Origin of the sequence: Mumia flava, from assembly GCF_002797495.1 — a bacterium.
Lineage (GTDB): Bacteria > Actinomycetota > Actinomycetes > Propionibacteriales > Nocardioidaceae > Mumia > Mumia flava.
In genome coordinates, this window is record NZ_PGEZ01000003.1 from 56,375 (window position 1) to 99,100 (window position 42,726).

At 71.7% G+C, this 42,726-nt stretch carries 51 protein-coding genes and 1 tRNA gene (1 of these 52 running past the window's edge); 12 read left to right on the top strand and 40 right to left on the bottom strand.

The window, feature by feature from the left end:
• Positions 1–578, top strand: the 3' portion of a protein-coding gene (locus CLV56_RS19670) for a sulfite oxidase (protein WP_039355937.1). The gene continues 529 nt to the left of window position 1, outside the view; only the last 578 of its 1,107 coding nucleotides appear in the window; the start codon falls outside the window, past its left edge; it ends in the stop codon at positions 576–578.
• Positions 579–612: 34 nt separating this feature from the next.
• On the opposite strand, the gene CLV56_RS19675 is transcribed toward CLV56_RS19670, so the two are convergent.
• On the bottom strand, positions 613–1,455 hold the full coding sequence (locus tag CLV56_RS19675; protein WP_039355808.1) for a class I SAM-dependent methyltransferase: 843 nt from the start codon (positions 1,453–1,455) through the stop codon (positions 613–615).
• Between the two features lie 135 nt (positions 1,456–1,590).
• Here CLV56_RS19675 and CLV56_RS19680 point away from each other — a divergent pair, with 135 nt between their 5' ends.
• Entirely contained in the window at positions 1,591–2,277 is a 687-nt protein-coding gene (locus tag CLV56_RS19680; protein WP_039355805.1) for a winged helix-turn-helix transcriptional regulator, read from the top strand.
• 24 nt (positions 2,278–2,301) lie between these two features.
• Here CLV56_RS19680 and CLV56_RS19685 read toward each other — a convergent pair whose 3' ends face one another.
• Both CLV56_RS19685 and CLV56_RS19690 read right to left on the bottom strand, forming a co-directional pair.
• Positions 2,302–2,829, bottom strand: a complete 528-nt coding sequence (locus CLV56_RS19685; RefSeq protein ID WP_100415561.1) for a PaaI family thioesterase — start codon at positions 2,827–2,829, stop codon at positions 2,302–2,304.
• Positions 2,810–3,352, bottom strand: coding sequence for a winged helix-turn-helix transcriptional regulator (locus CLV56_RS19690; protein ID WP_100415562.1), 543 nt, complete (start codon positions 3,350–3,352; stop codon positions 2,810–2,812). Before CLV56_RS19690 ends, CLV56_RS19685 begins: the two co-directional genes overlap by 20 nt.
• A gap of 583 nt (positions 3,353–3,935) precedes the next feature.
• On the opposite strand from CLV56_RS19690, the gene CLV56_RS19695 reads away from it, so the two are divergent.
• A complete protein-coding gene (locus CLV56_RS19695; RefSeq protein ID WP_039355802.1) occupies positions 3,936–4,199 on the top strand; it encodes a hypothetical protein in 264 nt (87 codons plus the stop codon).
• A 33-nt stretch (positions 4,200–4,232) separates the two neighbouring features.
• A complete protein-coding gene (locus CLV56_RS19700; protein WP_100415563.1) occupies positions 4,233–4,730 on the top strand; it encodes a GNAT family N-acetyltransferase in 498 nt (165 codons plus the stop codon).
• Positions 4,731–4,747: 17 nt separating this feature from the next.
• On the opposite strand, the gene CLV56_RS19705 is transcribed toward CLV56_RS19700, so the two are convergent.
• Positions 4,748–5,797 carry an alkaline phosphatase gene (locus CLV56_RS19705; protein ID WP_100415564.1) on the bottom strand — a complete coding sequence of 350 codons (1,050 nt, stop codon included), beginning with the start codon at positions 5,795–5,797 and terminating at the stop codon, positions 4,748–4,750.
• 137 nt (positions 5,798–5,934) lie between these two features.
• On the opposite strand from CLV56_RS19705, the gene CLV56_RS19710 reads away from it, so the two are divergent.
• The gene (locus CLV56_RS19710) at positions 5,935–6,912 is read left to right on the top strand and encodes an L-lactate dehydrogenase (RefSeq protein ID WP_039355799.1); all 978 of its coding nucleotides are present in this window, start codon (positions 5,935–5,937) and stop codon (positions 6,910–6,912) included.
• Positions 6,913–6,982: 70 nt separating this feature from the next.
• On the opposite strand, the gene CLV56_RS19715 is transcribed toward CLV56_RS19710, so the two are convergent.
• The 13 genes from CLV56_RS19715 to CLV56_RS20735 all read right to left on the bottom strand — a co-directional run bounded on the left by CLV56_RS19715 (position 6,983) and on the right by CLV56_RS20735 (position 19,024).
• Positions 6,983–8,578, bottom strand: a complete 1,596-nt coding sequence (locus CLV56_RS19715; RefSeq protein WP_100415565.1) for an amidohydrolase — start codon at positions 8,576–8,578, stop codon at positions 6,983–6,985.
• On the bottom strand, positions 8,578–9,381 hold the full coding sequence (gene ddaH / locus CLV56_RS19720; RefSeq protein ID WP_281254281.1) for a dimethylargininase: 804 nt from the start codon (positions 9,379–9,381) through the stop codon (positions 8,578–8,580). Before ddaH ends, CLV56_RS19715 begins: the two co-directional genes overlap by 1 nt.
• Positions 9,378–10,358 carry a nitrilase-related carbon-nitrogen hydrolase gene (locus CLV56_RS19725; protein ID WP_039355796.1) on the bottom strand — a complete coding sequence of 327 codons (981 nt, stop codon included), beginning with the start codon at positions 10,356–10,358 and terminating at the stop codon, positions 9,378–9,380. The genes ddaH and CLV56_RS19725 overlap by 4 nt, the downstream gene beginning before the upstream one ends.
• Complete coding sequence (locus CLV56_RS19730) at positions 10,355–11,449, bottom strand: agmatine deiminase family protein (RefSeq protein WP_100415566.1); 1,095 nt, start codon at positions 11,447–11,449, stop codon at positions 10,355–10,357. Before CLV56_RS19730 ends, CLV56_RS19725 begins: the two co-directional genes overlap by 4 nt.
• Positions 11,446–12,126, bottom strand: a complete 681-nt coding sequence (locus CLV56_RS19735; protein WP_039355793.1) for a TetR/AcrR family transcriptional regulator — start codon at positions 12,124–12,126, stop codon at positions 11,446–11,448. The genes CLV56_RS19730 and CLV56_RS19735 overlap by 4 nt, the downstream gene beginning before the upstream one ends.
• On the bottom strand, positions 12,123–12,956 hold the full coding sequence (locus CLV56_RS19740) for an ABC transporter ATP-binding protein (RefSeq protein ID WP_039355790.1): 834 nt from the start codon (positions 12,954–12,956) through the stop codon (positions 12,123–12,125). Before CLV56_RS19740 ends, CLV56_RS19735 begins: the two co-directional genes overlap by 4 nt.
• Complete coding sequence (locus CLV56_RS19745; protein ID WP_100415567.1) at positions 12,953–13,768, bottom strand: ABC transporter ATP-binding protein; 816 nt, start codon at positions 13,766–13,768, stop codon at positions 12,953–12,955. Before CLV56_RS19745 ends, CLV56_RS19740 begins: the two co-directional genes overlap by 4 nt.
• Complete coding sequence (locus tag CLV56_RS19750; RefSeq protein WP_039355788.1) at positions 13,765–14,628, bottom strand: ABC transporter permease; 864 nt, start codon at positions 14,626–14,628, stop codon at positions 13,765–13,767. Before CLV56_RS19750 ends, CLV56_RS19745 begins: the two co-directional genes overlap by 4 nt.
• Entirely contained in the window at positions 14,625–15,572 is a 948-nt protein-coding gene (locus tag CLV56_RS19755) for an ABC transporter permease (RefSeq protein ID WP_039342055.1), read from the bottom strand. The genes CLV56_RS19750 and CLV56_RS19755 overlap by 4 nt, the downstream gene beginning before the upstream one ends.
• A complete protein-coding gene (locus CLV56_RS19760) occupies positions 15,569–17,089 on the bottom strand; it encodes an ABC transporter substrate-binding protein (protein WP_039342053.1) in 1,521 nt (506 codons plus the stop codon). The genes CLV56_RS19755 and CLV56_RS19760 overlap by 4 nt, the downstream gene beginning before the upstream one ends.
• 174 nt (positions 17,090–17,263) lie before the next feature.
• On the bottom strand, positions 17,264–18,394 hold the full coding sequence (locus tag CLV56_RS19765; protein ID WP_100415568.1) for an FUSC family protein: 1,131 nt from the start codon (positions 18,392–18,394) through the stop codon (positions 17,264–17,266).
• Positions 18,395–18,418: 24 nt separating this feature from the next.
• Positions 18,419–18,739, bottom strand: a complete 321-nt coding sequence (locus CLV56_RS19770; protein ID WP_039342050.1) for a GroES family chaperonin — start codon at positions 18,737–18,739, stop codon at positions 18,419–18,421.
• Positions 18,740–19,024: a DUF3618 domain-containing protein gene (locus CLV56_RS20735; RefSeq protein WP_157805235.1), complete on the bottom strand. Its 285-nt coding sequence runs from the start codon at positions 19,022–19,024 to the stop codon at positions 18,740–18,742.
• Positions 19,025–19,112: 88 nt separating this feature from the next.
• On the opposite strand from CLV56_RS20735, the gene bcp reads away from it, so the two are divergent.
• The 4 genes from bcp to CLV56_RS19795 all read left to right on the top strand — a co-directional run bounded on the left by bcp (position 19,113) and on the right by CLV56_RS19795 (position 20,692).
• Positions 19,113–19,580, top strand: a complete 468-nt coding sequence (gene bcp, locus CLV56_RS19780; RefSeq protein WP_039342047.1) for a thioredoxin-dependent thiol peroxidase — start codon at positions 19,113–19,115, stop codon at positions 19,578–19,580.
• 190 nt (positions 19,581–19,770) lie between these two features.
• Positions 19,771–19,852 (top strand) — tRNA-Leu (locus CLV56_RS19785).
• A 139-nt stretch (positions 19,853–19,991) separates the two neighbouring features.
• Positions 19,992–20,204, top strand: coding sequence for a hypothetical protein (locus tag CLV56_RS19790; protein ID WP_039342043.1), 213 nt, complete (start codon positions 19,992–19,994; stop codon positions 20,202–20,204).
• Positions 20,201–20,692, top strand: a complete 492-nt coding sequence (locus tag CLV56_RS19795) for a hypothetical protein (RefSeq protein ID WP_039342040.1) — start codon at positions 20,201–20,203, stop codon at positions 20,690–20,692. The genes CLV56_RS19790 and CLV56_RS19795 overlap by 4 nt, the downstream gene beginning before the upstream one ends.
• A gap of 184 nt (positions 20,693–20,876) precedes the next feature.
• Here CLV56_RS19795 and CLV56_RS19800 read toward each other — a convergent pair whose 3' ends face one another.
• The 20 genes from CLV56_RS19800 to CLV56_RS19890 form a co-directional block, all read right to left on the bottom strand.
• Positions 20,877–21,077: a hypothetical protein gene (locus tag CLV56_RS19800; RefSeq protein WP_039342037.1), complete on the bottom strand. Its 201-nt coding sequence runs from the start codon at positions 21,075–21,077 to the stop codon at positions 20,877–20,879.
• Between the two features lie 2 nt (positions 21,078–21,079).
• Positions 21,080–21,664, bottom strand: a complete 585-nt coding sequence (locus CLV56_RS19805; RefSeq protein ID WP_039342035.1) for a hypothetical protein — start codon at positions 21,662–21,664, stop codon at positions 21,080–21,082.
• Entirely contained in the window at positions 21,661–21,996 is a 336-nt protein-coding gene (locus tag CLV56_RS19810; protein ID WP_039342032.1) for a hypothetical protein, read from the bottom strand. Before CLV56_RS19810 ends, CLV56_RS19805 begins: the two co-directional genes overlap by 4 nt.
• Before the next feature lie 28 nt (positions 21,997–22,024).
• Positions 22,025–24,088 (bottom strand): tail fiber protein, encoded by a 2,064-nt coding sequence (locus CLV56_RS19815; protein ID WP_039342029.1) that lies wholly within the window; start codon positions 24,086–24,088, stop codon positions 22,025–22,027.
• Complete coding sequence (locus tag CLV56_RS19820) at positions 24,088–27,426, bottom strand: hypothetical protein (RefSeq protein WP_100415570.1); 3,339 nt, start codon at positions 27,424–27,426, stop codon at positions 24,088–24,090. The genes CLV56_RS19815 and CLV56_RS19820 overlap by 1 nt, the downstream gene beginning before the upstream one ends.
• Positions 27,427–27,575: 149 nt before the next feature.
• On the bottom strand, positions 27,576–27,860 hold the full coding sequence (locus tag CLV56_RS19825) for a hypothetical protein (protein ID WP_039342026.1): 285 nt from the start codon (positions 27,858–27,860) through the stop codon (positions 27,576–27,578).
• Positions 27,857–28,240, bottom strand: coding sequence for a hypothetical protein (locus tag CLV56_RS19830; protein WP_100415571.1), 384 nt, complete (start codon positions 28,238–28,240; stop codon positions 27,857–27,859). Before CLV56_RS19830 ends, CLV56_RS19825 begins: the two co-directional genes overlap by 4 nt.
• Before the next feature lie 3 nt (positions 28,241–28,243).
• Positions 28,244–28,663, bottom strand: coding sequence for a hypothetical protein (locus CLV56_RS19835; protein WP_039342024.1), 420 nt, complete (start codon positions 28,661–28,663; stop codon positions 28,244–28,246).
• A 1-nt stretch (position 28,664) separates the two neighbouring features.
• Positions 28,665–29,018, bottom strand: a complete 354-nt coding sequence (locus tag CLV56_RS19840) for a hypothetical protein (RefSeq protein ID WP_039342021.1) — start codon at positions 29,016–29,018, stop codon at positions 28,665–28,667.
• Positions 29,015–29,338 (bottom strand): hypothetical protein, encoded by a 324-nt coding sequence (locus CLV56_RS19845; RefSeq protein ID WP_039342019.1) that lies wholly within the window; start codon positions 29,336–29,338, stop codon positions 29,015–29,017. The genes CLV56_RS19840 and CLV56_RS19845 overlap by 4 nt, the downstream gene beginning before the upstream one ends.
• Positions 29,339–29,353: 15 nt before the next feature.
• Positions 29,354–29,563, bottom strand: a complete 210-nt coding sequence (locus CLV56_RS19850; protein ID WP_039342016.1) for a hypothetical protein — start codon at positions 29,561–29,563, stop codon at positions 29,354–29,356.
• 26 nt (positions 29,564–29,589) lie between these two features.
• Positions 29,590–31,311, bottom strand: coding sequence for a hypothetical protein (locus CLV56_RS19855; protein WP_039342012.1), 1,722 nt, complete (start codon positions 31,309–31,311; stop codon positions 29,590–29,592).
• Positions 31,304–32,488 (bottom strand): phage portal protein, encoded by a 1,185-nt coding sequence (locus tag CLV56_RS19860; protein WP_157805236.1) that lies wholly within the window; start codon positions 32,486–32,488, stop codon positions 31,304–31,306. The genes CLV56_RS19855 and CLV56_RS19860 overlap by 8 nt, the downstream gene beginning before the upstream one ends.
• A 58-nt stretch (positions 32,489–32,546) precedes the next feature.
• On the bottom strand, positions 32,547–34,397 hold the full coding sequence (locus tag CLV56_RS19865) for a hypothetical protein (RefSeq protein WP_039342008.1): 1,851 nt from the start codon (positions 34,395–34,397) through the stop codon (positions 32,547–32,549).
• Entirely contained in the window at positions 34,394–34,570 is a 177-nt protein-coding gene (locus CLV56_RS20740; protein WP_157805237.1) for a hypothetical protein, read from the bottom strand. Before CLV56_RS20740 ends, CLV56_RS19865 begins: the two co-directional genes overlap by 4 nt.
• Positions 34,567–34,830, bottom strand: coding sequence for a hypothetical protein (locus CLV56_RS19870; RefSeq protein WP_039342005.1), 264 nt, complete (start codon positions 34,828–34,830; stop codon positions 34,567–34,569). Before CLV56_RS19870 ends, CLV56_RS20740 begins: the two co-directional genes overlap by 4 nt.
• Positions 34,827–36,098 carry a DUF3631 domain-containing protein gene (locus CLV56_RS19875; protein WP_245858011.1) on the bottom strand — a complete coding sequence of 424 codons (1,272 nt, stop codon included), beginning with the start codon at positions 36,096–36,098 and terminating at the stop codon, positions 34,827–34,829. The genes CLV56_RS19870 and CLV56_RS19875 overlap by 4 nt, the downstream gene beginning before the upstream one ends.
• A complete protein-coding gene (locus CLV56_RS19880; protein ID WP_039342002.1) occupies positions 36,095–36,523 on the bottom strand; it encodes a DUF2742 domain-containing protein in 429 nt (142 codons plus the stop codon). The genes CLV56_RS19875 and CLV56_RS19880 overlap by 4 nt, the downstream gene beginning before the upstream one ends.
• Entirely contained in the window at positions 36,523–36,723 is a 201-nt protein-coding gene (locus CLV56_RS19885) for a helix-turn-helix domain-containing protein (protein ID WP_039341999.1), read from the bottom strand. The genes CLV56_RS19880 and CLV56_RS19885 overlap by 1 nt, the downstream gene beginning before the upstream one ends.
• 310 nt (positions 36,724–37,033) lie before the next feature.
• Positions 37,034–38,215, bottom strand: a complete 1,182-nt coding sequence (locus CLV56_RS19890) for a tyrosine-type recombinase/integrase (protein ID WP_039341996.1) — start codon at positions 38,213–38,215, stop codon at positions 37,034–37,036.
• A 228-nt stretch (positions 38,216–38,443) separates the two neighbouring features.
• Between CLV56_RS19890 and CLV56_RS19895 the strand changes: the two genes are divergently transcribed.
• A complete protein-coding gene (locus CLV56_RS19895) occupies positions 38,444–39,220 on the top strand; it encodes a potassium channel family protein (protein ID WP_039341993.1) in 777 nt (258 codons plus the stop codon).
• Here CLV56_RS19895 and CLV56_RS19900 read toward each other — a convergent pair.
• Genes CLV56_RS19900 through CLV56_RS19910 form a run of 3 tightly spaced genes read right to left on the bottom strand, consistent with a single transcriptional unit; the run spans position 39,199 to position 41,367 of the window.
• Entirely contained in the window at positions 39,199–39,642 is a 444-nt protein-coding gene (locus CLV56_RS19900; RefSeq protein ID WP_039341990.1) for a VOC family protein, read from the bottom strand. The two genes, CLV56_RS19895 and CLV56_RS19900, sit on opposite strands and share 22 nt — an antisense overlap.
• A gap of 4 nt (positions 39,643–39,646) precedes the next feature.
• On the bottom strand, positions 39,647–40,534 hold the full coding sequence (locus tag CLV56_RS19905) for a helix-turn-helix domain-containing protein (protein WP_039341987.1): 888 nt from the start codon (positions 40,532–40,534) through the stop codon (positions 39,647–39,649).
• Positions 40,531–41,367, bottom strand: coding sequence for an alpha/beta fold hydrolase (locus CLV56_RS19910; protein WP_039341984.1), 837 nt, complete (start codon positions 41,365–41,367; stop codon positions 40,531–40,533). The genes CLV56_RS19905 and CLV56_RS19910 overlap by 4 nt, the downstream gene beginning before the upstream one ends.
• A 40-nt stretch (positions 41,368–41,407) precedes the next feature.
• Here CLV56_RS19910 and CLV56_RS19915 point away from each other — a divergent pair, with 40 nt between their 5' ends.
• Positions 41,408–41,872, top strand: coding sequence for a tRNA (cytidine(34)-2'-O)-methyltransferase (locus CLV56_RS19915; RefSeq protein ID WP_039342084.1), 465 nt, complete (start codon positions 41,408–41,410; stop codon positions 41,870–41,872).
• A 174-nt stretch (positions 41,873–42,046) separates the two neighbouring features.
• A partial coding sequence (locus CLV56_RS19920; protein ID WP_157805238.1) for a DUF222 domain-containing protein occupies positions 42,047–42,726 on the top strand: 680 nt, incomplete at its 3' end.

Sequence of the window (42,726 nt, forward strand, 5' to 3'; positions counted from 1 at the left end):
AGGCGTTCCTCGCGACGTCGATGAACGGCGTGCCGCTCCCGCCGCAGCACGGGGCGCCGCTGCGGCTCGTCGTGCCCGGCTGGTACGGGATGGCGCACGTGAAGTGGCTGACCCGCATCACCGTCCTCGACCACGCGTTCGACGGGTTCCAGAACGCCACGGCGTACCGGATCAAGACCGACCCGGACGACCCCGGCGTGCCGGTGACCCGGATCGAGCCGCGCGCGCTGATCCGACCGCCCGGGTTCCCCGACTTCCAGACCCGCACGCGCGTGGTCGACGCCGGCCCGGTGACGCTGTCCGGCCGAGCCTGGTCCGGGCACGCGCCGATCGAGCGGGTCGAGGTCAGCACCGACGACGGCACCACCTGGTCCGACGCCGAGGTCGAGCCGGCCGGCACCGACCCGTACGCCTGGCGGCGCTGGACGGCGCGGTGGGACGCCGAGCCCGGACGCACGGTCCTGCGCGTCCGGGCCACGGACGCCTCCGGCCGCAGCCAGCCGCTGGAACAGCAGTGGAACCGTCAGGCGATGGCCAACAGCCACGCCCAGGCCGTCCCGGTGCTGGTGCGCGGCTGACACGCACCCTCGCGTCAGCGGCTGACCGTCCTCCTCATCGCACGGTCCCCGTCACCAGCAGGTACTCCCACTCCATCACGACACCGTCGTCGCCACCGTGGTCGTAGCGGCGCGCGAGGTCGGCGAGCTCCGCGTCCAGCGCGGCGACCCGCTCGGGGTCCTCGGCGTTGAACCCGTACGCGACGATCGTCGGCCCGTACGCCTCCTTGAAGAGGTCCCGGAAGTCCTCCGGCGCCGCGAACGCCTCGACGCGGACCGTCCGACGCTCCAGCCGGAGGTCGGCCACCCGGTCGCCGAACAGCTCGCGGACGTGGTCCTCGCTCCCCCACAGCGGCGGCGGCTGCGCCCCGGGCGGGGGCGGCGGCGCGAACGGCTTCATCGTCGCGAACATCTGGCCGATGAACCCCTGCGGCGTCCAGCTGATCAGCCCGATCCGCCCGCCCGGCGCGCACACGCGGACGAGCTCGTCGGCCGCCGGGCCGTGGTGCGGCGCGAACATCACGCCGACGCACGACATCACGACGTCGAACCCGTCGTCGTCGTACGGCAGCGCCTCCGCGTCGGCCTCCTGCCACTCCAGCGTCGCCCCGCGCTCGTCCGCGGCGGCACGGCCGGCATCCAGCAGGGCCGGCGACAGGTCGCTCGCGACGACGTCCGCTCCGCGGAGCGCGGCCGGGATCGCCGCGTTGCCGGCCCCGGCGGCCACGTCGAGCACCCGCTCGCCCGCCCGTACGCCGAGCGCCTCGACCAGCGTCGCTCCGAGCCCCGGGATCACCGTCCGCTCGACGGCGGGATAGTCGCCCATCCCCCACATCGCCCGGTGCTTGCCCTTCAGCGCCTGGTCCTCGGGCGTACCGACGCCCTGGTTGTCCCCCATCGTGCTTCCTTCCTCGTGGTGGTTCCTCGGGTCAGGACGCTACGAACGAGGCCGGGGTCGCGCCTAGTACCGGATCTGTACCACCGGCGTGCAACGCCGGCCGGGCAGCGACGGACGCAGGCGTACGGTGACCAGATGGGTGCGTCGTACCACCAGTTCTGCCCGGTCGCGAAGGCGATGGAGCTGCTCGACGAACGCTGGACGCTGCTCGTCGTGCGCGAGCTCGTGATCGGCAGCCGGCACTTCAACGAGCTGCGCCGCGGGCTCCCGCGGATGTCGCCGACGCTGCTGTCCAAGCGGCTCCAGCAGCTGGTCCGGGCCGGGGTCGTGCAGCGCCGCGTCGACGGCGACGACGTGACGTACGAGCTGACGCCGGCCGGCGCCGAGCTGCGCGGCGTGGTCGAGACGATCGGTCAGTGGGGCACGCGCTGGATCGGTGAGCTCGGGGACGCCGACCTGGACCCGAACCTGCTCCTGTGGGACATGCACCGCAACGTCGACCGGGCCGCGGTCGACGAGATCCCGGCGGTCGTGCACGTGGCCTTTCCCGAGATGACGGGTCGGCTCCGTGACTGGTGGCTGGTGATCGACGCCGACGAGGTCGACGTGTGCGACATCGACCCGGGCCGTCCGGTCACGGTCACGATGACCTCCAGCCTGCGCGACCTCACCCGCGTGTGGCGCGGCGACCTGACCTGGACCGACGCCGTCCGCAGCGGCCGGCTCCACGTGGACGGGCCGGCGGCCGTACGGCGGGCGCTGCCGGGCTGGTTCACGATGTCGGACTTCGCGTCGGTGCCACGCCCCGCCGCCGTGGGCTGAGCCGGCTCCCGGTCGGGCCGACGCTCAGGCGAGCACCAGGCAGCTGCTCGTCGCGTACGCGAGCAGCCGCCCGTCGGAATCGAGCAGCTGCGCCTCCGCGAGGGCCGTCGTGCGGCCGCGGTGCATCACCCGGCCGATGCAGCGCACCGGCCCGGAATCGACCGTGAGTCGCCGGAGGAACTTCACCGTCAGGTCCTGGCTGGTGTAGCCGACGCCGGCGGGCAGCGTGGAGTGGACGGCGCAGCCCGCCGCGGAGTCGAGCAGCGTCGCGTAGACCCCGCCGTGTACGGAGCCGATCGGGTTGTAGTGGTACTCCTGCGGCGTCAGCGTGAACTCGACGTGCCCGTCCTCCACCACGGTCAGGTCGAAGCCGACCAGCGTGGCGATCGGTGGTGCGGGCAGGTCGCCGTCACGGACGGCGCGGAGTGCGCCGAGGCCGCTCAGCGCGATCGCACCCTGGGCCGTCGCCATCGGGTCGGCCCAGCGGTGCGTACGCTCCCGCGGGGCGTCCGATGCGTGCTCGGCGCGGTGCTCAGTGGTCGGTGCGGACATCGGTTCCTCCTCGGCGCTGCGCGCGGCGCGCCCGTCGTCGTTCGTCGAGGCGCGCGAACCGCTCGCGCGTCGGTGCGCTCGCGGCCGGGCCGGGCGCGGCGTGGAGTCGCATGCGGGCGACCGGCGTACCGGACGCGGCATCGGTCATCACCGGCTCGATCTCGCGTCCGGTGTCGAGGTCACGCAGGGTCACGAAGCGGTCCTCGGGAGCGAGCTCGGCGTTGCCCCACGCGAGCAGCGCGAGCACGACGGTCTGCGCGGACCGACCTCGGGCGGTCAGGACGTACTCGTCGCGCGGCGGGCGCTCGCTGTAGCGGCGCTTCTCCAGCAGGCCCTTGTCGACGAGCGTGCGGAGCCGTCGGCTGAGCATCCCGGGCGCGATCGGCAGGTCCTCGGCGAACTCGTCGAACCGCCGGATCCCGTCCAGCGCGTCGCGCAGGATCATCAGGCTCCACCAGTCGCCCAGGTCGTCGACGCTGCGGGCGATCGGGCACTCGAGCTCGCTCAGGTCCGTCCGCTTCACACCCGCCTCCTGGTTACTACTATCTTGATAGTAACCTCAACGCGGGGATCCGTCGAGAGCGAACCGCACGTCCCCCTGCCGGTCGCGAGTCGCCGCTGGCGGGGTCGCGAGTCGCGGGTGGTGCGCTCGCGGGTCGCCGCTGGCGGGGTCGCGAGTCACGCGCTGTGAAGACGTGCCTGCGTTCGGCCAGCTCGGACGGACGGGCCTGCGTTCTCGACCGTCAGCGGGTCGTCGTGCAGGCACCTGCGTCCCCGGGCGGCAGAGCCGGACGAAGGGGCCTGCAAAGGAGCGGCACGTCGGTTTCGTACGCAGGCACGTGCGGCGCGGTGGCCCGTACGCAGGCACGTCATCCCGCCGCGATGACGATCATGCGCCCGCGTCGGCTCTCGCCGAGCGACGTTCCGTCACCTGGAGCGACGGTACGAATCGCCGCCGGGTGTCACGCTTCGTCGCTCGGTGCGGATCGTGTCCGGTCTCTCCACGCCATACGTTGCCGGAACCCTCACGACCGACGTGACCCGAGACCGGAGGCGCTGACCGCCCCTTCACGAAGACGAACCACGCGTCCCCTAAGATCCCGGGCGTGCTGCCTCCCCCGACCCGACGCTGGCCGACCCGTGGGTTCGCGGCGCTCGCGGTGGGGCTGGTCGCGCTGACGTGCTGGTGCGGGGTGCGCGGGTCGTGGCGCGGCTGCGCGTACGCCGGGTTGTTCGCCGCGCTCGCCGCTCTCTGGGCGGTCGGGTCGGACCGCTGGTACCACCGGGCGTGGCCGCGCCCCGCCGAGCGGATCGCGGCTCTGCTCGTCGCCGCGATCCTGCTGCTGCTCGCGGCCGACCTGCTGGACTGACTGGCGGGACCGCGGGGCGCCTAGCATCGGGTCATGCCGCCCGCGCTCCCCGACCTGGCCGTACGAGCGTTGGCACCCGCCGACTGGGACGCCGTCCGCCGGATCTACGCCGAGGGCATCGCGACCCGCAACGCGACGTTCGAGACCGAGGTGCCCGAGGCCGACGCGCTCGACGCGAAGTGGCTCGCGAACCACCGCTGGGTGGCGGTGGCCGGCGAGGAGGTCGTCGGCTTCGCGGCGCTCGCGCCCACGTCTCCACGGGAGTGCTACGCCGGTGTCGTCGAGACCTCGGTGTACGTCGCGGACGGCGCGCGCGGCCTAGGCGTCGGGCGTGCGCTGGTCGCACAGCAGGTCCGCGCCGCCGACGCGGGCGGGATCTGGACGCTCCAGACGTCGATCTTCCCCGAGAACGAGGCGAGCATCGCGCTGCACCGCACCGCAGGCTTCCGGATCGTCGGGCGGCGCGAGCGGATCGCCCAGCTCGACGGCGCCTGGCGCGACACGATCCTCCTCGAGCGCCGCACCGCCTGACCCGTCCCGGGGCGGGGTCAGATGCCGAGGAGACGGTCGACGCGGGCGCCGACGACGTCCGAGGCGGCGCCCGCACTCCCCAGCACCACGATCACCCGGGTCGGCGGACCGGACTCCGCGGCGACCAGCGCCTCCTGCACCGCCTCGTCGAACGCGAGCGTCGCCGCGATCCGGCGGCACTCGTCCACGTACCCGCTGCGTGGTCGCAGCGCCGGCCCGATCACCTGGAGGTACGACCGGTCGTGCTGCTCGAGGAGGGCCGACGCCTGAGCCGTCATCTCGGCCACCGACGGTACGTCGTCCGCCGGCGCGGTCGCCACGTCGCAGCCCGCGGACCCGTCCGCGCGACCGTCGGCGACCTCCACCGGGCCCGGGGCGAAGAGCCCCAGCACCGGCCGGTGCTGGTCGGCCGAGGAGACCCCCCGCAGACCCGCCGCGTCGTCGACGACGGTGTAGCCACGGTCGGAGGCCTGCTGCCGGATCGCGACGTCGCCCCAGATCCCGACGGTCGCGTCGTCGTCGAACGCGTCGGCGCCACCGCCGAGCACCACGTCGGGCCGCAGGTCGATCAGCTGCTCGACGGCCGAGCCCTCTCCCCCGTGCTCGCGCGCGTCGCTCGGGCAGACCGCGCTCGTCGCACTCGGAGCCGTGCAGGCGGCGACCCCGACCTCGAGCGCCCCCAGCGAACCAGCCGGGTCGGCGACGGAACCGACCGTGACGATGCCGGTGGCGAGGCCCGCCCGGCGGGCTCGCACGAGCGGCGAGGTAGCTGCCGGCTCCGATCCGCCGGCGCCGACGGCGAACCGCAGCACGGCCGCGTCGTCCGAGGTCGCGGCGGCATCCACGCCGGGGAGCGAGCCGTCCACGCCGTACGCGCTGGTGCGCGCCGCGGCCAGGTCCGTGTCGGTGATCCCGGGGCCGACGAGCACCACGACGTGGTCGGCGGACGGGGTCGTCGCTGCGGTCGACGGGAGGCTCGGCGAGGTCAGGACGACCGCGAGCAGGCCCGCGCCGATCACGCCGAGCATCGTCCGGCGTCGCCGCCGGGTCCACGCCTGTCGGTCCATGCTCCTACGGCACCGCGGCCGGGTGACGCGAAGCCGACCTCCACGTGACCAGCAGGCGACGGTCTCCGGACGCTTCGTGCTCGCCTGCGGACGCCGCGGCCCGCTGCCAGACTGACCTGACGGGTCAGGGGGTCTCGATGGTCGCGCGCGCACGCTCGGGCAAGATCGCCGTCTGCGGTGCCGGTTCGGTCGGCAGCACGGTCGCCTACGCGGCGCTGCTGCGCGGGCTGGCCGCCGAGATCGTGCTGTACGACATCGCGACCGGCCTCGTGACCGCGCAGGCGACCGACCTCAACGACGGGGCCGCGTTCGCGCCGCCGGCGAGGATCGTCGGCAGCGACGACCCGGCAGCCTGTGCGGACGCCGACATCGTCGTGATGACCGCCGGCGCACGGCAGGAACCCGGGCAGACCCGCCTCGATCTCGCCGGGGTGAACGCCGACATCACCCGCACGGTGCTGCGCCAGGTCCGCGACGTCGCGCCGGACGCGCTCTACCTCGTCGTCACGAACCCGTGCGACGTGCTCACCGCGGTCGCGATCGAGGCGCTCGACCTGCCGCCCGGCCGGGTGTTCGGGTCCGGAACCGTGCTCGACACGGCGCGGCTGAAGTACGCGCTGTCCCAGCGCCTCCAGGTCGCGCCCCGCAGCGTGCACGCGCTGGTCGCGGGCGAGCACGGCGACTCCGAGATCGTGCTCTGGTCGGTCGCGAACGTCGGTGGCGTGCCGCTCGCGTCGTACGCCGAGCGGGGCCGCTCGATCGCGCCCGGCGAGTACGAGGAGATCCGCACGGCGGTCGCCGGCACCGCGTACACCGTGATCGAAGGCAAGGGCGCGACCGAGTACGCGATCGGACTCGCCGTCGCGGAGATCATGGAGGCGGCGCTGCGCGACGAGCACCGGTTCCTGCCGGTGTCGGTGCCGTTCACCGGCCAGTACGGGATCTCGGGCGTGTGCCTGTCCGCACCGTGCATCGTCGACCGCCAAGGCGTCCACGGGCCCGTCGAGCTCCCGATCGACGAGACCGACCTCGCGGGTCTGCGCGCCTCCGCCGCCACGATCCGCAGCCAGCTCGACGCGCTGGGCCTGCCCGCGCTGGGCCTCCCCGCGGTGTGACACAGCCCCGCGGTGTGACACAGCCCCGCGGTGTGACGCCCGCCCCCTGGCGTCACACCGCGCGCTGCGTTCACACAGCGCGGAGGGGGACCCCCTCGACGACGGTCGTGACGACGGGCAGCGTGCCGAGCGTCTCGGCGTCGACCTCCAGCGGGTCGTCGGCGAACACCGTGAAGTCCGCGTCGTACCCGACCGCGACCTTCCCGCGGGTCGCCTCCTCCCCCGACGCCCACGCGGCGTGCGTCGTGAAGCCCTCCAGCGCCTCGAGCGCGCTCAGACCCTGCTCGGGATGGATCGGCTCCAGGTCCGGGCGGTCGAACCGGCGGCGCAGCTGCGCGTCCGCCATGATCCACCGCGGGTCGTACGGGGCGATCGGCCAGTCCGACCCGAGCGCGAGCACGCCCCCGGCCCGCCGGATGTCCGCCCACCGGAAGCCGTCGTCGACCCGGTCGTCGCCGAGCCGTCGCGACCACGAGTCCGAGCGGTCCGCGTGGTTGAAGCGCGTGCAGTGCAGCGTCTGCATGCTGGCCGCCGCGGCCCGGTCCGCGAACCGCGCGACGACCTCGTCCGGCACGGTCTCGATGTGCTCGATCCGGTGCCGGGCCAGCGGTCCGTACGCGTCGCGCAGCTCGCCGAGCAGCTCCAGCACCTCGCGTACGCCGCGGTCGCCGATGCTGTGCACGGCTGCGTTGACGCCGGCGCGGTGCAGGGTCGTCACCGCCTCGCGGAACGCGCCGAAGTCCGTCCACAGCGACGACGTGGACTCCCCCTCGACGTCCGGCCGCTCGAGCCAGGCCGTGCCGCCGTCGATCGTGCCGTCGACGAACAGCTTCACGCCCTCGACCCGCCAGCGGCGCCCGGACGCCCCCTGGAGCTTCAGCACCGACTCCACGTCGTCGCCGGGCGACAGGATCGGGTGGAAGCCCATCCGCAGCGGCAGGTCGCCCTCGCGCTCCAGCGCCTCCATCAGCTCGGCGGCCGGGTCGGCGAAGTCCATCGCGTGCAGCCCGGTGTAGCCGGACGCCGCCATGCCGTCGAGCTCGGCGCGCAGCTTCGCGCCGTGCTCGGCGAGCGTCATCTCCGGCACGTGCCGCTCGACCAGGTCCGACGCGTCGGCCTCGAGCAGGTGACCGGTCGGCTTCCCGTCCGCGTCGCACACGACGCGGGCGCTGGACCGGAACGCGCGCGGCCCGTCCACGCCGGCGATCCGCAGCGCCTCGGGCGACGCGACGGCCGAGTGGCCGTCGTACAGCTGGACGTACGACGGGATGCCGACGAGCGCCGGCCCGAGCAGCGCCGCGGACGGGTTCTGCGCCCCGAAGACCCGCGGGTTCAGTCCCCAGCCGAGCAGCCAGTCGCCGTCGGCGAGCCGGTCGCGCTCGGCCGCGAGCGCCGCGCGGACCGCGTCGAGATCGAGGGCGTCGGTCAGGTCCACCCCGGCCGTCATCACGACGCCCGCGACGGGGTGGCTGTGGCCGTCGACGAGACCCGGCGTGAGCACGCCGTCGCCGAGGTCGACTACCCCGGCGTCGGGCGCGCTGGACCGCAGGTCCGCAGCGTCTCCGACGGCGACGACCCGTCCGTCGCGGACCAGGACGGCGGTCGCCCCGGTCACGGCGGGGTCCATCGTGTGGATCCGGCGGGCGGTGAACAGCGTCGTCGTCATCAGCGGATCCTCACGCTCAGGCAGGTCACGCAGCCCTCGAGCTTCTCGAACTCGCTGATGTCGACCGTCTCGATCCGGTAGCCGCGCTCGGCCAGGAGTGCGGCCGTCCGGGGCGCCGCCGAGCTCATCAGCAGCACGTCGTCGGCGAGCACGACCACGTGCGCGCCGGGCTCCTCGGGGACCTCCAGGTACGACGGGAAGAGCGACGGGTCGTCGACCACAGGCCCGTACCCGATCACGGTCCCGTCGGGCAGCGCGGTGATCGCGCTCTTGAGGTGCAGGGCCTTCGTCACCGGCACGCCGACCACGGTCCAGCCGCGCGGCTCGAGCAGCGCGGTGAGCTGCGCGATGCCCTCGGCGTTGGTGGTCCCGGTCAGGCCGACGTACACGGTGCGGCCGACCTTGAGCACGTCGCCGCCGTCGAGGGTCGCCGGCGCGCTGATGTGCGCGACCTCGAGCCCGCCGAGGCCACGGACGTACGCCTCGGCGCCGACGGTCTCGGGGTTGCGCGCGGGCTCGGCCGGGTTCGTGACGACGGCGAGGTCGTCGAACATCACGACGGCGTCCTCCACGAACACGCAGTCCGGCAGCGTGTCGTCGCCGGGCACCTCGAGCGTCGGCCAGCCGTTGCGCTCCAGCGCCTCGACGTAGCCGCGCCACTGCCGACCGGCGAGGTCGAGGTCGAGCGGCTGCCGGTCGATGAACGTGACGATCCCGTCGGCGAGCGTCGCGGCCGGCGGCCGGACGAGGGCGACGTGACGGGGGCGGACGGTCTCGGTGCGGTCGTGGGCCACGGTGCTCACGGGTTCCTCCTGGGATCGGTCGGGGCAACGTCGGTCGGGGCGTCGGTACGCGGTGCGGTCAGGGCGCCGTACGTGTCGGGTCGGCGTGTGCGCAGGAACGGGAACAGCTCCAGCCAGTCGCGCCGCTGGTCGAGGTCGAGCGTCGCGACGAGGGCGACGTCGCCGGAGCGCGGTGCGCTCGCGAGCACCCGGCCGTACGGGTCGGCGACGAACGACGAGCCGTAGAACGTGAGCAGGCCCTCGGAGCCCCAGCGGTTCGGGACGACGACGAACAGCCCGTTTGCGATCGCGTGCCCCACGATCACCTGGCGCCACAGCGGCTCGGTGTCGAAGTCGGGGTGGTCGGGCTCGGAGCCGATCGCGGTCGGGTAGACCAGCAGGTCCGCGCCGCCGAGCGCGTACGCACGGGCGACCTCGGGGAACCACTCGTCCCAGCACGTCGGCATGCCGAGCCGTGGTGCGCCGGTGACGCCGACCTCGACGACCGGGTACGGGTCGTCGGCCGGACCCGGGCGGAAGTAGTGGTCCTCGTAGTAGCCGGCCGTCACCGGGATGTGGAGCTTGCGGGTCCGTGCCACGACGCGGCCGTCGGGGTCGACGAGCATCGCGGTGTTGTAGCCGAGCCCGTCGGGACCCTCCGCCCGCTCGTAGAGCGACGCGTGCACGTGCACGCCGTGCTGCTTCGCGGCACGCGCCGCGAACGTGTGCGTCGGGCCGCTCTCGAGCGGCTCGGCCGTGCCGCCGGGCGGCGTCTCCGGTCGGACCTCGGCCGGGTAGCGCGACAGCGTCAGCTCGGGCAGGAACACGATCTTCGCCCCGGCTTGCGCGGCCGAGCCGATGCCGTCGTCCAGCACCGCCTCGAGCTCCGCGGGGTCGTCGCGCCACTGGTGCTGCACCAGGCCGACGCGCAGCGCAGCGCGCTCCGGGTCCCGGGTCCGGGCGGGCGAGCCGAGCGGCTCGCCGACGATCGTCCTCATGCCGGGCCTCCGTCCGTCGCGGCCTCGATCACGGCCTCGCTCTCGGCGCCGGCCGCGCCGGCGGCACCCGCCCGTACGGCCGGCTGCTGCTGGGTGATGCAGTGCACGCCGCCGCCGCGGACGAACAGCTCGCGGGCGTCGACGCCGATCACCTCGCGCCCGGGGTACGCCTCCGCGAGCACCGCGAGCGCGTCCGCGTCACGCGGGTCGTCGAACGTGCACGCGACCACGGCGCCGTTGAGCGCGTAGTGGTTGACGTAGCTGTAGTCGACCCAGCCGTCGGCGTCGCGCGTCGTCTCCGGCGCGGTCAGCTCGACGATCTCGAACGGCTTGCCGTCGGCATCGGTCGCGTCGGCGAGCACGGCGAGGTTCTCGGCCGTGATCGCGGCGTCGGGGTGGTCCTGGTCCGGCTGCACGTGCACGAGCAGCCGCCCGGGTGCCGCGAAGGTCGCGAGCAGGTCGACGTGCCCGCGGGTGCCGTACCGCTCGTTGTCGCGGGTCAGCCCGCGCGGGAGCCAGATCACCTTCCGTGCACCGAGTGTGCGGGCGAGCTCCGCCTCGACCTGGGTCTCGGTCCAGCCGGGGTTGCGGCCGGGGTCGAGCTGGACCGTGCGGGTGAGCAGGAACGTCCCCTGGCCGTCGGTGTGCAGACCGCCGCCCTCGTTGACCATCGCCGAGGTGATCGGCGCGGCGCCGCTGAGCCGGGTCGCGGCCTCGCTGGCCACCCCGTCGTGCTCCCAGCGCGCCCAGTCCTGGCCGCCCCAGCCGTTGAAGACCCAGTTCACCGCGCCCAGGCCGTCCGGCCCGAGCACGAACGTCGGGCCGATGTCGCGGTACCAGGCATCGTCGAGCAGGCACGCCTCGACGTCGACCGCGCCCGACAGGAACCGCCGTGCGTCGGCGATCCCGTCCGGCGGCACGAGCACCGTCACGGGCTCGTGCTCGACGATCGCGTTCGCGACCCGCGCCCACGCCGTCCACGCCGCCTCGGCCTCGGCCGGCGTCTCGCCCAGGGTGTACGGGGCGTTGGGCCACGCCATCCAGGTCCGCTCGTGCGGCTCGGTCTCGGCCGGCATCCGCCAGGTCGTCACGCGTCGTCTCCGTTCGTCTCGTCCGTCTGCGGCTCCGCCGCCGCGTCCGGTGCCGCCGCGTCCGGTGCCGCCGCGTCCGGTGCCGCCGTGCGCCAGTGCAGCTGGGAGGCGGCGTACCGCTCGCTGATCGCGATCGCCTGCGCCTTGTCGACGGGCCGGTAGCCCACGACGACACGGATCGTCAGACCGTCGAGCAGCGCCGAGAACCCCTCGACGAACCCCCCGACGTCGGTCTCGGCGTCCAGCTCGCCACGCGCCACGCCGTACGCGAGCACCTCGCGCAGCAGGCCCTGCCAGTCGCGCTCGAGCTCGCTGATCAGGTCGTGCACCGCCTTGTCGTGCACGGCCTCGGACCAGGCCTGCAGCCACATCAGCAGCCCGCTGTCGTGCAGGCCCATCGGCGCACCCGCCGCGAGCAGCCAGTCCCAGCGCTCGCGGGCGGTGGGCAGCGTCTCGAACGCGTCGTACGCGCTCGCGCGCAGATCCTGCTCCACCATCCGCAGGGCCGACATGAAGAGGTCCGACTTGGACTCGAAGTAGTAGAGCAGGTGCGCCCCGGTCATCCCGAGGCTCTCGCCGATGTCGGACAACCGCACGTTGCGGTAGCCCTGCTCGCTCAGCGGCGCGACGGCCGCGCGGGCGATCTCGTTGCGCCGCTCCTGACGCTTGGTGCTCACGGGTGCGCTCCGTTCTCGGTCGTGACCAGGTCGCGGCCGTCGGGCAGCATGGGCGCTGCGTCGATCAGCTCTCGGGTGTAGGCGTCGGCCGGCGCCGCGAACACCGCGTCCACCGGACCGCTCTCCACCACACGACCCTGCCGCATCACGGCCGCGTCGTCGCAGACGTAGCGCACCAGGTCGAGGTCGTGGCTCACGCAGACCAGCGTGATCCCCGCCGTACGGCGCAGCTCGGCGAGCAGGTCCAGCACCGAGGCCTGCACCACCACGTCGAGCGCACTGGTCGCCTCGTCGGCGATCAGCACCTGCGGCTCGAGCGCGAGCGCGCGGGCGATCGCCACCCGCTGCTTCTGCCCGCCCGACAGCTGGTGCGGCCGGGCGTGCGCGACCGAGGTCGACAGGTGCACCTGGTCGAGCAGCTCGGCGACCCGCGTCTCGGTCCGCGCCGACGGCACGACATCGTGCACGTCGAGCAGCTCTGCGAGCGTGGACGCGACCGTACGGGCCGGGTTGAGGGTCGTGCCGGGATCCTGGAACACCATCTGGATCGCGCGCCGGGTCGCGGCGTCGCGGCGGCGTCGCAGGGGCCGGCCGTCGTAGCGGATCTGTCCCGACGCGACGTCGTTCAGGCCCATCACGGCCCGCATCAGCGTGGACTTGCCGGACCCGGACTCCCCCACGATGCCGACCGCGCCGCCGCGCGGGACCGTGAGGCTGACGTCGTCGACTGCGGTTACGGGGGCGTTGCCGCTCCCCAGCAGTCGGTCCCACGGCCGGGGGTCGCGACCGAAGCGGACGGTGACGTGCTCGATCTCGAGCAGTGCGGTCATCGGCTGACCTCCTCGACCTCGCGGGTGGCGAGCCGGCGCGCGAGGTTCGCGGCGAGCAGCTCGCGGGTGTACGGGTGCTGCGGGTCGGCGAGCACGGCCCGGGTCGTCCCGGACTCGACGACGTCGCCGAGCCTCATCACGGCGATCCGCTCGCACACCGACGCGACCACCGCGAGGTCGTGGCTGACGAACGCCATCGCGGTCCCGCGCTCGGTGACGAGCGCGCGGAGCAGGTCGAGGATCTGCGCCTGGACGCGCACGTCGAGCGCGGTGGTCGGCTCGTCGCAGAGCAGCACGTCGGGGTCGACCGACAGGGCCGCCGCGATCACCACGCGCTGCCGCATCCCGCCGGACAGCTCGTGCGGCCACGCCCGGACCCGCTCGGCGGCGCGGTCGATCCCGACGCTGTCGAGCAGCTCGACCGTCGCACGCCGGGCGTCACGACGCGACGTACCCGGGTGGTGGCGACGCCACGTGCCGGCGACCAGGTCGCCGACGCGCATCGTCGGGTTCAGGGCGGTCGCGGGCTCCTGGAAGATCATCGCGGCGCGGCCGGTCCGCTCGACCGTGCCGGTGGCGCGCAGCGTGGGCGGCAGGATGTCCATCACCGCCCGCAGCGTCAGGCTCTTGCCGCTGCCGGACTCACCGACGATCCCGAGGGTCTCGCCCGGCCGCAGCGCCAGCGAGACGCCGTGGACGAGCTCGTGGTCGTCGTCGGCGCGGGCCACCCGCAGGTCGTCGAGGCGGAGCACCGGCGCGTCGTCCCGTACGGGAGCGTGGCCGGTGGTCGGTGTCGCGGTCGTCGGGCTCATCGGCGGGCACCCCTGTCCTGGAGGCCGTCGCCGACGAGCGCGAACCCGAAGGCGAGGGCGGTGATGACCAGACCCGGCACGACCGTGAGCCACGCCGCGGTGGTGATGTACGGCTGCGCGGCCGCGATCATGCTTCCCCACTCGGGCGTCGGCTGCTGGACCCCGAACCCGAGGAACGAGAACGCCGCCAGCGCCGTCACCGCGAACACGAGGTCCGAGGTGAGGTAGACGACGGTCTGCTTGAGGGTGTTGGGAAGGACGTGCCGGACGATGATGCGGCCCGTGCCGAACCCGGCCGTGACGGCGGCGGTCACGTACTCCGAGGACCGGATCCGCAGCACCTCGGCGCGGATCAGCCGGGCGTACACGACCCAGCCGACCATCGTGAAGCTGATCAGCAGCGAGCGGACGCCCGGCCCGAGGCTGAAGACCAGCACGATCATCAGGATGTACATCGGGAAGGCCTGGAGCAGGTCGCTGACTCGCATCACGACCGCGTCGAACCAGCCCCCGACGTACCCGCAGATCACGCCGAGCGTCGTCCCGAGGAGGCACGGCAGGATCGTGCCGAGAGCGGCGACGGGGAGGTCGACGCGGGCCGCGTAGATGATCCGGCTGAGCTGGTCGCGGCCGAGCTCGTCGGTGCCGAGCCAGTGGACGGACGACGGCGGCTGCAGGGCGTTCGTGACGTCCTGCGCGATCGGGTCGTACGGGGCGAGCCACGGAGCGAGCAGGGCGGTGAGCGTGAAGAGGCCGACGACGACGAGTCCGATCGTCAGCTTCCAGCGGCCGCCCTTGCGGGTGGAGGCCTGGGCTGCGGCGGACCCGAGCGGCCCCGCCTGGAGGGTGCTGGTGCTCATGCGCTGATCCTCACGCGGGGGTCGACGATCGCGGTCACGATGTCGGAGAGCAGGTACAGGAGGACGACGAGCACCGCGAAGACGATCGCGTACCCCTGGACGAGCGGGAAGTCACGGGTGCTGGCCGCGGTCACGAGACCCTGGCCCATCCCGGGCAGGCCGAAGGCCACCTCGACGACCACCGTGCCGAACAGCGCGTAGCCGGCCTGGGCTGCGGTGACCGTGATGAGCGGCGGGACGGCGTTGCGGAGCTGGAAGCGGCGCAGCAGTCCGACGCCGCCGTAGCCGAGCGTGCGGCCCGCGAGCACGAACTCGGCGTCGGACAGCTCCATCATCCGCGCGCGCAGGCTGCGGATCATCGGCGGCGCGATCCCGATCGCCACCACGAAGGCCGGCAGCACGAGCGAGCGCGCGTACTCGATCCCGCCGTCGCCGATCCCGGCGACCGGGAACCAGCCCGTCGGCAGGGCGATCAGACGGATCGCCATGATCGCGACCCAGAACGTCGGCAGACCGATCCCGAGCACACCGAGCGCCCGTACGGCGTGGTCGACCGGACCGTCCGGACGCCGCGCGGCGAGGACCGCCAGCGGGACGGCCATCAGCAGGGCGAGCAGCACGCCCGCGACGGCCACCGAGAGCGTGACCGGAAGCTGGGCGGCGATCTGCGAGGTGACCGTCTGGCCCGACTTGAACGACGTGCCCAGGTCGCCCGAGAGCACCTGCCCGACGTAGTCCACGTAGCGCGTCAGCACCGGCTGGTCGAGCCCGAGCTGGTGTGCGACCGCGTCGACCTGCGACTGCGGGGCCCGCGGGCCGGCCACCAGCCGCGCCGGGTCCCCCGGGGTGAGGCTGAGCAGCAGCATCACGAGCAGGAGGATCCCCAGCAGGAGCGGCACCAGGCTCAGGACCCGCCGGACGATGAACCCGTACCGGCTGCTCACTCGGTCGTCCAGACGTCGTCGAAGTAGTAGGTGCCCCACGGGGTGATGTCGACGCCGTGCGCGTCGTCACCGACCGCCTCGAGCGCCGAGATGTGGGCGAGCGCGAGGAACGGGGCCTGCTCGGACCAGCGGTCCTGCATCCGGGTCACGATCGACTTCTTGTCGTCCTCGGTCGCAGCCGCGGCGTACTCGGTGAGGTCGCCGATCAGGTCGTCGACGGGCGCCCCGGTGAACATCGAGCTGGTCGCTGCGACGTACCACGCGGGGTCGGCGACGTCGGGCGAGATCGCGTTGTAGGCGAAGATCCCGAGCTGGTAGTCGCCGCCGGAGATCGACGCGAAGTTCGTGGACGCGTCGGCCGAGCGCAGGTCGACGGTGATGCCGACCGCCGCGAGGTTCTCCTGGATGATCTGCGCCATCAGCGTCGAGCTCGGGTCGTTCGGATAGGTGAACGTCAGCTTCGCCGGTGCCGAGGAGGCGCCGTCGAGCAGCTCCTGCGCCTGGGCGGCGTCCTGGCTGAAGTACGGCTCCGACGGCGGCGCCCAGTTCGGGCTGTTGGTCGGCAGCGCACCCGTCGGGACCACCCCGTACCCCCGCAGCGCCGTGCTGACGATCGCGTCGTAGTCGATCGCGTACCCGATCGCGCGGCGGACGGCGGGGTCGGACAGCGCCGGGTCCTGGGTGTTCATCAGGAGCAGCGGCGTCAGGTGCTCGGACTCCGCCTGGACGTTCTGCTCGGGGAGGCTGTCCGCGGTCACCGGGAGGATCTCGTCGGCGGTGTCGATCTCGCCGGACTGGAGCCGGAGCACGATCGAGTTGGGGTCGCTGGCGAACGTGCTGACGATCTCGTCGACGTACGGGCGGTCCTCGCGGTAGTAGTGGTCGCTGCGCTCGAGCACGACCTCGCCGTTGGTGCTCCACGTCGAGACCGTGTACGGGCCGGCGCCGACCGGCTGCTTCCAGAAGGCCTGCGCGGTCCTGCCGCCGAAGTCCTTCGGCACGACACCGGCCACGGCCCAGGAGAGGTAGACCGGGAAGGTGGTGTCGGGCGCGACCAGGTGGAGCTCGATCGTGTGGTCGTCGACGACCTTCGTCGCCTCGACGGCCGAGTAGGTCGCGCCGTAGTTGGCTCCCTGCTTCCAGACGTCGACGGAGAACGCGACGTCGGCGGCGGTGACCGGGCTGCCGTCGCTGAAGGTGGCGTCGGGGTTCAGCGTGAGCGTCAGGACGGTGCTGTCGTCGTTGAACGTCCACTCCGTCGCGAGGCCGGGGACCAGCTCGGTGCCGTCTCCCGACGTCCGGATCAGCGGCTCGATCACGGCCTGCGAGATCTGGTACGAGGAGTTCAGGGTCTGCTTGTCGAGCTCGAAGCCCTCGAACGGGTTCGCGCGCACGACGTCGAGCGTGCCGCCCGCGACCGGGTCGCCGGAGGCGTCGGCGTCGGTCGCGGCGGGCGAGCAGGCGGAGAGAGCGAGCAGGGCGGCCGCGGCGAGGGGGCCGGCGAGACGACGGAACATGGGTGACCCTTCGACGAAAATTTGAGTCGGGTTCAAAGTTTCGTTCAAACTAGGCCCGCCGGACGCCCTTGGCAAGGGGTTGCGCCGACATTTACGAGGGCTTTACGCGACGGAAACCGTTGTTCACGCCGCGCCCGACGACGGAATTAGGCGCAATGCCGGGGCGAATCGCCCTCAGCCGTGGTCGAGGGCGCGGTCGACCTGGGCCTGGGTCATCCCGGTCGCGTACAGCAGGTCCGACGCGATCGCCCGGACCTGGGCGACCACGGCGGCGTCGTTGATCGTCGCGGCGCTCGGCAGCGCCGTCGTGGCGAGCCGCGCCGCCTCGATCAGCTGCGAGCGCGCCTCGTCGAAGGCGTACTGGAGCGAGAGGTCGTCGGCGAACACCCCGACGGAGCGGTGCAGCAGCCCGACCGCTTCCGGCATCCCGTCGGGCGACCGCTCGCCGTGCCGCAGCATGGTGTGCACCCTGCGGGCGAGCACCCGCGTGTCCCGCACGGCGTTGTCGACGTCGCGGACCGCCGACACGTACAGGTCGACGTGGGTCCGCTGCCGCCACCGCAACGGCGAGAGCCGGGCGACCTCCGCCGCGGAGTCGACGGTGCCGCCGAGCGACTCGATCACCGGCTGGAGCCCGCGCGCCTCCTGCAGCGCCGTCCACGCCGGCCCTGCGTCGCCGAGCCGCAGCGACGCCTCGATGTCACGCAGCGCGATCGACAGCCCGGCGAGCACGCGCTTCACCTGGCTGTCGAGCCGACGGACCGGATTCATGGGCACCAGCAGCACGAGGGCCAGCCCGACGAGCCCACCGACCGAGGCGTCGATGAACCTCCCGATCGCAGGGTCGCCCGACGACAGCGGCGCGATCGCGGCCAGGAGGCTCGCCGACGTGGCCGCCTGCGTACGCGCGAGGCCGCGCAGGCCGAGGAACGTCGCGGCGGCCACCGCGAGGAAGACGATCACCATGATCTGCCACGCCCCGCGGCCGATGACCATGATGAGGAGCTCACCGACGAGCACGCCCACCGAGACCCCGACGACCAGCTCGACGGTGATGCGCCAGCGTCCGCCGGCTCCGCCGTAGATCACCAGGATCGCCGCGACCGGCGCGAAGAACGGCTGCGGGTGTCCGACGAGGTCGTGCGCCACGAACCACGCGAGCCCGGCGGCCACCGCGACCTGGACCAGGCTGGTCGTCTCTGCACGGACCGCGATCAGACGGGACCGCAGCGAGCTCGGCAGCCGGGTGGTGCGGGCGTCGGCCCGCTCCCCCACCCGCGTCAGGAACCCCTGCCCTCGAGCCATCGCCGCGCCCGCGCCGTCAGCTCGTCACAGGTACAGCCCGGTCTGGTCGTCGTCGATCCGCTCGGCGGCGACGGCGTGGAGGTCACGCTCACGGAGCAGGATCAGGTCGCGGCCCCGGACCTCGACCTCGGCGCGCTCGTCCGGGTCGAACAGCACCCGGTCGCCGATCTGGACCGTCCGCACGCTGCCCCCGACCGCCTCGACCCGGGCCCAGGACAGCCGGCGGCCCATCGCGGCGGTCGCCGGGATCACGATCCCGCCGGTCGACCGACGGTCCCCGGACTCGTTGTCCAACGACACCAGCAACCGGTCGTGGAGCATCCGGATCGGGAGGCCGTCGGCCATTCAGTCGCTCACGATCTTGCGGATCAGGACGACGAGGCCCACGAGCACGACCGTCCCGCCGACGACCGGCCCGATCGTCTCCATCCGCGGCTGGCCGTCCTCGGTGACGAACTTCGCCTTGATGTCCGCCAGCGTGCGGCGCGCGACGTTCTTCGGCGCCGTCCGGTCGACCAGCTGGTCGATCGTGCCGGCCAACCGGGCCCGCGCCTCGTCGATCTGCGCGACGAGCTCGTCGGGCGTGCCCGTGATCGTCGTCGGGACCTCCGGCCGGGAATGCGTGCTCACGGTGTCTCCTCGCTCGCCGGGGGCCTGGACAGGCCCGGGGACGACTCGCCTCTCGATGTCACGGTACCGATAGGCAAGGATAGGGGCTATGACCACTCGACTGCAGCCAGGTGACACCGCGCCGGACTTCACGCTCACCGACGACACCGGTCGCGAGGTGACGCTGTCGGACCTGCGCGGCGGCAAGGTGATCGTGTACTTCTACCCCGCCGCGATGACCCCCGGCTGCACGAAGGAGGCCTGCGACTTCACCGCGGAGCGGGAGTCGCTGGACGCCTCCGGTTACACCGTGCTCGGGATCTCCCCGGACAAGCCCGAGAAGCTCGCGAAGTTCCGCGAGAAGGAGGGCCTCGGCATCACGCTGCTCTCGGACCCCGACAAGGGGGTTCTGCGGGCCTGGGGCGCGTTCGGCGAGAAGAAGCTCTACGGGAAGGTGATCGAGGGCGTCATCCGCTCCACGTTCGTGGTCGACGAGGACGGCGCCATCACCTCGGCCCAGTACAACGTCAAGGCCACCGGCCACGTCGAGCGCCTGCTCCGCCAGCTCGCGATCTGACCCTCGGCCCCTCCGCTGGTCGAGGCGCGAGCGGAGCGAACGATGCCCTCCGCTGGTCGAGGCGCGAGCGCAACCCTCCGCTGGTCGAGGCGCGAGCGGAGCGAGCGATCGAGACCCCCGTTCTCGATCGGGGCTCGTCCCTCACCCCGCGTCGAACCACGGACTGGCCCCTAGACTTGGCCCCGCACACGCCGGTGTGGTGGAACTGGTAGACACGCAGGATTTAGGTTCCTGTGTCGCGAGACGTGCAGGTTCGAGTCCTGTCACCGGCACCGATCTTTGGGCCGCTGACCTGCGATAACAGGTCGGCGGCCCTTCGCGTGCAACATACGTGCGATAGGGCCTCCGGAACAGAACGGCCCCGGGCGGAGCGGCGACTCCGACCCAGGGCCTCGATCCACGGAGGCAACCGTGAACCGTACGCACACCGTACCCACCGGCCCGGCCCGAACGGTCCTGGCCTGCACCACGCTGGAGCAGCTCTGCTCGGGCGACGACGCCGCGATCCGTGCTGACGACGGCACGAACCCGCGCGCCTACGTCGTGATGAGGCCCGACGGCACGCTCGACGTGCCCGAGGTCGCCGCGTACGTCCGCCGCGACGTCGAGGCGGTGGCGGCATGAGCACCATCGACCCGGCGGCGCTGTACCGCGCTGTCGACGACGCACTCGGCCCGGACGCCGGCGAGGTCTACGACGTCGGAGGCGTCGTGGCGACCCTGCTGGACAAGCTCGACGAGCCGACATCATGCTCGGCTCCCGAAGAGCATGTCGATCGAGTTGTGCTCGTAGCGACCACCTCGATCCCCGCTGACGTCTTTTGGCTGGCAGTCGCCGACAACCGGCTGCCGGATCGCACCGGCCCCTGCCCGCAGGAGCTCTCGTGGTGCACCAGCCACGGATTCGGCGACGACCCCGGTGACCTGGGGTGGCACGAGCACGTCATCAGCCGCGACGTCGCGGTGACGCTGGACCGCACGGTCAGCGACGAGCCTCGGGTCGCGATCGGCGGTCGGATCGGCGACGAGGAGTACCTCACCCCGTCGCAGGCCCAGGCACTCGCTGAGGACCTCGTGCGGGCCGCGGCGTACATCGCGGGGATCGACGACTGAGCGAGGAAGCGCCGTCGCTCAGTCGCCGACGTCGTTGCGGCTGTAGCGCCGGCGCTTGCCGAGCTTGCGCTGCACGGCGATGGGGTCACGCTGGCGCCTGCCCTGCCCGCGGCGCTTCTGCGGCTTGCACATTGCACAGCCACGCCAGGAGCGGGACGGGTGAGCCTGCGACATGCCGGCCAGCCTAGCTCTGGGCGGCGGACTTCGCCTTCGCATTCGGCACGCGCCAGACGCCGTACAGGGTGCCGAGGCCTGCCAGCGCCACGGTGACCCACTCGGCGGTGGTGACGTGGTCGTCGGCGAGTGCGGTGCCGAGCGCGGTCAGGGTCGCGATCGACGCGCCGACGAGGGCCTTGGCGACAGGCTTGAGGGTCTCGAGGTTCATAATCACTTCCTCCCGATCTTGTAGAGCCAGGACAGGGCTCGGTTGGTCCGCCGGGTGCGGACCTTCTTCCCGGACGCCTTGGCGTTCTTGCGGGCCTCGCGTGCGGCCTGGATCGCGGTACCGACGTCGGCCGGCCGCCGGATCGGGCGCTTGCGGAACTGGTAGCCGTTGCCGTCGACCAGGACATAGCCGAGCAGGGTCAGGCCCCAACGCCGCGAGAGGTCGTCGATGTGGGCGCGGCCGACCGAGCGGGCGCCGTTGACGTCGGTGGAGATCACGCGGCCCTTGCCGAGCGCGACGGCGGCGTGGCCGTGGCCGTTGGAGCCGCCCGACCAGTAGACGGCGGCGCCGCGCGGGATCTTCTGCGACTTCGTGGTGGCGACGACGGTGCCGTGGGCCTTGGCGCGCTTCCACGCGTCGACCGCGTCGGCGTCCTTGTCGCCGTCGAAGTTCCCGCTGGACGGCACGCCGTAGCAGCCGCGGGTGAAGAGCTGGCAGTAGCCGGCCTCGGGCATCTTGTTGTGGCCGATCTTGCCGGCGGCGTAGGCGACGGCGGCCTCTCCCATGCGCGGCGCGGGCTTGGTCACGGTGTGTCCTCTCGCTTGCCGAGGGCCTTCCAGACCTCTCGGAACTCGTTGTTGCTCCAGTCCAGGTGGCGCTGGAGCGCGTTGCGGTCGTCCTCGAGCCGGTTGCCGAGGGTGACCACGGCCTGCTGGACGTCGTCGATCCGGTCGAGCACGGTCGGGCGGGTGTTGCTGTGGTGGTTCTCGGTGACCTGCTTCTTGACGAGCTCGACGGGCTTGACGAGGTGCTCGCGCAGGTAGGGCACGAGGATGAACTTCGTGGCGAGCCCGGCGATGGTGCACAGCGTCAGCAGCGTCCCGAGGGACCAGGTGATGGTGGTCTGCACTTCGCTCACTGGTTCTTCCTCCCGAGAGGGTTGGGCCCTACCGGGCGCGGATGATGAACCACAGGGCGCGCCAGGGGTTCAGGACGTTGACCGGGTTGCTCGAGCCGAGGGTGGCCGCGGAGCCGCCGCCGCCGGTGAGGTCGCCGATGTTGGTGACGCGGATGCCTGCGCCGGTCTGCTCGGTGTTCGAGGTGTGCCGGATCGGCACGGACGGCAGGTTGCCCTGGGTCAGCGTCACGGTGTTGTTGCCGCCGGAGGTGCCGAGCGCCTTGGTGCCGGCGCCGATCGGGAACCGGTCGGTGAAGTTCGGCAGCGTGGTTCCGCCGAGCAGGTCCTCGAGGTCGGGGTAGTCGGTGCCGGAGAAGGCGGAGCCGTCGCAGAGCAGCCACCCGGCGGGCACGTCGGCGGAGGCGCCGAACCACATCGTGACCTCGCCGACGGGGCGCAGGAGCTGGCCGATCGTCTTGCCGCCGGCGCCGGTCTGCGGCGACGGCGTGAAGGTTGGCGCGGCGACGGTGGTCGGCTGGGTCAGGCTGTAGCGCACCAGCCACTTCTCCGGGGTGATGGTGTGCTCGATGGCGGTGATCCGAAGGTGGACCGGATCCTCTTCGCCGACGACGACGCCGAGGCCGCCGTAGAGGTCCCAGTAGGACGAGTTCGTCGCGGAGGCGACGTGGGTGTCGGTGGTCAGCGTGCGGGTGATCGAGTTGACCCGGACGGCCGGTGTCGAGTTCGCGGTGAGGATCGCGTCGGCGTAGTCGGCGAGGTCGGCCGTCTCCTCGGCGATGCCCTGCACGGTGTAGGTCGCCGACCGTACGCCCCAGGTCGCGATCGAGGCCTCGTCGCGGTACGGGCCGTAGGCGACCTCCTCGGTCTCGCCGGTCGAGGGGTTGTGGCGGAGGAAGGTGAGGTTGACCTCGTTGACGCAGTCCTCGGTGTTGTAGGAGAGGTCGAGGTCGGTGTAGTCGCCGGGGCCGACGGTCAGCCAGATCGGGGACATGTCGTCGGCGTCGTGGACCTGGAAGACGCCGGCGTGGTCGACCCAGGCGTAGCCGAGGTTCGTGTCGCGGGTGATCGCGACCTGGTCGACGGCCGAGGCGTTCTCGTTGAGCGCGACGATCGCGGTGGGCGTGAAGTTGTTGACGTTGCCGTTGCAGTTCCACGGCACGCCGCAGCCCTGGAGGACGTGCGGGAGCTCGTCGATCGTCGCGACGCCCTCGGTGCGCTTGGTGTTGGCGAGGGTGGCGAGGTTGTCGACGGCGGTCAGCTCGATCCGGGCGCGCTTGGGGTCGGGGACGCCGCTGCGCTTGTACTCGTAGGTGACGTTCGCCGAGGCGACCTTGCCAGTGAAGAACGGACGCCAGGACCCGTCACCGAACAGTCCGACGAGGCGGCAGTGGCGGCCGGGACGGATGGTGTCGGCGGTCGAGGGGTCGAGGCTGGCGTCGAGGATGGTCGCGGTCAGGGTGCCGGTGTTCAGGGCCTCGCGGGTGACCTTGATGTCGTGGGTCGGGCCGAGCACGTCGACGTACGGGACCGGGTCGAGGTCGGACAGGTCGGCCAGCTCGCCGGCGGTGTCGGCGACCGCGGCGACGACCTCGTTGACGTCGAAGACTCGTCCGGACGGCAGCGGAGTGCCGGTGTTGGTGGAGATGTCGAAGCGCAGCCGGAAGGCGGTGGTGCCGGCCGGTGCGAGGTGGGATCCGTAGGTGGTGACGGTCTCGGCGCTGAGGTAGCCGGTCGGCGTCGACGCCGACAGGACGGTCAGGGACGAGTCCAGCCACTCCAGCGAGGCGCGGTAGTAGGTGCTGCTGGAGATGTTCTGGAGGTTCCACGACGCCGCGGCGTACTGGCCCGCCAGGACCTGCATCGGCTCGGTGTAGAAGAAGTCGGGCTCGCTGCCCTCGCCACCGGTGGAGTAGCGCAGCACCACGGGACCCAGGACGTCGGAGGCCTTGAGGCTGCCGGCGCCGGCCGGGATCCATCCCCACGCCCCGACGCCGAGGTCGCCGCCTGGGTTCACCGCGAGGTTGACCGGCCACCCGGGGTCGTAGGCGACCTCGAGGCGGAGCACGTCGACGGTCTTGAACTCCTGGGCCATCAGACAGCCCTCACCCGGCCGCCGGCGGCGCGGTAGGCGTCGAGGTCCATCTGGATCGCGCGGCCGCGCTGGAGCGCCGAGACCTGATCGGCGGTGAGCCGGACACTGACCGTGCCCGCCCGGTTCGGGTCGCTCCAGGGGTCGTAGAGCGTGTCGGCGCGCAGGGTCGGCTTGTCGAAGCCGTCGACCAGAGACCCGGCGAGGACCTTGCCGGCCTTCGCGGCGCGGTAGTCGTCGAGGCCGATCACCAGGCCGTCGGTGACCTGGCCGCCGATGTCCTCGAACACGCCGGACGGGCTCTTGATCTTCAGCGCCTTCTTCACGGCCTTGGCGATCGCGCGGGCCATGCGTGTGGCCTGCCGCTCGAGCTGCCGCTGCTGGGACTTCATGCCGCGCAGGAGACCTTGGGCGGTCTTGATCCCGGCGTCGTACATCGTCTTGGAGGTCTGGGTGCCGAGGACCTTGCCCGAGGTGCTGATCTGGCCCTGGAGCTTGTTGACCTCCTTGACTGCGGCCTTGCCGCCGGAGGCGAGCGCCTCGGCGGTCGCGAGGCCGCCCTCGACGCCGGCGTCGAGGAGCTGCTGGATCGCGGTCTTGTTCAGGCCCCGCTTGGTCAGCGTCTGGATCAGGGCCTGGAAGCGCTTCGACTCCTGTGCCTGGTCCTTGAGCTGGTCGATCAGGTTGGACAGCGAGACTGTGCCGTCCTCGTTCTGTCCGAACTGGGTCAGGGAGCCCTCGGCGACGATCGAGGAGCGCACCGAGGCGGCGAACTGGTTGCGGCGCTGGATCAGGTCGGTCACGCGCTGCTGCTGGCGGGCGACGCGGTTGAGCTGCCGCTGGTAGGCGTTCGCCTTCTTCTGCAGGCCCTTGGTCGCGTCGGTGAGCCACTTGTTCCAGGCCCGCTCCATCCGCGGCTTGAAGTCCTTCTCGGTGGTCTTCTCGTAGGTCTTGCCGATCTTGCGGATGACCTTGTCGAAGTTCGACCGCACGCCTGAGGCGCCCTCGTCGAGGCCCTGAGTGAGCCAGTCGACGGTGGCACGGCCGGTGGCCTTGATCAGCGGGCGGGCCTCCTTCATCCCGACCGCGAGCCCGGCGCCCATCTGCTTGCCGACGCGGGCCATCAGCCGCGACGGGGACTTGACCTCGGCGCGGGCCTTGGCGGCGCGCTCGGCGTTCAGCACGGCCTGCTCGGCGGCGGCCTGGATGATCCCGTTCTGCGACGCGATCCCGGACGCGATGCCGGCGCCCATCGCCGAGCCGACACCGGAGCCGCTCGAGGATGCGGTGGTCCTGGCGGTCGTGCCTGCGCTGGAGACGGCAGCGCGGAGGTCGGCGCCGAGCTGCCCGCCGATGCCGTTGAAGGACTTCGCGACCGGGGACCGCAGGTTGCTCGAGGCGTTGCGTCCGCCCTGGGCGGCCTCCTGCTCGATCTTCTTCGCCGCGGTGCGGATCTCCTTGACCGAGGCGTCGGAGCCGACGGCCTTGAGGATCAGCGCGATCTGCTTGCGGTCGAGGTCGCCCGACGTCGCGACGACCTCGGCGAGGTTGCGCTTGGTGGCGACGAAGCCGGGGGTCTCGAGCTTGGTGGAGACCTTCTTCGGGACCTTGCCGGCGAGGCTGCCGATGTCGAACAGGCTCTGGGCGTAGGCCTGCTGCTTCTTGGTGGCCTTGTCGACCTCGTCGGCCTGGCCCTTGGTCGTCTTCGCCAGCTTCTCCAGCTCGGACTTCTCCGACTTCAACGCCTTCAGCTTGCGCTCGGTCGCGTCGAGCGCGGCCTCCTCCGACTCGACCTCGTAGCCGCGCTGGATCCGCCGCTCGTCGAGCTTGATCTTCAGCGCCTCCTGCGCGGCGATCTCCTTGTCGAGCGCGGAGACCCGGGCGTTGGCCCGGCCGGCGATCAGACCGTAGGCCTTGCCCTCGCCCTCGAGCGCGGCGGTGACCAGCTTCGACGTCGGGATCCCGAGCGAGTTCGCGGTCTCGAACAGGCCCTGGTCCTGGAGGTTCTTCGCGACGACAGCGCGGGTGGTCTTGGTGGTCGCGCCGGTCAGCTCGTTGAGGGTGTCGATCAGGTCCTGGTTCTTCAGCGACAGGTCGGCCGAGGCGTCGCCGGAGTCCTTCAGCGCTGGGACCAGCACGCCGCTCAGCAGCCCGGCGGTCGCGCCGATGCCCGCACCGAGCGGGCCGCCGACGGAGAAGCCGAGCGCCGCGCCGCCGACGGTGGACTGGAGCGCGCCTGCGGCCGAGTTCGAGTTTGTCAGGCCCTGGGTGAGCGCGACCATGCCTCCGATGCCGGCGACGGTGCGGGCGGTGCTGCCGAGCCCGGCGGTGACGGCCTGGAGCCGCTGGGTGCGGGTCTCGGCGTAGGTCAGCTCGGCCTGGGTCTGGCGCAGCCGCGCGGAGAACGTGGTGAGGCCGCCGGACACGCCCGCGAGGGCGCCGGTGAGCCGCGGCAGGACCAGCGCGGCGACCGCGGCCTGGGCGGCGGTGGACTTGAGCGGGCCGGGGATCGACTCGAACAGGTCCACGACCGGGCCGACCACGTCGCCGACGGCGTCGAAGGCGTTCTCGGTGGCGTCCATCGCCCGGGGAAGCTGGCCGGACAGCCACTGTGTGACGTCGGTGAGGACGGGCAGCAGACGCTGGCCGAGCTCGGCCTGGGCGTCCTTCCACTGCGCCGTCAGACGCTGCTGCGACCCGGCCAGGGTGTCGGACTCCTTGGCGAACGTGCCCTGGGCGTCGGCCGAGCCCTTCAGGATCAGCTCGGTCCGGGCGATCTGCTCGGCCTGCTTTCGGGCGGCACCGGTCAGCTCGTCCTGCCCCTTGGCGGCCAGGCGCGCGTTCACGTCGCTCTGCTTGATGCTGATGCCGTAGCGCTCGATCGGGTCGGTCTCGCCCTTGAACGCGCTCGACAGCGCCTCGACGGCCTCCTTGGTCGAGCCGCCGAACTGGGCGGACAGGTCGGCCGCGACCCCGATCATCTGCTCGGTCTTGCCGGCGAGCTTGTCCAGGTCGACGCCCTGGCCCTTGAACAGGGCGCCGAGGAGGTTGGCGTTCTCGCGGTACTCGTTGGCGCTCAGGCCGTACTTGTCGGCGGCACGCTCGGACTCGGACACGACGGTGTCGGCGTACTGCTTGAAGATGCTCTCGGTCGCGCCGATGGACTGCTGGGCGCCCGAGGCGGCGTCGGTGACGGACTTGAAGCCCTGCACGACGCCGGCGACGCCGATCAGGGCGGCGCCGGCGCCGAGGGTGCGCTTCAGCGACGACGAGAAGCCGTTGACCTCACGCTGGGCCTGGCTCGCGTTCGCCAGGATCGAGATCCTGATCGGCTTCGCCATCGCCGCTCACCAGCCCTTCTTCTTCAGGTCCGCCGCCGCTCGGAGGAACTCGTCACGCTCGAGCCGGGTGAGCTCGAGGTAGGTCTGCGGGGTCTGGCCTGTCGCGTAGCACCAGTGGCCCCGGTCGTACGCCCGTCGCCGGGCCGCCTTCAGCCTTTTCCCGACTCCGTGAACGGCTCGTCGGGCATCAGCTCGTCGGGCTCCTCGACGAAGTACTCGCCGAGGTCCTTGCGGGTCAGGTCCAGCGCCGCGGCCTTCGCGTCCTTCGCGCTCTTGCCGCCGCGCTTCTCGACCACGAACACCAGCGCCCTCGTCAGCCGGGTCGCGTTGTCGGCGAGGTCCTCCAGCGTCGCGCCGAACGCGGTCGCGACGGCCTCCTCCTCGTGGCCGGTCATGCCCTGGAGCACCTCGACCGTCGTCATGCCTGCGCTCATGACAGTCCCTTCCTTCGGATCTGGTTGTTGATCTCGTCCTCGAGCATCCGGACCGCGACGTCGTCCATCACGGCGTCGGTGCGCTCGAAGAACCCTGCGGGTGCGATGTTGCGGGCCGGCCATCCCCACTGGATCGGGCCGGCGTACGGGATGGTGGAGCGGCCGACGGCGACCACGGCCTTGGACTTGGCCCGGTTGCCGCGGACGTCGCCGCGGAGGCGTCCGGTGCGTGCGGGGACGTAGCGCGCCATGACGGACGCGCCGGTCCTCGCGATGTTGCTGAACGCCGTCTTGAGGTCCTCGAGCTCCAGGCCGAGGGTCTGGAGGTCGCGGACGACCCGGTTCAGACCCTCGACCTTGAGACCTGTCTCCCTGGCCATGGCTCAGGCCGTGACCTCGGTCGGCTTGCCGGTGAGGTCCCACTCGCACTCGATCGTGAAGCGGGCCGAGGTCGAGGCGTCGGCGTCGCCGCCGATCAGGTCGCCCTCGGGCTCCTTGATGACCGCGGTCATCGTGTAGTGCGGCTCGGTCGCGCTGGCCGTGGCGTTGCCGTACGGCATCAGCGTCACCGGGACCTCGTCGCCGGCGTTGTCGAACACCTCGCGCCACATGGTGCCGGTGGCGGCGTCCTGCACGGCGGTGAACGTCAGCTTGTAGTCGCGCGCGCCGCCGGAGGCAGCGTCGGCGAACGTGACGAAGTCGGAGTCCGACTCCGCGGTGGTGACCCGGACGGCCGACACCTCTGCGGTGTGGTCGGCGGAGTCCACCTCGATCTTCATGAGCCTCGTGCCGATTCCGGCCATCTCAGTTCTCCTCTTCTCGGTTGCCCTGGATCAGGGCGATGGGGACGGTCCCTGATTCCAGGGCCAGCTGCTGCGTGATCACGTCGGTGATCCGCATGTGCGAGGCGAGAGCGGCGACTACGAGCGGCGCCTTCTCGTCCAGGAACTTCTCGGCGGTCGCCTGGTCCTGAGGCAGGAAGATCACGACCTGCCAAGTGATCAGGCCACCGAAGTTGGTGCCCTGCGGGTAAGCGGTCCGGTCGTAGCGGACCATCCCCGAGCCGGGCTTCGTGGTCTGGCGGAAGTACGGGCTGACGTCGACCCCGTCGACCGTCGAGGCGGCCGTGGCGAGCGCCTGGCGGACCGTGGCGCTCATCCGAGCGTCACCCGTCGGTACGGAGCCTCGAGGCGGGTGACCTCGCGGTCCGTTCCACCGACCCGGGTCTGCGCGACCGCGGCCTCGGAGATCGACGCCTGCACGCCGAGCGGCAGGGCCCGGTTCGCCAGGTTGACCGCGACGCGGCGACAGAGCGCCTCGACGAGGTCGGCCGGCCAGTCGTCGGCATCACCGGGGACACGGCAGCGGACCGCCTGCGCGGCCTTCTCCGAGGCGAGGGCAGAGGAGATGACGGAGTCGCTCCACGACGACGAGTCGTCGAGGTAGGCCATCACGTCGCCCAGGACGGGTGCCGCCATCTCCCCTGCCTCCTCTCAGTCCTTCGACTCGGTCTTCTTGGCCGCCTTCTTGGCGGGCCGGGACGCCGGGCGCGCAGACTCCGACGTCCCGGCCGTCTTGGCCTTCACCCGCGATGTGATCGGCTCCGGAGCCGGGGCCGGCGGGTTCGGGTTCTTGCGCCGCCGTGCCTTGACCGCCTGCTCGGCGATCTCGGCCGGGTGCGTGATCTGCTTGTCGTCGCTCATCGCTCAGACCTCCTCGTCGCCGTCGATCAGGACAGCGCGTAGACGACCTTGCGGAGGCCCGTGACGTCGTAGACGATCCCGGCGAAGTAGCCCCAGGCGCCGATGTCCCAGCCCTCGACGGACTCGTTGAGCTTGTCCAGGCGCGACAGGCCGGAGTTCCAGACGTGCACCGCACCCGGATCCGCGAGGATCGAGGCCTCGTTGACGCCGGTGGCGCCGAGCGAGTGCGCGGGCTCCATCCGGTACCCGGCGATGTCGAGGAAGCTGTACTTCCCGCCGGAGACGCCGTCGCGGTTGCTGGGGTTGATGATCGGGTAGCGCTTCTCCCCGTCGCCGTTCTCGTACGTCGCGAGCAGCGAGTAGAGGTCGACGTGGCCGAACATCTTCGTGAAGCGGGTGCCCTCCGGGTCGAACTGGAGGCCGACCAGCCCGGCCTCGACCGCGAGACCGGCGACGTTGCCGGCAGCGCCCGCAGCGGGCGAGGCCAGCGCGGTGATCGAGCCGAGCGCCGCGGTGATGAGGGCGGCGGTCTTGGTCTCCAGCGCGATCGAGAACGAGCGCGTGAACTCGTTCCAGACCAGGCCCGAGACGTTCGGGTTGCCGCCCTGGTCGCCGACCTCGCGGGTCACGTGGACCTTGCCGGAGACCGGCGCCGGGGTCACGGTCGCGCCCGCGGCGGTCACGACGTCACCGTCGGCCGGGTCGGTGCCCTCGGTGTGGTCCGCGACGCCCGCGTCGGTGCTGGCGCGATCGAGCTTCGACCAGAAGAACGGCTGCACGCTCGACAGCCCGCCCTTGCGGAAGGTGTCGAACAGCGGCGACGTCGGCACCGGGGCCTGACCGAGGAACATGTCCGGTCGGTACGTCGCCGGGTTCACGTTGCTCGTGTCGCCGGTGTCGACGAACTGCGGCCCGTCGGTGAGGTGCTCGGCGGTGAAGGTCTTCACCCGCTCGAGCGCGGCGAGGTCGCCGTTCGCGGCGTGCAGCAGGTCCTCGGCGAAGTCGAAGCCGCTCGGTGCGGGCTCGGAGCCGGCGAAGCGGTAGATCGGCTCCTCGACGACCGTCAGGCCGGGGGTCGCGGTGACCGGGGCCTTGAACTCCTTGAGACCCTCGAGGGTCTTCTCCAGGCCGTCGACGCGCTCGGTGAGCGCCGTGCCCTGGTCAGCGGAGAACGCGACCGATGCCGGGTCCTCCGTGGTCTTCTCCTCGGGCATGACGCCCTCCTCTCGGTTGTCCGCGGCGGACGCCGCGACGGATGTGATGTGCGCGCCCTCGAAGGCCGGCCGCAGCACGACGGCCGCGCCGACGAGCAGCGAGCTCAGCGAGTCCTGCACTCCCTCGGCGTCGGGCGGCGTGAAGTCGCCGCCCATCTCGGCGCTGAAGTTCTTCAGCACCGGGGTCTCCGGGTCCGACAGCGCGAGCACCCGGTCGCCCTCGGGCGTCCGGGCGATCTTGAAGTCCGCCAGGATCCCGTCGTCGGTGATCGTGAACGCCTTGCCGACGCCGACCTGGCTCGGCAGAGCGTCGCGGTCGTGGCCGTAGTTCAGGACCACGTCGCTCGGGTTCTCGGGGACGCTGGTCGTCTCCCGGGAGAACCGGAAGCGCCCGGTCTTGCCGGTGCGGGTGTCGCGGGCCGGGCGGCTCACGACGTTGAACGGCAGCAGGACCCCGCGGAGCATCCGGGTCTCCGGCTCCACCGACAGCGCGACGGCGCCCTCGGTCGCCTCGAACGTGATCGGCTCAGGCATCAGCGGCCTCCTGGGTGCGGGCGGGCAGCGTGGGACGCTCAGGGGCGGCTCCGGTCAGGCCGCGCTGGTCGCGTGCCTCCTCGGGCCGCAGGACGCCGGCGTCGATCAGGGTCTTGTCGGTCTCGGCGCGGGTCTGGTCGTCGGCGCGCAGGAACGTCGCGGTGTCGAAGCGCGCTCGGTAGCCGCGCGGGGACACGTCGTTCATCGACAGGCGGTCCTCGATCGCGGTCATCAGCGGGCCGAGGGTGAAGTCGAGGAACTGGCGGCGGCGGTCCTGGATGTTCGCGTACGTCCGCGACGTCGTCGAGACCGACAGCTCCTCGGCGTCGATGCTCGTCAGCCGGGCGATCTCGGTGATCGCGAACTCCCGCGCCTGCGCCATCTGGAGCTGCTCGGGGTTGAAGGCGTTGGAGTGGTACGCCAGAGCCGCGGGGACGTACGCCGTCGAGCGGGTCTTGCGAGCCGTCGCCCACGCCTCCAGGAGGTCGGTGATGTCCTCGTCCTCGGCCGGGTCAGCGCCCTCGGCCGGCGTGAAGTAGTCCATCGGCGGGACGCCCTCGGCCTGATTCAGCGCCGCCTGCTCGAGGCGGGTCATCGCGCGGATCGCACGGGCGCCGGCAACCAGCAGCGCGTCGTTCGGCGAGTCGAAGCGGATGAGCTGGTCATCGGGCAGGAACTGGAGGGCCATGCCGTTGCCGGTGCGGCTGTAGTAGACCCGGCTGTCCGGCTGCACCGTGACCGACGTCGGCTCCAAACGGATCACCTCGGCCGGCTTTCCGTGCCAGCCCGTGTGGGTGACGCGCCACCAGCAGCGGGACTCGAAGAGCAGGTCCTCGGCGAGGCGGGTCAGCGTGACCGAGCGCGGCGTGCCGGACTCGGGCTGGTCGAACAGCGACCACTCGGTCGCCCCGCCGTCCGGTCCGACGAGCTGGAGAGGCATCTGGCCGATCGCGCCGCAGATGAGATCGCGGGCGCGCTTCACGGCCGGGACCGCGACGGCCTCCGTCCGGGTCACCCGCTGGCCGGGCACGCCCCACGGATCCGGAGCCGTCAGCGTGCCGTACAGGACGCCGCTGTCGATGACGGTCGAGAAGCGCGGACCCGAGACCCGCTGGGAGGCTGCGGCCTCAACCAGCGGGTCCCGTCCACCGAAGAAAATCCGGCTGAGCACTCCCACGGCATCATGATACCGAAGATTCTTCGGTTTAGCGGCAGCACAACCGCAGGATCTTTCGTCAGCGCGTCGCTGCGGTGACGATCCGCGGGCGGCCAACGCTCCCCCGGACCGCCTCGACGGCCCACACCGCAGCCTTCACCGCGTCGGCCCGACCACTGCTTACCACCCGGGCGCCGTCAGCCGACTTCGCCGTCCGGACCGCCAGGACCTGGTCGGACAGATGCTCTCCGCCGTCGTGGCGGATCGCGTCCTCCGACAGCAGCCGGTCGAGCGCCTGCACCGCGGCCGCCGTGCGCTTCTCGCCGGTCCTGGTGCGGATGCCCTTCAGCGCCGGATCGTCGAGCAGGCTCGCGCCGACGGTCACGCGGCCGCGGAACCCGGACTCCCGCAGCGCGGCAACAGCGGCGGCGAGGTCCTCGTGGTTGGACACGGAGGCGACCGGCGGGCCCGCTTCCGAACGCCAGGCCAGCGCCAGGCTGACGCCGTCCGCAAACCAGCTCTCGATCGCGGCGGCGTCCGGAGTGGCGAACGGGGCCTCGGCCTCGAGCTCGGCCCACGCCTCGGAGGTGACGAGCGGGTCGCCCCGGTCGACCTTGCGGTCCCGCAGCCGCCAGACGTTGAGGTACTGCGCCAAGAAGCCCTGCATCGGGTCGAGGTCGTCCGCCTCCGGGTCGACCTCACCGGCGAGCGCCTTGCGGTACTTCGCCTCGACCATCTGCCGACGGTCCTCCGACCAGTGCGGCGACGCGGCCCGCCAGACCTCCGGGTCACCCGGGTCGGAACCAGGTGGTGCGCCCCAGACCAGCACCATCGTCCGGCCGTCCTCCTCGACGAGCGACTCCATGATCCTGCCGCGCATCAGCGACGTCGCGCGACGGTGCGCGGTCGAGGTCAGCAGGAGCTGCGGCGACTGGCGCTCGAGCATCGACGGCTCGAGGTCGTCGTCGATCGCCGCCGGCGGCACGTCCCACGCCTCGTCGACCAGCGCGAGGCAGCAGTCGTACCCGGTCGTCGAGTCCTTCGACCGCGCCACCCACCGGTTGGTCTCCTGGTACGACACCTCCGGCTCCGTCATGCCTCGCTTGGTCGCCCACTCCTCGTGGGCCTCAGCCCAGGGCCACGCCTTGCGCAGGACCTCGCGCACGATCGCCAGGTCCTTGCCGGTGTGGACGATGAGCTGCTCCGGCTCGAACAGCACCGGGCCGAGCGCGAGGCGCCACAGGGCCATAGCCCGCAAACGGACCGACTTCCCGATCCGCCGCGGCCCCGACTCCAGCACCGTGCGCCACACCAGCGTCCCGTCCTCCCGGTGCTGGAGCTGGAGCACGATCGCCAGACGCTGCCACCACCGGAACCGCAGCGGGCGGCCACGCTCGGTCAGGTTCGACTCCATCCACGCGATCGCCTCGGGGCCGTACGACCCCACAGCCTCGGGATGCACCGACGACACCCACAGAGGCGCAGACGCATCCTCAGGAAGGTCGAGGTACGGCAGCAGCCACTCGGGCGCTCCCTGGACGAGCTCGGGCCACGACAGGCCGTCACGTGCCTCGACAGGGCGCGCGAGGGCTCCGTGTGTGTGCACGGGAAGGTGCGGGGGCTGTCCGGCGGTCTCGCTGGGGGAAAAACTGTCGGTGTCGACCGCTATGCCAGCCTCGACCAGCGCCTCATGCTTGGCCTTCGCGATCACCTCAGCCTGCGCACTGGCGTCGGAGCATGGACGGCACTCCACCTGCCAGTTGCTCGGCGTCCACTCGAGATCCGGCCGCTTCCATCGCGGTTCGATGTGCCCGACCACCCACCGGTCCTTGGCCGTCAGCGGCTTGCCGCAACGGCCGCAGGGCCCGGGCAGCGCCGTACGTGCGACGTACGCCCGGGCCTCAGCGACCTTGCGTCCGCTCCAGCTCACAGCCCGAGCCGAGCACGCATCTCGGCCTGCTCGGCGTCGAGCTCGGCCTCGCGCTTCGCCCAGTGCCTCGCCACAGCCTTGCGGGTGCGGCCCTCGATCCACATGTCGAGGCCGGTGAGGATGGCGGCACCGGTGGCGGCGCCTGCGCTGAAGATGGCGATGAACTCGTTCATGAGGTCTCCTCGAGCTCGATGCGGACGATGTCGTGGCGGCGCGTACAGCGACCGCCGCACGCGAGGTTGTCGATCTCAGCGAGCGCGGCGAAGGCGGCCTCGCGATTGCTCCAGAGCGTGACGGTCAGCACCGAGCACCACGCGAGGACGGCGTACTTGCCCTCGCCTACGACCCACTCGGCACGCGGATACGCGCACTGCATGAACGTCTTGGTGGTGCGGTGCTTCCGGCTGCACCGGTGATTGCGGTAGGTCTTCATGCGGTCGCCTCCTTGGCGGCGAAGAAGTCATTGAGCGACGACGGGCCTTCAGCCGGTTCAGCCGGTTCGACCGGATCAGCCGGTTTCTTGGAGGGGTCCAGGCCGAAGCGGTGGAAGGCCGGCTCGAGGCTCGAGCGGGAGTACCCGCGAGGTCCGGGCTGGACAGGACGGCAGCTCGTGATCTTGTAGTTCCGGCTGAGCATCCGGCCCAGCGCTTGCGCTGTGAGGGGCTTGCCCTTCGATGAGTCGGCGCCCCACGCCTCGGGGTTGTGCCAGCGAAGCCGCTCGACGAGGTCCTCGGTCGGGAGGAAGGTCTCGCCGTCGGGCCAGACCTCGTGGATGTGCCGGAGGACGGCGACGGACGGCCGCTGCTGCACGATGCCGTCCTCGTGCTCGGCGGCGATCTCGCGGGCCTCGCGCAGAGCGAGCTCGTCGACGACCATCGGCCAGCGTCCGCCAGCCGCGACTGCGACTCGCTTGAGCGGCGCCCACCTCTCTCGGTTTCGCCCGCGGATCCCCTCGGGCAGTACCGGCCGATTAGTCCGAATCTCGTCCTTGACTCCCTCGGCCCAGAGGGCGACTCGCCGCCCAAGGTCGCGAGCGGCATCGTCGTACGTCTCCCAGTCGGAGTCCTCGGCCTCGCCATGGGTGTCCGGCATCAGCAGTACCCGCAGGGTCCGCGACTTGGTGTCGTCGGGGATCTTCGGATCGTTCCCGGCGAACGCGACCGGCGCGAACGTCGGCATCTCCTTCGTGATCCAGCCGCTCTCCTTGGTCGGGACCAGGACCGGCCTGGTGCCACCTCGCTTGTAGCCGGAGTTCAGGACGGCGATCAACTCGCCGACCCCCTCCTTGTCGGGTGAGAGGGTCCGGTCGGCTTCGTCAATGAGGATCGTCCGCATCCCGGAATCGAGCATCCTCGTCAGGAGCGCGGGAGACGCCAGGGACGCCATCTGCACTGGGTGCATGCAGACCCGCTCGAGGTGTTCGAGGACCGTGGTCTTGCCGGAACCCGGCACCGGAGAGTCGAGCTGAAGACGGGGCGTCGTGTAGGTCTCGACGCATACGTGGGTGTGGACGGCCCAGAGCGCGAGGAGGTCAAGGTCGGCTTCCTCGAGGGTGCAGATGAACCGGTCGAACCAGGCCCGAACCTCGTCGAGGATGGTCCAGCCGCTTCCTCCACCACCCTCCCCTGTAACCGGCTTTCCTGGCTGAACCGGCTGAACCGGCTGAGATTCGACCACCCACGCGTCGTCGACGGCGCTCACCACTCGACCGGGCCGCCCGGGTGGTCACCCGGGCGTGGCTTGGCGGCTTCGAGCTGGCGGCGGCGGCGCTCCGCGAACGGGACAACGGTCGACTGCGTCACCGGTGCCCAGGTCTCGCAGTGGTCGGCGATCCGATCGGCGTAGGCGTCGTCCTCGCCGGCCTTGTACGCGCGCCGCAGGTCGTCGAGCTGCTTGCGCAGGTCGTCGGCGAGCGTCTCGTCCTGCTGGGCCCATGCCTCGGCCGCGACGACGACGGCGGCGATCTTCGCCGGGTCCCGCGGTTCGAGCAGGCACCAGGCCTCGGAGCCGTAGCGCGGGATGTCCATCCCGCGGGCCTTGTCGACGAGCTGGCGCGCCCAGAGCTTGCGCCCGTTCACGAACGTCACGTACGGCGGTCCGTCAGCCAGACGGTCTGGCGCCGTCATCAGCCGGCCGCCGTCGGGATGGGGCGCAGGAGTGCGTCCAGGTCGGACTGCTTGATCCGGATGTGCCGGCTGCCCACTCGGTAGGCCGGCAGCGAGCCCTCGCTGATGAAACGACGGAGACTGCGCTCGGTGAAGCTCACGCGGGCCGAAGCTTCGGCCAAGGTCAGCCAGATAGTGTCTTCGGGGGTCGGCTGTGCCATGGTGGGACACGTCCCTTCTTGTGGTCGGGACGAGGGGCCGGGCGGTCTTCTTGGCGGGAGCTCCGCCCGGTCTCGTCAATCCGTTGCTGTGCCTGAATGTCGGTAACTACTTCCGTGTAAGTCCGACAGAAGAAGCACAGCACAATCGCCCGACAGGTGCGAACCCCGATCAACGAATCGGTAGACAGCGCCTCTCCGTGAGCGGTAGAACATGCTCATTCCGTGCACCTTTGGTGCCCGTGGTGGAACAAAGTTGCGCTTCTTGCGCATGTGACGTGACATGGCTCACATTTCGTTCACACTCGCGAAATCAGCGCTTCTTCCGCTTCTTCGAGCCCTTCGCGGCGTCACCCATCGCGTCCGCAATCTCTGCGTCGCGCCCCTCGGCCACGTGCTGGTACCGGAGCGCCACCGCCGACGTGCCGTGGCCGAGGCGGTCCATGAGCTCGCGCAGGTTCGCCCCAGCGCGCGCCGCCCACACGGCGGACGTGTGGCGTAGGTCGTGCACGCGCAGGTCGGGGACGCCCGCGGCGTCACGAGCGACGATCCAGCGTTGGTAGAACACCGACTGCGGGAGATGCTTGTCCTCGCCGGGGTGGTGAGGAAACAGCAGCGCGTCGTCGTCGGGCGCCACGTGGTCGTCGAGGTGCTCACGCAGGGCCGGGACGATCGTCCTAGACAACGCGACCTTGCGGATGCCGTTCTTGCTCTTCGGCTCGCCCACGATGTCGACGCCGTCGGCCCGTACGACGGCGCGGCGGACATAGACCGCTGGAGCGTCCAGGTCGAGGTCTCCGCGGCGCAGCTCGGCGAGCTCGCCGTAGCGCAGGCCGCCCCAGGCGGCGAGCAGGACCAGCGCCTGGTCTCGCTCCGGCATCGCCCGGACGATCTTCTCGAGCTGCTTCGGCGTGATCGGCCGGATCTCGCGCACGCGGCTCGTCTTGTCGGCGCCGGAGATCCGGCACGGGTTCGTCGTGGCGAGCGGAGGGCGATCCTTCTCGATCGCCTGGTGGAACAGCGACTTCAGCAGCGCGTAGGCGTGAGCGTTCTGCGTCCGGGTGTCGCGAGGCAGCGTGTCGTACCAGGCCTCGACGTCGGCCTCGGTGATGGACTTCATCGGCATGTCGCCCAGGGTCGGGAGGATGACCCGTTCGAGCAGGCCGCGGTACAGGACGATGGTCCGCGGGCGCAGCTTCTCGCCCCCACGGCTCCGGCGACGCTCGAGCGCCGGCATCGCGTACTCCCGCAGGGTCACGCCCGAGCGGCGCGTGCCTGACCTGGTCGCTGGCGCTGTCCAGGTCTTCTCGTCGTCGACCATCAGCTTGCGTTCTTTGGACAGCCAGCCCTCGGCGTCGGACGAGGTGTCGAAGGTGTTCGGCGCCGTGTGTCGCTTCAGGTCGGGCCCGATGTACGAGGCCTGATGCCGGCCCGACGGGAGCTTCCGGATGGCTCCGAACCCGCGCCTGGTCGCCTTCTTCTGGGTCTTCGCCACTGCCGTCTCCCTGGTGCTCCGTGCGTCATACGTGCAACAAGGATGTCAGGTTGTGTGTGCTTGCGTCCAGTCCTGTCCGTTGCTACTCTCCCGGTATTGCAGGGCAGAACGGCGATTCCACCCGGGATCGTTGGGATCCGAGAATCCGGCCTAGACAGTTTCGAGTCCTGTCACCGGCACGCAACCACCCGTACGGCGCCGTCCGTCGCGTCTGAGACCCTCGTACGCATGCCTGTCACGCTCGAGACCTGGGAGAAGCGTGCCGAGTGGCCGCTGACCGCGGCCGCGCTCGTCTTCCTGGCGGCCTGGGCGTGGCCGATCCTCGACACCGACCTCGCCCCGGTGTGGGTCGATGTGTGCGAGGTGGTCACGTGGCTGACCTGGGGGCTGTTCGCGGTGGACTACGTGGGTCGGCTGATCGTCGCCGACGACCGCCGCCGGTTCTTCCGCCGCAATGTGGTGGATCTCGTGGTGGTCGTCGCGCCGATGTTCCGACCGCTGCGGGTCCTGCGGCTCGTCACTCTGCCGACCGTGCTCAACCGATACGCCCGGGGCACGCTGCGCGGCCGGGTCGCGCTCTACGTCGGTGCGGCCGCGTCACTGATCGTGTTCGTCGGGTCGGTCGCTGCGCTGAACGCCGAGCGTGGCCAGAGGGGCGCGAACATCGACTCGTTCGGCGACGCGATCTGGTGGGCGCTGACGACGGTGACGACGGTCGGGTACGGCGACCAGTTCCCGGTCACCGACCGCGGCCGGCTGATCGCCGCCGGACTCATGCTCACCGGGATCGCTCTGCTCGGTGTCGTCACCGCATCGCTCGCGTCGTGGCTGATCGACAAGGTGCAGGAGATCGAGGACGAGTCCCGTACGGCGACCCGCGGCGACCTGCACGAGCTGCTCGACGTGGTCCGGCTCCAGGGCGAGGAGCTGCGGCGGCTCCGCGAGGAGATCGACCGCCGCCCGCTCGACCGGGACCCGGCGGCTCAGACCGGCTCGCCGCGGTAGGTGCCGAAGGACCAGAGGTTGCCCTCGGGGTCGGCGATCAGCACCTCGCGGTTGCCGTAGTCCTGGTCCTCCGGCTCCCGCACGATCCGCGCACCGGCGGCCTTCGCGCGCTCGTGCACGGCGTCGGGATCAGCGGTGACGACGTACGCACCGAACGTGCCGGGCTCGCGGACCCAGTCGCCGACCGTCTTGTTGGACCCCATCATGATGCCGCCGCCTTCAGGCCACGCGAGCTGCGCGTGCGCGACGGTGTCGTCGTCGCCGTAGACCACGACCCGGCGGAACCCGAAGGCCCGCTCGAGGAAGTCGATCAGCGCGTGCGCGTCGTGGGCCGAGAGGGTCGGCCAGACCTGCGGCGGCGGGGTGGTCGCCGTGACGGTCGTCGTGTCGGTGGTCGTCTGGTGGTTGGATTCTGTGTTCATGGCCTCAGGCTGCCTCGTGCCGGTGCCCGCCGGCTTGGATGTTTCGGCGCTCCTCGGCCAGCCAGCCCGTCGGCGAGGTGCCCGCGAGCACGCGGAACTCCCGCACCAGGTGGGCGTGGTCGGCGTACCCGGTCGTCGCGGCGACGTCGGCCAGGCGCGACGGCCCGTACGGCCCGTCGTGCCGGCCGTCCGCGCGGAGCTCGGCGTCGCGGATCGCCGCCACCGCACGCTCGAAGCGCACCAGGCGGCTCAGCACCTTCGGGCCGAACCCAACCTCCTCGACGAACACCGTCCGCAGCTGGCGTGAGCTGAGCGCGACGTGCTCCGCCAGGTCGTCGACCCGGCCGTTGCCGCCGCGGGCGAGGATCCAGCGCCAGCCCTCGACGACCTCGCGCCGCGGTGCCTGCGCAGCCACGCCCGTACGGGACCGTGCGAGCCTCGCGATCGTCTGATGGACCGCAGCGAACCGGTCCTCCCAGTCCGGCTCCGCGCCGATCCGCTGGCGCAGGCGCTCGACGTCGGGCCCGGTGACGTCCGCGGCGTCGAGCGACAGACCCGGCAGCCGGCTGGCCGGGACCCCGAAGATCGCCCGGGAGGCCAGCGGATGCACCGCGAGCTGGACGCCTTGCTGGTGGTCGGGCTGCTGGATGTAGGCAGGGCGGTCCGCGAGCGGTCCGAGCAGCGCGTACGCGGCGACAGGGCTCGGATCGTCAGCCGTCCCGCCGACGACCACGGGGTTGTCCAGCGACAGCACGAACGTGAGCGTGGCCGACGGCAGCCCGCGGTGCAGCCGCTGGGTGATCTCGGACTGCCGGTATCCCGTCATCGCCCGGACCGCACGCGCCAGCGGCCCGACCGGGCTCGCACTCACGAAGGTGTCCGACGTGCTCACTCGTCGAGTATCGCGCCCCGCGCCGACAACCACGACCGGATCTGAGACGCCACGGCGACCGGCGCGTCGAGCATGACGAGGTGCCCCGCGTCCGGGACCAGCCGTACGGTCGCGTCCGGGATCGCGTCACGGAGCCGCTCGGCGCGATCGACCGGGATCCAGGCGTCCTCGGTGCCCCAGACGACCCGGACCGGCATCCCGATCTCGGCGAAGCGATCCTCGAGGACGCGCGTGTGCTCCTCGTCGGCCTGGGCGATCTGACGGTAGAACGCCGCCCGGCCCTCGTCGCCGAGCCACGGGGCGACCAACGAGTCGAGCACCTCCGGGCGCAGGCCGCGGTGGCTCGCCCCCGCGACGTACGCCTCGATCGCCCCGCGGTGGATCGCGTCGGGCAGCTGCGCGAACGCCTCGGCGTGCTCGCGGACCAGCCGGAAGAACGGCGATCCCCACGGTCGCAGGGCGACGACGTCGACGAGGCAGAGCGAGGCGTACGGCGCGCCGTGGAGGAGGTGGGCTCGCAGCGCGACGGCGCCGCCGATGTCGTGGGCGATCACGTGCGGTCGCTCGAGTCCCCAGCTCCGGAGCATGGCTGCGAACGCCTCACCCTGGACGTCCAGACCCACCCGGTGATCCGGGTTCTTCGACGAGGCTCCGTACCCGGGCATGTCCCAGCGATAGACCGTGCAGCCGGCCGCAACCAGGGCGTCCCCGTACTCCTCCCACACGTACGACGACCACGGTGTGCCGTGGCACAGCACCACCGGCGGCCCGCTCCCGGCCACGTCCCAGGCGATCGTGCGTCCATCCCAGTCCTGCGTCCTTCGCAACGTCATGGGACCAGCGTGCCCCCCAGGTGTGACTATTCTCGGGGTGGTGTTCCGCATCCTGTACTACGAGCCACGGATCCCGCCCAACACCGGCAACGCGATCCGCCTGTCGGCTGCGACCGGGGCCCAGCTGCACCTGGTCGAGCCTCTCGGCTTCGACATGTCGGACACCCAGCTGAAGCGCGCCGGACTCGACTACCACGACCTCGCGGACGTGCACGTGCACGCCGACCTCGAGGCTGCGTTCAAGGCGCTCGACCCCGTACGGGTGTTCGCGTTCACGACCCGCGCTCGCACCTCGTACACGGAGATCGCGTACGAGCCCGGAGACGTGCTGATGTTCGGGCCGGAGCCGACCGGGCTGCCCGACGCCGTGCTCGCCGACCGCCGGATCACCGAGCAGCTGCGGATCCCGATGCTGCCGTCGCGGCGCTCGCTGAACCTCGCGAACTCCACGTCGATCGTCGTGTACGAGGCGTGGCGCCAGCACGGCTTCACCGGCGGCGTCTGACCGCGAGCCTTTACTCGCCCGCTGGTCGAGGCGGCCGTGGCCCGTTGGTCGAGGCGGCCCTGGCCGCTGGTCGAGGCGGCCCTGGCCCGCTGGTCGAGGCGGAGCGAAGCGACGATCGAGACCCCGCACCTGCCCGCGCAGAAACTGTCAGCAGCACCTCATAAAGTAGTACACATGTTCGATAGCAGCGCGATCGGAGACCTGGAAGCGGCCGTGGCCCGCCTCCAGGACCAGCCGATCGGGCTCGCCACCGACCCCCAGCTGTGCGACCTGCTCCGACGCACCCGCGCCGCCACCGACAAGCTCGAAGGCCTCGAAGCCGCCGCCCTCGACCAGATGCGCGAGACCCGCGCCCACGACACCGAAGGCTCCTCCTCGGTCGCCGGCTGGGCCACCGAACACCTCCGCCTGTCCCCCGCCCGGGCCCGCGCCCGCGCCGCCGCCGGGCGCACCCTGCGCCTGCTCCCCGACGTCGCCGCCGCCTCCCGCAGCGGCCGGATCCGGATCGAGCACGTCGAGAAGTTCACCACCGGCCTCACCAAGCTCGGCACCGACCTGATGGGCCTGGCCGCCGCCCCGATGGTCGAGCTCGCCAGCACCACCAGCCCCGAGGAGCTCAAGGCCGCGATCACCGAGCTGCACGGCATCACCCACACTGACGAGCTCGACGACGCCTACGCCCGGGGCATGGACCGCCACGACCTCACCCTGTCCCGCACCGCCGAGGGGTTCCACCTGAGCGGGTTCCTCGACATCGCAGGCGGGATGCGCCTCGCCGAGCTCCTCAAGACCACCGCCGCACCACGCGACGCCGACGACACCCGCACCCCCGCCCAACGCCGCCTCGACACCCT

Coding starts and splice junctions, on each gene's coding strand:
- CLV56_RS19675 (WP_039355808.1), bottom strand. CDS start 1,455: ATGGGGGACAACCAGGGCGTCGGTACGCCCGAGGACCAGGCGCTGAAG.
- CLV56_RS19680 (WP_039355805.1), top strand. CDS start 1,591: ATGGGTGCGTCGTACCACCAGTTCTGCCCGGTCGCGAAGGCGATGGAG.
- CLV56_RS19685 (WP_100415561.1), bottom strand. CDS start 2,829: ATGTCCGCACCGACCACTGAGCACCGCGCCGAGCACGCATCGGACGCC.
- CLV56_RS19700 (WP_100415563.1), top strand. CDS start 4,233: ATGCCGCCCGCGCTCCCCGACCTGGCCGTACGAGCGTTGGCACCCGCC.
- CLV56_RS19705 (WP_100415564.1), bottom strand. CDS start 5,797: ATGGACCGACAGGCGTGGACCCGGCGGCGACGCCGGACGATGCTCGGC.
- CLV56_RS19710 (WP_039355799.1), top strand. CDS start 5,935: ATGGTCGCGCGCGCACGCTCGGGCAAGATCGCCGTCTGCGGTGCCGGT.
- CLV56_RS19715 (WP_100415565.1), bottom strand. CDS start 8,578: ATGACGACGACGCTGTTCACCGCCCGCCGGATCCACACGATGGACCCC.
- CLV56_RS19725 (WP_039355796.1), bottom strand. CDS start 10,358: ATGAGGACGATCGTCGGCGAGCCGCTCGGCTCGCCCGCCCGGACCCGG.
- CLV56_RS19740 (WP_039355790.1), bottom strand. CDS start 12,956: ATGACCGCACTGCTCGAGATCGAGCACGTCACCGTCCGCTTCGGTCGC.
- CLV56_RS19745 (WP_100415567.1), bottom strand. CDS start 13,768: ATGAGCCCGACGACCGCGACACCGACCACCGGCCACGCTCCCGTACGG.
- CLV56_RS19750 (WP_039355788.1), bottom strand. CDS start 14,628: ATGAGCACCAGCACCCTCCAGGCGGGGCCGCTCGGGTCCGCCGCAGCC.
- CLV56_RS19760 (WP_039342053.1), bottom strand. CDS start 17,089: ATGTTCCGTCGTCTCGCCGGCCCCCTCGCCGCGGCCGCCCTGCTCGCT.
- CLV56_RS19765 (WP_100415568.1), bottom strand. CDS start 18,394: ATGGCTCGAGGGCAGGGGTTCCTGACGCGGGTGGGGGAGCGGGCCGAC.
- CLV56_RS19770 (WP_039342050.1), bottom strand. CDS start 18,739: ATGGCCGACGGCCTCCCGATCCGGATGCTCCACGACCGGTTGCTGGTG.
- bcp (WP_039342047.1), top strand. CDS start 19,113: ATGACCACTCGACTGCAGCCAGGTGACACCGCGCCGGACTTCACGCTC.
- CLV56_RS19795 (WP_039342040.1), top strand. CDS start 20,201: ATGAGCACCATCGACCCGGCGGCGCTGTACCGCGCTGTCGACGACGCA.
- CLV56_RS19800 (WP_039342037.1), bottom strand. CDS start 21,077: ATGAACCTCGAGACCCTCAAGCCTGTCGCCAAGGCCCTCGTCGGCGCG.
- CLV56_RS19815 (WP_039342029.1), bottom strand. CDS start 24,088: ATGGCCCAGGAGTTCAAGACCGTCGACGTGCTCCGCCTCGAGGTCGCC.
- CLV56_RS19820 (WP_100415570.1), bottom strand. CDS start 27,426: ATGGCGAAGCCGATCAGGATCTCGATCCTGGCGAACGCGAGCCAGGCC.
- CLV56_RS19825 (WP_039342026.1), bottom strand. CDS start 27,860: ATGAGCGCAGGCATGACGACGGTCGAGGTGCTCCAGGGCATGACCGGC.
- CLV56_RS19830 (WP_100415571.1), bottom strand. CDS start 28,240: ATGGCCAGGGAGACAGGTCTCAAGGTCGAGGGTCTGAACCGGGTCGTC.
- CLV56_RS19835 (WP_039342024.1), bottom strand. CDS start 28,663: ATGGCCGGAATCGGCACGAGGCTCATGAAGATCGAGGTGGACTCCGCC.
- CLV56_RS19840 (WP_039342021.1), bottom strand. CDS start 29,018: ATGAGCGCCACGGTCCGCCAGGCGCTCGCCACGGCCGCCTCGACGGTC.
- CLV56_RS19845 (WP_039342019.1), bottom strand. CDS start 29,338: ATGGCGGCACCCGTCCTGGGCGACGTGATGGCCTACCTCGACGACTCG.
- CLV56_RS19850 (WP_039342016.1), bottom strand. CDS start 29,563: ATGAGCGACGACAAGCAGATCACGCACCCGGCCGAGATCGCCGAGCAG.
- CLV56_RS19855 (WP_039342012.1), bottom strand. CDS start 31,311: ATGCCTGAGCCGATCACGTTCGAGGCGACCGAGGGCGCCGTCGCGCTG.
- CLV56_RS20740 (WP_157805237.1), bottom strand. CDS start 34,570: ATGAACGAGTTCATCGCCATCTTCAGCGCAGGCGCCGCCACCGGTGCC.
- CLV56_RS19870 (WP_039342005.1), bottom strand. CDS start 34,830: ATGAAGACCTACCGCAATCACCGGTGCAGCCGGAAGCACCGCACCACC.
- CLV56_RS19880 (WP_039342002.1), bottom strand. CDS start 36,523: ATGACGGCGCCAGACCGTCTGGCTGACGGACCGCCGTACGTGACGTTC.
- CLV56_RS19885 (WP_039341999.1), bottom strand. CDS start 36,723: ATGGCACAGCCGACCCCCGAAGACACTATCTGGCTGACCTTGGCCGAA.
- CLV56_RS19895 (WP_039341993.1), top strand. CDS start 38,444: ATGCCTGTCACGCTCGAGACCTGGGAGAAGCGTGCCGAGTGGCCGCTG.
- CLV56_RS19900 (WP_039341990.1), bottom strand. CDS start 39,642: ATGAACACAGAATCCAACCACCAGACGACCACCGACACGACGACCGTC.
- CLV56_RS19910 (WP_039341984.1), bottom strand. CDS start 41,367: ATGACGTTGCGAAGGACGCAGGACTGGGATGGACGCACGATCGCCTGG.